Source organism: Negadavirga shengliensis, assembly GCF_042652345.1.
Classification (GTDB): Bacteria; Bacteroidota; Bacteroidia; order Cytophagales; family Cyclobacteriaceae; genus Negadavirga; species Negadavirga shengliensis.
In genome coordinates this window covers 57,672-115,342 of record NZ_JBHSJJ010000016.1, presented here as the reverse complement: position 1 = coordinate 115,342, position 57,671 = coordinate 57,672, and the positions used below count along the sequence as shown (strand labels likewise).

The following is a 57,671-nucleotide window of genomic DNA, read 5'->3' as shown; positions in this document are numbered from 1 at the left end:
ATATCATCGGCATCTTCGTGGATAATGACCATTTTTCTCACCATGCCATATATTCTCTTCTGATAGCTTTCCACCAAAAACCCAAAACCTTTGTCCCTAGTATCGGGGTTTTTTATCATTTCTAAAAGTTTAATATCTACGGAAGGTATCATTCATTCATTTAGACAGGTGAAGGTGGCTAAAGTTTAACCGCAAAAAGATTCTTTCAAAGGGGATTTCCTCTCAAAAAATTTTCTATATCCATTTTCTTTTTTCCTTCCAGCTGCAGTTCGAGCACAGACAACTGACCTTCACCCGTTTGAAAACTGAGGTAGGTTTTGTTATCCGTTTGGTGTTCTCCGGCTTTCTTGTCCTGGAGATTTTCTGTTAAAACGGCAGAGCTATAGATTTTGCATGTTTTACCATTCAATGTGGTCCACGCCACCGGGTAGGGAGATAGTCCTCTTATCAGATTATGGACATGTTCAGCAGGTTTTGACCAATCAATTTTACATGTTTCCTTATATATTTTTGGCGCATGGTGTATGGCTTTGGAATCATCCTGTTTTTGAGGCTTTACCGTTTCAGAAGCCACCGCCTCAACGGTTTTTAACACGAGTCTGGCCCCTTTGTGCATTAATCTATCATATAAACTGCCTACATTGTCCTCTGGGTAGATGGGTTCTTTTTCCTGAAAAATAATATTTCCGGTATCAATTTCGTGTTGCAGGAAAAAAGTCGTGATGCCGGTTTCGGTTTCGCCGTTGATTATCGCCCAGTTGATAGGGGCTGCTCCTCTGTAGTCAGGGAGCAGGGAGGCATGGAGGTTGAATGTGCCTTTAGGAGGCATGCTCCACACAATCTCGGGCAGCATCCGGAAAGCAACCACCACCTGGAGATCTGCCCGGTAACTTTTCAGTTCTTCCTGGAACGCAGGGGATTTTAAATTGGCAGGTTGCAACACAGGTATGTCTAATTTTTCCGCAGATGATTTTACAGGTGAAGGAAGCATCTTCCGGCCCCTTCCCTGGGGTTTATCCGTGGCGGTGACCACAGCCACTACCGGCCAGCCTTCTTTTACCAACAGCTCAAGCGGGGGCACGGCGAATTCCGGTGTGCCCATGTATACAATACGCAGATCCTTGTTCATGACTAGGGATACAGTAAATATTTATCTCTTTTTTCCAGATATTCTTCCAGATCTTTTCTCCAGGAATTTCTTATTGCTGTTTCAGACTTGCCCGCCAATATATCTTTGCGCAACTGATCTGATCCGGCCAGCTTGTCAAAGAAATTGTTGAAGAACTTTTCACCTTTATCGGCTGTCCGGTAAGCTTCCAACAGATGTTCTAAAGTAAGCCGATGATTTAACGCCTCTTTCCTAAGGTCTTTTCCATAACAGCGTTTATCCTTATGGGGAGGGTTTTTGGACATACCTTCCATGCTGATGGGAGTGAAGGTGAAGCTCCCGAATTTCGGGTCGGGATAACCATATACCTGGAAAGGAAAGGTGGTCCCTCTTCCGAGACTGATGTCCGTCCCTTCAAAATAACAGAGAGAAGGGTATAGGCGGATGGAAATATCGTTAGGCAGGTTGGGGGATGGCTTGATGGGCAGGCTATATTGAATGCTATGATCCCAATTATCAATCTCTATGATTTCAATATCTGCCTGCACTTGATTTTTTAACCATCCTTCACCGTTTATCATTTGAGCGAGCTCACCCACGGTAAGCCCGTGGACTACGGGAATAGGGTGCATTCCCACAAAGCTCTCATATCCTTTTTTTAAAACCGGGCCATCAACATAATCCGAATTGGGGTTGGGCCGGTCCATGATCAGCATGGGTTTTCCTTGTTCCGCACAGGCTTCCATCAGGTAGTGAAGGGTACTTATATAGGTATAGAACCTTACACCGACATCCTGAATATCAAATATGATGAGATCAATATCGGAAAAGGCCTCTTTGGAAGGCTTTTTGGAATCGCCATAAAGCGAAACCAAGGGAAGGCCGGTTTTGGTGTCGATTTCATTTTTCACCAGTTCCCCTGCATCCGCATCACCTCTGAATCCATGTTCGGGAACAAATACTTTTTTTACCGCTATACCTTCCTCCAGAAGAAAATCCACCAAGTGAAGATTGTTCTTTTGGGTAAGCACGCTGGTCTGGTTTACGGCAAGGGCCACTTTTTTCCCCTGAAGCAAAGGCAAATAAATGTCCGTTCTGTCAGCGCCTGGCAGAACGGGAGCCTTAACAGCATGATCATCCGGTTTTCTCTCATTCCTTTCGGAGTTGCTTTTACAAAAACCGGAGCTGCCCAACAAAATTGCAGCAATAAGTATTAATTTTATGTGCTTCATGTTAATTTGCATTTAGTATAACAAAATAAGCAAGTTCGTTGAACCTTTCCTACTTCATAGCCAAAAGAATAAGTTTTAAAAAAACGGGTGGATTTACAGGAACCATCCACAGAATCGCTGTGGCAAGTATCGCCCTCGGATTGTCCATAATGATCATTTCTTTTTTGATATTGGGAGGGTTTCAGTCGGTGATCTCAGAAAAAGTCTTTTCGTTTACGGGACATTACCAAGTACACCGTTTTGTGATGAGCAAATCCCTGGAGGATTCCCCCACAAGCAAAGAGAGTTTTTTTTATACACACTCCATGGAACATGATTATATCCGGCATGTGCAGGGCTACGCCAATAAACCGGGCCTGTTGAAGGGGGATGAAGAGGTGGAAGGGGTGATCATGAAGGGAGTGGGACCGGATTTTGACGTGCGGTCATTTGAGCCATCTTTGATCAAGGGCCGGTTTATACAGTTTGATGATGGAGAAAGCGCTGTCAATGAAGTGTTGCTCAGTACCAAAATTGCGAGAAAACTTTTGCTGGATGTGGGGGATAGGGTCACTATATATTTTGTGCAGGACCCTCCCAGGTTCAGAAGGCTGGAAATTGTGGGTTTATACGAAACCTTCCTTGAGGATTTTGATGAAAAGGTCATCATCGGGGATATACAGACCATAAGGGTACTGAACGACTGGGACCTGGATAAAGTGGGAGGGTTTGAGGTGTTTATACAGGATCCCCGAAAAATAGACCGCTATGCCGATGATTTATATGACTTGACAGACTATGACCTGCGGTTGGTAAAATCCACAGATAAATATATCCAGATTTTTGACTGGCTGGAACTCTTAAATAACAATGTTTATGTGTTTTTAGGCTTGATATTATTTGTGGCAGCATTCAATATGGTTTCCATATTGTTCATACTTATCATGGAACGGACTCAGATGATAGGCATCCTCAAGGCCTTGGGAGCAAAAAACAAACAGATCCGGAGGGTCTTCATCTGGAATGGGCTGAGAATTATCGGCCGGGGCATGTTTTTAGGAAACCTTATCGGGCTGGGATTTGGGTGGATACAGGATTCAACACGGCTTATCCGCCTTGACCCTGAAAATTACTATATGAGTTTTGTTCCTGTGTATTGGGATTGGACTGCGGTTTTAGGTCTCAATATCCTCATTCTGATCATCACCACCGCTGTACTGTTTATTCCGGCAATGATCATCAGCAATGTCAATCCGATTAAGGCAATCAGGTTCGATTAGGTTTGTATTTTTTGAAGAGACTTTTGATTTTCATGTATATCACCCCAAATATGGCTTCTTTGAAGATGTGCTTTGACATTTTGGACGTTCCTTTGGTCCGGTCTGTAAATATAATGGGAACTTCCTTGATCGCGAATCCCAATTTCCAGGCGGTGAACTTCATCTCTATTTGGAAGGCATAGCCTATAAATTTTATTTTCTCCAGGTTAATTGCTCTCAGTACACGGTGATGGTAGCATACGAATCCGGCGGTGGTGTCTTTGATCGGCATGCCCGTAACGAACTGTACATACTTGCTGGCAAAAAAAGACATCAATACACGTCCCATTGGCCAGTTCACCACATTCACACCCGATATGTATCTTGAGCCTATGACCATGTCGTAGCCATGCTCGGAGCAGGTTTCGTAAAGTCTCAAAAGGTCCTTTGGATTGTGCGAAAAATCAGCGTCCATTTCAAAAATATAATGATAGCCGTTTTGAAGCGCATATTCGAATCCTTCGATATAAGCGGTGCCTAATCCTTGCTTGCCTTGCCGTTCCAGCAGGTGCAGCCTTTCGGGAAAGCACTTTTGCAGCTTTTTAACCACATTCGCCGTGCCATCCGGAGACTGGTCATCTATGATCAGCACATCAAAACCGCCGTCCAATTCCACGACGGCATGGATAATATCGGAGATATTTTCCAATTCATTGTATGTGGGTATAATGACAAGTTTCCGGTCTTCCATAATTCAAAAAACAAAAATAGAATTAAAAAGATAATATCAAGTTTAATTCAAACGAAAATATTGTCGGTGCATTGCTCTGACATCGGAATATTAAAAATGTGCGTGCGATTGACCTTACTGCATATGATTTTCAATTCCGTTGGGATTTTGTCACGGCTTTTTACTTGGTTCCCCGGAAAAACTCACGACAATAATTTCATCCGCTCCGCGAGGTTTTGCTACTGTTTAAAATCTTCTATGGTTAGAAACCCGGATTAAAAGATATTGTTGATCCGGAATACCGGGAAAACCGGAACTGAAATTACAGTGAAAGACAAAACCGGGTATCCGGAACAAGTTCCGCTTAATGAAGCTATTCGGACCCTATCAGCTCCCGCATTTTCCCAAATTGGCCCGGGCCAGGCGGTTTCCATTTTTGGCCGCGGTTTGAAGGTCCAGGCATGCTTTTCCAGGATTTTTATCTATCAAGCACAGCGCCCTTCTTGCCAATGCTTCATAGTGATTGGGGTTTTTCCGTAGCACCACATCAAAATCTTCGACAGCCCATGTTTTGTAACCCAGCCGCATCAAAGCAAATCCCCTGTTATAATGGGCATTGATATTGTCCGGTTCGTATTCAATATATTTGTTAAAAGAGGTGACTACGCCAAGGACATCTCCGGAATAACCTCTGGCAATACCTAGGTAGTAATGGGGCATCGGTTCTTCGGGACGAAGTTCAAGGGCAACCTCCAAAAATTCCTCAGCACTTTTGAACCGGCGGTTTTTTATCATTGTGCGTGAAAGCAGCAGGAGTATATCATAATCTTTAGGATCATGCATGGCAGCCAGTAAAAGATACTTCTCGGCTGTCTTCATGTCATCCAGCTTCCAGGCAATTTTTCCCATGCCTGCGTAAGCCTGTGCATACCTTGGGTCCAGGTTGAGAATTTTCTTGTAGTCGTCGAGGGCTTTGTCGTATTCTTCCAGTTCCTCATACGAACGCGCCCTTAAATGCATGGATTTTATATCTGTAATGCTGACAAAAAGCACTTTGTCAAACTCTGCGATGGCCTTTTCATATTGCTCATTTTGGTAATAGAATTCTCCTGTTTTGAAGTTGCCTATGCAGGCACCTGCCAACAATAGTACCGCTATGTGTAAAAAGATTACCCGCTTCATATTAACCTACCGTTATACGTTATTAATATTTTAGTTAATATTAATAAATAACAGTTTATTTGCAAAACAGAAAGCCAATTATTTTTATTTATTGCGTTGATAAGTTATTTTACAATACGCCTTTGGTACTGGGTAACTGGTCCAGGGATTTTGGATCTCTGCTTACAGCCATTTTTATGGCCCTGGCGAGTCCTTTGAAAATGGCTTCTATTTTATGGTGTTCGTTTTTTCCCTCCGCTTTGATATTGAGATTGCATTTTGCAGTATCGCTGAATGATTTAAAGAAATGGTGGAACATTTCAGTAGGCATTTCACCGATTTTTTCCCGTTGGAATGTGGCATCCCAGACAAGCCAAGGCCTGCCGCCAAAATCTATGGCCACCTGCGCCAGGCAGTCATCCATAGGAAGTAAAAAACCATAGCGGTAGATGCCTTTTTTATCTCCAAGTGCTTTGAGATAGGCTTCCCCCAACGCCAGTCCTGTATCCTCGATGGTGTGATGCTCGTCTATGTGCAAATCTCCTGTTACATTAATGTCAAGATCAACCCCCCCATGCTTTGCCAATTGGTCCAGCATATGATCAAAAAAGGCCAGACCTGTTTGAATGTTGCTTTTCCCATTTCCGTCCAGATTGAGTTTAATGTGGATTTGGGTTTCCGAGGTGTTTCTTTGGACTTCGGATTTTCTGGCCGGGAGTTTCAGAAAATTATAGATATTGTCCCAGGAAAGTGTCGTCAACTCAGCTCCTTCCGCGCTGCCTTCACCCAAGTATATCGCTTTTGCGCCAAGATTTTGGGCCAATTGGATATCTGTTTGCCGGTCGCCGATGACATACGAATTTGCCAGATCATAATCCCCTTGCAAATAGGTAGTCAGCATACCTGTTCTGGGTTTTCTGGTAGGGGCATTCTCGTGGTCGAAGCTCCTGTCTATATGGATGGCGCTGAAGATGACCCCTTCTTGCTCAAGTGTTTTGAGCATCTTATACTGTGCCGGCCAAAAGGTCTCCTCTGGAAAAGAAGATGTCCCTAATCCATCCTGGTTGGTTACCATCACCAGTTCATAGTCTGTCTCTTCCGCTATTTTTCGCAGGTTGGATATGGCTTTGGGTATAAATTCCAGCTTCTCCAGACTGTCAACCTGAAAATCCGTCGGTGGTTCCTTTATGATGGTACCATCCCGGTCTATAAACAAGACTTTTTTCATCTTTTTAAAGCTTTTATGACGGTTGACTTCTCAACCCGTACTTATCATTTTTAACGTTTCTATCAGTTTATCATTTTCCTCCCGGGTTCCTACGGTGATCCGCAAGCATTCCTCACAAAGGGTCACGTTCGAACGGTCGCGGACAATTATTTTATTTGCAACAAGGGTTTCGTAGGTTTTTCTCGCATCCTCGATCTTTACCAAAAGAAAATTGGCATGGCTGGGGTGAATATTTTGAACTTCAGGAAGCAATTGTAACTGGCTTTCCAGATAGTCTCTTTCACGAAGAATTTCCCCGACCATGTTTTCCATTTTTTTCGTATCCTTTAACGACTGGAGTACAGTGTCTTGCGTCAATCCGCTGATATTGTAAGGTGGTTTGATTTTGCTGAAAATCCTGATGATTTCAGCTGACGCGAATGCCATTCCCAAACGCAATGATGCCAGCCCCCAGGCCTTTGAAAAAGTCTGCAAAACCAACAAATTTGGATACTGGTCAAGGTCTTCAGTAAAGCTTGGTTCATCACTAAAATCAATGTAAGCCTCATCCACAACCACAATTCCTTGAAAAGCTTTCAAAATGGCATAAATATCTTTCCGATGAAATTTGTTGCCTGAGGGGTTATTAGGAGAACAAATGAAGATCACTTTGGTGTTCTCATCTATCGCCTTTAAAACATTGGCTATATCTATCTGAAAGTCAGTGGTTAGGTTGATTTTTTTTACAGCCACATCATTGATGTTTGCACTGACTTCATACATACCGTAAGTGGGAGGGAGGAGGAGGACGTTGTCCCTGCCGGGTATGCAAAAGGCCCTGTAAAGAAGATCTATGGCTTCATCACTTCCGTTACCCAAAAAAATCCGTTCCGGGGCCACGCCCTTGATTTCCGAAATCCTGGATTTTAACGCCCACTGATAGGGATCGGGATACCTGTTGAAATTTTCCTCCGTAATCGAGCCAAGTGGGTTTTCGTTGGCGTCCAGGAAGATGCCTTCAGTACCCGAATATTCGTCTCTGGCAGACGAATAAGGTTTAAGTTGCCTTATGTGTGGGCGGAGAAGCTTATTTATATCAAATGATCCAGTTTTCATTGCTTTGAAATGTATTCCAATCTAATAGATACCGCTTGCTTATGGGCCGCTAAATGTTCGTTTTCAGCCATAATTTCTATTGCCGGCCCGAGTTTTTTTAACCCTTCGGCTGTGATTTTTTGGTAAGTGATCTTCTTTAGAAAACTGTCAAGGGAAACGCCGCTGTAATTTTTTGCATAACCATTGGTAGGCAGGGTATGGTTGGTTCCTGATGCATAATCGCCTGCCGATTCGGGGGTAAAATTGCCAATGAAGACCGAACCCGCATTGAAGATGCTATCCACAACCTCCTCTTCATTTTCTACGGAAATGATCAAATGCTCCGGGGCGTATTCATTGATAAGGTGGATGGCTTTTTCCTGTTCTTCCATCACCACGGCTACACTGTTTTCCAAGGCTTTTTTGGCGATTTTTTGCCTGGGCAGGGTTTCTAGCTGCGCTTCGATAGCTTTCAGTATTTTTTTGCAAAGTTTTTGGTTATTGCAAACTAGTACCACCTGGCTGTCCACTCCATGCTCAGCCTGTGAAAGCAAGTCTGCGGCTACAAACTCGGGAACGGCACTTTGGTCAGCGTACACCAATACTTCGGAGGGGCCCGCGGGCATGTCAATGGCCACGCCTTTTTTGGTGGCCAGTTGTTTTGCCGCCGTCACATATTGGTTACCCGGTCCGAAAATCTTATCCACTTTCGGGACAGATTGCGTACCGTAAGCCATGGCGGCGATGGCCTGTGCCCCACCTGATTTTACAATCCGGTTTATGCCTACCAAATCTGCGGCATACAGGATGGCGGGGTGGATTTTTCCTTCCGCATTCGGTGGTGAACACAGCACTATTTCCTCACATCCGGCTATATTGGCAGGAATACCCAGCATCAATACTGTTGAAAATAACGGAGCAGTGCCACCCGGTACATACAGTCCCACTTTTTGAATGGGGACGCTTTTTCTCATACAGGTAACCCCTTCCATGATTTCAGTTATAAGGAAAGGGGTTTCCTGTAATTGATGAAATTTTTCGATATTCTCTTTCGCCTGGAGCAGGGCATCTTTCAGTTCTTGGGAAACCTCCTGACAAGCCATCCGGATTTCATCCCTGCTCACCAGCAAATGGTCGATTTCCACATGATCATATTCCAGGGCAAACTTTTTCAAAGCCTTATCACCTTGTCGCTTGACTTTTCTCATGATAGGCTTCACGATCTTTTCGATCTCCTTCATTTTTTGAACGGGCCTTTCCAGTTCTTTTTTCCAGGTGTTTTTATTGGGATTGACAAGGACTTTCATCTTTAACAAGTTTATCCGGTGGGAGAATCTATATGACCATTTTTTCTATGGGTACGACCAATATGCCCTGAGCGCCTGCTTCCCTTAATCCTTCTATGTTTTCCCAAAATTGTTCTTCACTGATTACGGAATGCACCGATGACCAGCCTTTCTCAGCCAGCGGAAGAATGGTGGGGCTTTTCATGCCCGGAATCAATGAAATGATCTTGTCAAGAGACTCATTGGGTGCATTCAACAAGACATATTTATTGCTTTTCCCCTTTTGTACCGCGTCAATTCTAAAAAGCAGTTTCTCTACTATTTTTTGTTTGGTAACAACCATGTTGGGGTTGCTGATCAGGACAGCCTCTGAACGGAAAATCTCTTCCACTTCTTTAAGACCATTCATCATCAATGTGGAACCGGAACTTACTATATCGCATATCCCTTCGGCAAGCCCTATACTAGGTGCAATTTCTACAGATCCACTGATCTCATGGATATCCGCGTAAATGCCTTTCTCTTTCAGGTAATCGCCTAATATTTTCGGATAGGATGTGGCAATATTCTTCCCTTCAAAGTACCGGATACCCTCATACTTCTCACTTTTTGGAATGGCCAAAGAGAGACGGCACTTCGAAAAGCCCAGCTTTTTAAGCACTTCTACTTTTTTGTCTTTTTCAACCAGTTCATTTTCACCAACGATTCCCAGGTCTGCCACGCCGTCTGCCACGTACCCGGGGATATCATCATCCCTTAAAAAAAGAAATTCAATAGGAAAGTTGGTGGAAATGGACTTTAATTTGCCGGTACCGTTATAAAATTTTATGCCGCATTCTTTGATCAGTCCAAGTGAATCATCACTGAGTCTGCCACTTTTTTGCACAGCAATACGAATAATGTTTTCCATGAAATATATCTGATAAATATGGTTTTAAACTTGGTTTGGCTAAAATACGGATGAAATTCCGTCTTTTTCGGGGTGGTATGTAAATATTGCTCCTCTTAAGAGGAATGATGGAAATAGCGTTGCTCAGTGGCATACACTGAAAGGAAAAAATTGAAAGGATCAATATCTAAGTCAATAAATTTCATAACCTTGTTGCAAATTTAACGAGGTATTCTTGACATGCAAAAAAATGGGCCTTTTTAATTGCTTAGGAAAGCAATAAAAATCAGTTGTGATAAAAGAGCCTGTTTACAGCGTTTTTATAAGTTAAATTTTCTTTGTTTTCAGTCGTCAATTGGATTTTTCTAATCGATTTTCTTAGAAGCTGTTGGATTTTATCCGAACACAGGGCACCGCATTGAAAAATCGTGTTTTCCTGCAATATATCGTCGTTTATGGCTTCGCGTGCGATTTTATTTGAGCTAAAAATTTTCATCAGATCCCTCAAGGGATTCTTCTTCCTTTTTTCCCCCATCCAAATGAAATAGCTATCCAGGTGATTCCGGATGATGGATTTTACATCACGAAGACATTTTTTATTGATTTCGATTTTGTCTTCTATGATCTGATGTATGTCATTCATATCAAACCTGATTACATAAAGCAGGTCATCCACTTCCTGACTCACATTACCTTTAACAGAAAGATCTATCAGTATCTTAAGAGAGGAAATGGATGGGGAAAAATAATCCGGTTTTATCAGATCTTCCGAAATTTCAGTAGTAATAACGACAATATCATTTAAGTTCACAATGTTGTCCATCTCAGACAGGGGAACTTTCGTATAGCCGGGCTGATCTTTCTCCTCGTCGTTTGATGCGGGAAGATGGGAGGCTTCAACTATCGTAATGTCCGAATAGCCCTTTTCCTTCAAACTTGTAACCAGCCTTCTGCACATGGGGCCATCGCCGACCAGAGCTATTTTCGGTAAGTTGATTTTTTTTACCAGTTCCATGATCATGTCTACTACGGTATAGGACACTGATATTGTACTTTTTCTATAATTGGTATTGTTTTGTATCTGTTTCTCGGTTTCCATCAGAATCTGCATGAAACGGTATAAAAATTCTCCCGCCATCTTCTCTCTGCATGACAAATGGTAAGCTTTTTTGAATTGTTGAAACAGCTGCACAGAGCCGTACAGTAGAGAATTCAATCCGAAGCAGAGTTCCGTAATCTGTACAATGGCTTTTTCCTCATCAAGCTCATGCTGAAAAAAACCTGGCTCTGGCCATACAAGTTCTTCTTTTGAATTTTTCAGCACGGAAAAAATCATTTGGGTTTTGTCCTCATCCGCAAGATACAGGATCGCCGTTTGTTCCGGTACGGAAAGGACCAAGGCTTCAGCTATTTCCCCTGTTTTCTTCAAAAAACTTAGAAAAATCCTTGCTTCTTCGTCAGTCATAAAAAAACCGTTCTCATTAAAATTAGCGGTTTTATTTGAAAAGCTCAACAATCTGAACATTAGCATATCCTTATTCCTTTAGTGTCCTATTGGTTTTCGTTATGTTTTATCTCCTGGGTTTACAATCTGATACAGGATCCGGGCGATTGGAAATTTTAATTAATCCATGATTTCCAGTTTATCGTATATATATATAAACAGAAACCTTAAAAATTGAATTGGAGAATGTATTAGGTTTTGGTTTAGTTTGTGGTTCAATTTTTTGAGGTTTAATGGCGGCCCGTTAGGGCCGCCTTTTTAATCCCTTCTTTCCCGTCTCTTGAATCCCGGAAAAATCCCGGTTCCCACCAGGAGATCATTGATTAAAAAAACCAAAAAAAATAATAAACCTTAATTTTTTTCATTTATTTATCAATTAAAGATAGACTATTTGAAAGTTGGATTATGATTTTTTCGGTAAACCGGATAAAAACGAAGGCGAATAAGACCATTGAACAGTCCAAATGAAAATTGCAATATCCAAAGAAAAAGATTCCGGCGAAAACGGGAAATATAAAGCTAAAAAATCAACCACCTGATTTTCTAGTTTTATAACCTGAATTTACCAGAAATTCCAGGATCTTGTCCCGATGGTCTCCCTGTATGAGGATTTCCCCGTCCTTTACATTTCCTCCTACTCCGCATTTGGTTTTCAAAATTTTTCCCAAAGCTTTGAGATCATCTGAGCTGCCCACAAAACCGTTGATCAAAGTAACCTGTTTTCCTCCCCGGGATTTTTTATCTAAAAACACTTTGAGGTTTTGTTGCGACGGAGGCAAGGTCGACGGTTCCTCATCCGTATGACCGGAATAATTATAATCATCTGAGGTGGAATAGACCACTCCTTTTCTGTTTTTCCAGCTGTTGTCTTTTTTTCTTCCCATATTACTCTTCCTTAAACCGCATCGTCCAGACGGGTCTTTTGGCACTATTGACCACGTCTTCAGCGATACTTCCACTCAGCAAATGCATAAACCCGGTTCTGCCATGGGTAGCCATCGCGATCATATCCGCATCACAATCATCTGCAAACTCAATGATTCCCTCTTCCTCTGAACTGCTGTTGTAGATATCTATCCGCACGTTTTCTATATTGTTGGATTTTATGAATTCCCGTATTCTCTTATTCGAAGTCTTGGTGTTTTCAAAAGAGTTGGGTGTATTGATCTTTACCAGGCGAAGTTCTGCACCCAATAGATTTTGCAGGTCTTTAAGATGTTTTATCACCCTTTTGCTGTCCTCACTGAAATCACTGGCAAATACTATCGTTTTGATATCTTCCACTTTAACCTGTTGTTTCACGGTAATCACCGGACATTTGGTGTGGCGGACTACTTTTTCGGTGTTTGATCCGATCAGCAATTCTTCCAATCCGCTTGAACCTTTGGAGCCCATAATTACCACGTCAGCCTTTATTTCGGAGATTTCTTTGGAGATTCCCGCGTAAGGATTGCCAAAAGCAAGCCTTGTGCTGAACTGGTAAGGTTTATTCTGGTGATTTGCCTCCAGCTTTTTCACCTGCGCTTTTCTTTTGTTGATCAGTTCCACCATATAGATTTTGTCTATATAATCTTCTTCCAGATTTACCTCTCCCATCGTATTAAAATGCTGCGTGGCAGGTATTTCAATAATATGTACCAGCTTAAGCTTGCAACCTGCTTTTGTGGCGAGTTCCTGGGCAAATTTGAAAGCGTTTTCCGCTTCTTCTGAAAAATCATAAGGTACTAGGATGCTTTTCATGTTTGTAGAATAAAGTTGTTAAAGCTTTGGGCTGTTAAGCTACAAAAATCCGTTCAAAATTGGAATGGATGGGGCAAATGTTATACCAGAATCCACCCCAATCCAAAGGTCAGAACCCATAAAAGGGTAGATATCGCCATTTTTTTTAAATAGGGATCTAATGCTACCGGATCTGCAGATGAATCAACTCCTTGCCCCACTTTTATCATCAAAGGCAATACCATTAACATGAATAGTCCCCCAACGGCTTTTTCAAATAGAATAAACAAAAGAATGCATACGTTTCCCGTGACGATAAGGATCCAATTGTATGTGATCGCCTTTTTTCTACCTATTCTCACCGGTATGGATTTTTTACCAGCCAATTGATCAGATTCAATATCCCTTATGTTGTTGATATTCAATACGGCTGTGCTGAAACAACCAACCGATATCGCCGGCAATAGGGTAGAGGGGGAGAAGGCAAGTGTGTGCAGGAAATAGGTGCCGGATACGCCTATGATTCCAAAAAACAGAAATACGGAAAAGTCCCCCAGGCCTACATATCCATAAGGCCGGGAGCCTGATGTGTACGTGATGGCAGCGATGATGGCCAATATTCCCAGCAAAAGAAACAGCAAAAAAACCATGAGACCCTGTAAGGCCAGATAGAGCAGCAATATACCACTGATAAATGACAGGATGCTAAAGACAATGATTGCCGTTTTCATCTCTTTTTTCGAGATCCAGCCAGATTGGACCGATCTGACTGGTCCCTTTCTCCCTTCGTGGTCAGCACCATGGGCAGTGTCTCCATAATCATTGGCAAGATTGGATAGGATTTGAAGCAGAATGGTGGTTAAAGCAGCCAATAGAAAAACTTCCGGTCTGAATGCGCCATGTTTAACGGCAATAAAACTTCCCATTAAAATACTGGAAAGGGCTAACGGGAGGGTTCTGAGGCGGAGAGCATGTATCCAGGCCTGGTATTTGTTATTGATCGGAAAATCCAAATTAAAATGTATTGAATATGAGTTTGACTTGCAAGCAGGGCAGTCCCATGTTCCAGACGAAAATGGTAAGGCTACCTTGCCGTGGGTTTGTACTTTCAGCGAATCCGGATTAACCCCAGATTACGCCCCGATAAGTGAGAGGATTTCCTCATCCATCGGATTGACAGAGGATGGAAAGAATTTGACCAAGTTCCCTTCTTCATCAACAAGGTATTTGCAGAAATTCCAAGAGGGTTCAGTGTTATTCCATCCGTTTAAGTTTTTATCAGATAACCACCGGTACAATGGATGTTTATCTACCCCTTTAACCGATATTTTTTCAAACATGGGAAACGTCACGCCGTAATTTTCGGAACAGAACCGCTTGATATCCTCATTGCTTCCGGGTTCCTGACCCCCAAAATTGTTTGCCGGAAAGCCCAATATGGTGACCTTATCACCATGTTTTTCATTGAGTTTCTGCAGATCTTCATACTGTGGCGTGTATCCACATTTGGAAGCCACATTGACAATCAGCACTTTCTGGCCTTTAAACTGCGTGAAATCCACTTCATTGCCTTCTATGTCTTTCATTTTAAAGTCGTAGAAAGAATCGATCATAGCGTCATCATCCAAAGTAATTAACTTCATACCTGCCTGTTGTTGATTGTCATTTTGGGAGGTCTGATTGCCTGACTGGCATGCCAGTAAAGCAAAAACTGCTAAGTATACAATTTTTTTCATTTGTTTATAGTTTGTTTTTCAATGGCTCCCGAACTTGATTGGGGAGAACCAAGCCTGTTATAATCATCCCACTTGTGTCGTTCCCGTCATGCTCGGTTTCATCATTACATTTTTTCCGGTACGTTTATTCCTAATAACTTCATTCCGCTTTTTATTGTTTTAGCCACTTGATAGGATAGGGAAACCCTAAATGCCTGAACTTCATTTTTTGCTTCACTAAATATAGGAAGTTCTGCATAAAAACGGTTGTATTCTTTGGCCAAATCAAATAAATATTGGGCAATGACAGAAGGTGAAAATTCTTCCCCCGCCAACCTTACTTTTTTTGGAAAGGCAGAAAGTAAAAACACCAAGCTTTGTTCTATCTCCTGTAAGCCATCCAGATGGGTGAAGGCGGAAGGAGAGAAGTCCAACTCAATCTGCTTTGCTTTTCTTATAATCGCAGAAATCCTGGCATGGGTATACTGTATAAAAGGACCTGTATTGCCCTGGAACTCGATGGATTCCTGGGGATTGAAAAGCATCCGCTTTTTGGGATCTACCTTCAATAAAAAGTATTTCAGCGCCCCCATCCCCAAAGTTTCGTATAAAGCCTCAGCCTCTTCCTGGCTGAAACCTTCGATTTTTCCAAGTTCCTGCGTATGGACTCTGGCCGTATCTATCATTTCCTGCATCAGGTCATCGGCATCCACTACTGTTCCTTCCCGGGATTTCATTTTTCCGGAAGGCAGATCTACCATACCGTAAGAAAGGTGGTACAGTCCGTCGCCGTAGGGTCTATCCAGTTTTTTCATGATTTTGAACAGCACATCAAAATGGTAGTCTTGCTCGTTGCCCACCACGTAAACGGACTTATCAATACCAAAATCCCTGTATTTCAGATCCGCGGTCCCCATATCCTGGGTGATGTACACTGAAGTGCCATCAGCTCTCAACACAAGTTTTTCGTCGAGCCCTTCATCGCTTAAATCCGCCCATACCGAGCCATTATCCTTTTTAAAAAATACTCCCTTTTTCAAACCTTCTTCCACTATGTCCTTTCCAAGGAGATAGGTGTCGGATTCATAATAATATTGGTCAAAATCGACTCCCATTTTATGATAGGTTTCTTCAAAACCTTTATAAACCCAGCCGTTCATTGTTTTCCAAAGGCTTACTACATCTTCATTACCAGACTCCCACTGGATCAACATTTCCTGGGCGGCCAACATCAATGGGGCATTTTTCTTCGCCTCCTCTTCGGTATGGCCTTGCTCTACAAGTTCCTTTACCTGTTTTTTGTATTCCTGATCAAAAACCACATAATATTTCCCCACGAGATGATCTCCCTTGATCCCCGAAGTTTCAGGAGTTTCGTTATTTCCGAAATGCCCGTAGGCTACCATGGATTTACAAATATGTATACCGCGGTCATTGACGAGGTTGGCCTTAATGACTTCAAAACCGTTGGCCTTGAGGATTTCAGAAACAGCATATCCCAAAAAATTATTTCGCAAGTGGCCAAGATGGAGCGGCTTGTTGGTATTGGGAGAGCTATATTCCACCATTACTTTTTGACCATTAGACGGAAACCTTCCCGGATTTTCTTCTGTGGCGATGGATTTATAAATGTCCAACCAATAGTTTTGATTCAAAGACAGATTCAAAAAGCCTTTTATGATGTTGTACCCGGAAATGATGGGTAGGTTCTTTTGCAGGTATCCACCTATGTTTTTCCCGGCTTCCTCAGGGGAGGAGCGGGTCACTTTTAAGAAAGGAAACAGGACGAAGGTATAGGTGCCTTCAAATTCCTTCCGGGTTGGTTGTAATGAAAGCTTATCCGGTTCGACCTTGTGTTGGTATAAAGTTTCGAAGGCTCCGGCAATATGCTTCAAAATTTCTTCTTGGATATCCATGTGTCTTTTTGCGTTTTTCTCTCTAAAGGTATCGGGTCCGCAAATATATATCATTCTCCCTTAATGCACCCTTTTATAAGAGGGTTAAATCCTTTTGGAATGGCCTTTATCCATCCCATCTTTGTAATATATAAAGGCATTTAATTTTTAATTAATGGCGACTGGCTTATGAGAAAATCAGTATGGGGCGCTGCGTTGATGTTGTTTTTAGTGACTTTCCTTCTGTATTTTGGTTTTTTGTATCCATTTTGGGGAATTCCCTTTAATAGCCAAAGACATGGCAATCCTCCCTTGACGCCGGCCTGGGCGCTGGAATGCTGGCTCTGGGAAGATGATCACAATACCCGGGAGTATCTGGAGGAACTTTTGGAAGGCTACCGAAAATACGATGTGCCGGTCAGAACCGTCATCATTGATAGCCCATGGAGTTTTCGGTACAATGATTTTGAAGTGGATACGGTCTTATACCCCGAACCGGAGCTAATGTTTTCGAAATTGAAGCAACAGGGATACAGGGTGGTATTATGGATGACTCCCCTGGTCAATAGCTACAATAAAGATCTCCGATGGAAGGATTCCAAAGAATGGCATCGGCAAATAAAACAAAAGGGCTATTTGGTTCAGGGCAAACAGAATAGCTGGTGGAAAGGAACAGGGAGTTTTATCGACTATACCCATCCAGACGCTGTTGCCTGGTGGAAGGGGATGCAGCAGCGGGTATTTGATTTAGGTATAGACGGATGGAAACTGGATGGTGCGGCTACCCTGTTCGGAACAGATTGGTATGGCGTTCCTGTATTCTATAAAAAGACATCCACAGGATGGATGAGTACACGGAAATACATGGATCATTACTATAGAGATGAATACCTGCACGGATTGAGCAAGAACCCGGAATTTATTACTTTATCAAGGGCCATTGACCGATGGTATCATCCGGAGGGATTTTCGCCCATGGATGCCTCACCGGTCAATTGGGTGGGTGATCAGGAGCACAGTTGGAAGACCAGTGAAATGCTGGAATCCCAAGACCCGGAGGCAGATATCGCTCTGAAAGGAATAGAAGGGTTTGAGTCCGCGATCAAGAGCATATTGAAAAGTGCCGATCTGGGATATAATATTATCGGTAGTGATATAGCTGGGTTTTCAGGAAGCCAGATTCCTCCAAGGTTGTATATAAGGTGGGCCCAGTTTTCTGCGTTTTGCGGACTATTTATGAACGGGGGCCACGGTGAAAGGGCTCTTTGGAAAAGATCGGATGAAGAATTGGAAATCATTAGGAAGTTTTCCTGGCTCCATACCGAGTTGCTTCCATATATGTATCATTATGTGGTGACGGCACATCAAGGAGGACGGAGGTTGCAAAAGTCCGCCAAAGGAGATTACCATTATTATTTCGGGGAAAACTTATTGGTTGCGCCGATCTATGAAGATACTTTTTTAAGAACAGTTCATCTGCCCGAGGGCAGGTGGCATTATTGGTTTGATGACAGTGAGGTTGTGGTTGGTCCCCGGGTGATTACCAAGGAATTCCCGTTGGAAGAATATCCGGTATTTGTGAAAGAAGGTGCCATTATTCCCATGAATATTGAGAGGAATTATACAGGATTTGGTGAAGCGGATGATGCGGGATTTCTGACTTTTTTATGCTATCCCGGACCGGATCCGGCGGCATTCACAGTATTCAGGGAAAAAGAAGAAAGCACCCAAATACATCTGGAAAGGGGGGGAGACGGAAAACTTCTGATTGCCATTAAAGGCAAAGCAGTTCCTTTCCTGTTAAGGGTTAAAATGGATAAAGCCCCTGTAAAGGTTTCTTTTGACAATACGGTGCTGTCGCCGGAGATGGACTACGTGTATGAAGCATCAAAAAAGCAATTGATCATAAGGGCGCCTGAAGGCAAAGTGGGGAGTTACCATATTTACGGCTAAAAAGTAAAATTCATAACCGGAGCCGAATCTCAACAGGATCTGGACAAATCTTACCTATAGATATAAAAGCGGGTATATGCTCGCAGATTTCACCATGTTGTGGTATTATTTCTACATTTTTTAATATTTTTATTATAGGATTATTTTCTTTAATAAAAATCAATAAAACATCCAATTATATTGAAAATGAACCGATAAGAAATGTTTTAAAGGTTATTTTTTTGGTTTAAACGGCTTAAAAATTATTTGGCATTCCAATTGGAGTTAGTTAATAAGAATTCAACGACAAACGTGTTGAGTTTGATTAAATTTTAATAACAACCATAAATTTAAAGTAATCATGAAAAAGGTAATGTTAGCTTTGGTAGTGGCCGGTTTTGTGGCCTTCACCGCAGTACAAACTCAAGCAATGAGTGTAGACGGAATGGAAACAATATTCCAGGAAAAAACAAAAATTGATCCGGAAAACTTGCCAGACGCCATAAAAGAAGCGATACAAAATGATGCAGCCGTTAGCTCTTCCCAAATTACCGAAGCCCATCAGGTAATGAAGGACAACCAGATTTATTATGAGGTGAAATTCGACAAGGATGCTGAGGGCAATGCAGCAACCAAAAAATATGATTCCACCGGTAAAGAGGTTGAAGGGGCTGACGAAGAACCAGGATCTTAAAACCCTATTTTTTTAACCCACAACCGATAAGGCAACGGCCACTGGCTGTTGCTTTTTTTATGTTTTGGAGGTTAGGTTACATCTGACCGAAAATCCTGGTGTGCGAATAGCGCCCGGTGGTTGTGAAGCACCGGTTTCCATTGCATCATCTGGAGTGACAGGAGGCACAACGGTTTCTCGTGACAACATGGATGCTAACTTTTCATCACTTTGTGGTATTATTTACACATTTCTTACGATTTTTATCATATATCTCAGAAAGAAAGAAGCATTTAAAAATATTAAATATAATTGTCATTCGCTCGCTTAGCGCCATTTTTAAAAATAATTAAGAGAATATACCCGGATTAAAAACACATTGGCATCTCAATTGAAATAAGTTTACTGGATTCAATTTATTGAATGTTGAAATTAACTGTATGGCAACCATTAACAGCAAAGGAATCATGAAAAAGATAATGTTAGCCTTGATAATGGCAGGTTTTGTGACCGTTGCAACGGCACCAACTCAAGCCATGAGTGAAACCGGAGTTGAAACAATATTCCAGGAAAAAACAAACATTGACCCGGAGAATTTGCCTGAAAGGGTAAAAGAAGCGATACAAAATGATGCAGCCGTTAGTTCCTCTCCAATTACCGAAGCTCAGCAGGTAACGAAAGACAATCAGGTTTACTATGTGGTAAAATTCGGTAAAGATGCCGAAGGAAATGACGTGAAGAAAAAATTCGACGCTACCGGTAAAGAGATAGAGGATACTGGCGATGAAGAATCTTAAAACCCTATTTTTTTAACCCACAACCGATAAGGCAATGGCCAATGGCCATTGCCTTTTTTAATCATACAGTTGACCATCCGTAAGCATAAACATCAGCGCGGGGCTTCTGGAACAGAATTTCCCCGTTGATATCCAGCGAATCATCTGACATGAGAAAACTGAAGGGACAGCCTATTTGATAATTTTTTCCGGTTCCCAGAAAGCTAAAACCATTTTTCCTTATATCCAATCCGACCCCGGGGGGGCTAGTAACAGTGGTATGTGATATAATGGCGTTTGACCTGATCCCTTTTTTTTCGAGCCTTTTGGAATAAAATTCAGTAAATACCTTAATCGAATTGTTGAAGTAGGCATCTTTTTCAGTTCCATCATCATCCCAATAGGCATCACCCCAACCATTTTCCACGATCTGGTGATTAATAATGGAGGCTTTCGGCTCCATGATCTTAATTGCCGATTCTGTCAGTTTTTGATAGATGAATACTTTGAGCCTGGATATTTCCAAAAGTTTTTCACGGATGTGGTTGGGGAGATTGGCCAATGACAAATTGGAAGTAAAACTGTTGTTGATCAAAACATCTAATTTCTTGTATTTTGTTTTGATGGTCAATATGATTTCCCTGCAATAAGCATGGTCATTGATGTCCCCGATCATCAGCAGACAATCAACGTTATTTTTTTCCACCAAGAATTTGGTATGCATAGCGGTGTCATCGAAGGTATCACAGAACAGAACGATGTGGGCACCCTCTTTCGCGAATTTAGTCGCTATTATTCTCGCGGAAGCGGTATTGCCTTCCGTTATCAATACCGATTTGTCTCTCATTAATTTCCTTTCATTCATATCTCTGTTTGGTTTGGCTATTCCAAACAAACAATGCCAAACACATACCATTATCTGGGTTTATACGTTTTTGTCTTATTAATCTACTGATTATCAATAATTTATATAAAAATATATTACTAATTTGAGTTTTTTCAGATGGAGAAATTTGATGAAAGTTGGGGTGAACATGCAACGAATGGTGGCATAATAAACTCTAAAAAATAAGACATCAAAATTTGAAATCCCCCTCTTGGACAATGACGCTGATCTATACCATTAGGAGAGATTTCCTTGATTACGGCTCTGACTAAGATCTCCCAATATTATTTTGAAAATTCTTTATAGTGCTGTTCAATCTCACCGTTTTCCAGACCCCGATGTACTATAATTTGATTTCTAAAGGTGAGGTGGCGGGCAGGTGTCCCAGCCAAGGGAACCGGGTTTCTTCCCGGAAATGCCATGTTTTGCATACTATTTTTGGATCTGAGGATCCAGCCTTGATAGGAGGGGAGTTTATCCGGTTCTCCCATCACTACTACCCCGGGATCGTTTTCTTCCCGTTCCGTAATGTTAATCCAGGAGCCTGCAGAAACAGCTAACTCCTGAGGACGTACTTTTCCCTTGCTGTCAAAAAAGCCTACAGTTTCACTGAGTTTTATTCTTGGGGAAAAACCTCCATATCCTTTTGGGTCTTCCGATCCACCTATCATTACATTGCTCAATAAGGGTTTTAGGGTGATATCAAAAGTCAATTTGTAAAGATCCGGGGAAATCCTTTCATAAGTAACCATGAGGTTTTCCTCAACAACCTCTCTTTCCTCTCCCTCAGTTTCCTTCCAAAGTATGTTAGAGGTGAGCTGAACGGCAGTTTCAGAAATGATTTTCGACCCGACTTTGGTAATTTCCCATTCAATGCCCTCACATATCCATGGATCAGCTATCTTCTTGCCATCCACGCACAACTGGTGCCAAGCCCAGAAAATGCCCCGGTGATGCAAATGGTCATCAGGAAAATCTTCCGTAATTATTTCACCGTCGAGCCCATATAAAGGATGAATATAGTTGGAGCGGGGATACATGCCATCCCGGGACTGGGTGGCGGTTTGGTAAAAAAAACGCGGCTTTCCGTCTTCTTTTAACAACCATCCCTGTTCCTGTTCTTCAAAGATAAAGTTTTGGGCATGGACTAACGGCATATAAAAAATAACGAGCACCAAAAGAGGAATCATTATGGATGTCCTGAAAGCAATCAATAGAGGTCGGGCGGTCATGTATGGGTTTTTGTGAATGCCAAAGTGTGGGAGAATTTACCTGGATAAAATCAAAAAAGCGGAAAAACCAAACCCGGTCTTTCCGCTTTGAACAACACAATTTATTTTCTTGAAATGGCTTTTTTAGCTGCTTTGACGATATTGGCAGCATTCAGCCCATATTTTTCCAACAACTCGGTTGGTTTTCCTGATTCACCAAATGAATCATTTACACCCACATATTCCAACGGAGCGGGATACTGGGTAGCCAATGTTTGAGCTATGCTGTCGCCAAGTCCTCCATTGATCTGGTGTTCTTCAGCAGAAACGCAGCAACCGGTTTTACTCACAGAGTCCAGTATAGCTTCCTTATCCAAAGGTTTGATGGTATGGATATTGATCAACTCCGCGGAGATTCCTTCTTCCCGCAGTATCGCTTCCGCCACTACAGCTTCCCATACCAGATGTCCCGTAGCAAAGATGGTTACATCTTTGCCTTCTATCATTTTCCAGGCTTTTCCAATTTCGAATTTCTGGTCTTTGGGAGTAAATATGGGCCAGTTTGGTCTTCCAAAACGCAAGTACACGGGACCTTCGTAGTCGGCGATGGCAATGGTAGCCGCTTTGGTCTGGTTATAATCGCAGGGATTGATGACCGTCATATGGGGCAGCATTTTCATCATGCCCATGTCTTCCAGAATCTGGTGCGTGGCACCATCTTCCCCCAAGGTAAGGCCGGCATGGGAAGCACATATCTTTACGTTTTTTCCCGAGTAGGCAATGGATTGTCTTATCTGGTCATATACCCTTCCTGTGGAGAAATTGGCAAATGTACCGGTGTAAGGAATTTTTCCTCCAATGGTCAGTCCTGCCGCCATTCCCATCATGTTGGCCTCGGCTATACCTACCTGAAAAAAACGTTCGGGAAATTCTTTCTGAAAAGCGCCCATTTTGAGTGAACCGATCAGATCGGCACAAAGTCCTACTACATTTTTATTTTTTCTACCTACTTCCAGAAATCCATCTCCAAATCCGGACCGGGTATCTTTCTTTTCTGTATAAGTAAATTTGGTATCTAGTGTTTTTTCCATTTTAAAGCAATGATTTAATTGGGAATGTATAACTCAATAATCCCCAAGGGTTTCTTCAAGCTGACTCAGGGCCTTTTCCAGCTGCTCATCATTGGGGGCAATTCCATGCCATTTGTGGGTGCCCACCATAAAGTCAACACCATAACCCATATCAGTGTGCAGCAAGTTCAATACCGGTTTCCCATTGCCCAGTAAGCCTTTGGCCTTGTCCAAAGCAGCAATCACCTGATGGATGTCGTTTCCGTTTTCGGTGACGATGACTTCCCATCCAAAAGCTTCCCACTTGGATTTTAGATCGCGCAAATCCATCACCTCTTTAGTAGGTCCGTCAATTTGCTGGCCATTGACATCGATGGATGCAATCAGGTTGTCCACCTTATGATGTGGGGCAGACATAGCCGCTTCCCATATCTGACCTTCTTGCTGCTCGCCGTCACCCATTAAGACATACACCGTCCGGTCATCATTGTTGAGTTTCTTCGCCAATGCGGCGCCTATGGCGACAGATAACCCCTGACCAAGTGACCCGGAAGCTATCCGCACACCGGGGAGGTTTTCCTCAGTCGCTGGATGCCCCTGTAGCCTGCTATCGATTTTTCTGAATGTATATAACTCCTTACTGTCAAAGTAGCCGCTTCTGGATAATACGCTGTACCAGACGGGAGAAATATGCCCGTTGGACAGAAAAAAGAGATCTTCCCCGATACCATCCAGGTTGAAGTCTTTATTGTGCTTCATTTGATGAAAATAGAGGGTGACGAAAAATTCCGTGCAACCCAAAGAAGCTCCCGGATGGCCCGATTGGCAGCCATGTACCATCCGTACGATATCTCTACGGACTTGGGAGCAGACGTTTTTTAATTGATCGGTCGAAAGTTTCTCCATTGATTGGATTATTTTATAATTTGTTTGCTGTGTTCTTTGGTCTTCACTTTGTCTATTATTTCTTCGATGACACCATTTTCATCGATGATAAAGGTGGTCCTGGCTGTTCCCATGTATGTTCTTCCATACATCTGTTTCTCTACCCAGGTTCCGTATTTTTCATGAACGGATCGGTCCTCGTCCGCTATAAGGGTAAAAGGAAGTTCATGTTTGTCTATAAATTTTCGATGAGACTTCACGGAATCCGAACTTATACCCAACACCTCATACCCTGCTTTCTGAAGTCCTTCGTAATTATCCCTCAGGTCACAGGCCTGGGCTGTGCAGCCGGGCGTGTTGTCTTTTGGGTAAAAATAAAGCACCACTTTTTTTCCTTTGAAATCAGACAGCTTGATGGGGTTCCCATCCTGGTCATAGGATTCAAAATCCGGTGCCTTTTGACCTACTTTTAGTGACATAATTTTTCGGTTTAAAGAGACTTATTTATTCAGGGCCATAAATATCGTAATAAATTAAATTTTTCCCCTATAAATGGCTTCGTTATTTGCCATATCCCGGACTTTTAAGAGGAGATCCCCTTTGAGTGGCCCTTCACGTTTTTTTTCTGACCATATCACTGCCTGTTTGTGCTCATATCTCATCAGCACCCACTCACCATCCACCCATGCCTCAAAATCCTTGATTCCGGAAAGGTTATCCATAATGGAAAACCTGATTTCCTGTTGGTTGATGCGGATAGGCCTGATCCTCGGGGGGATCGAGTCTGTTGCCAACACAAATTCGCCGAAGTGACGGGTGTTGAAGTTGATCCTATCACCGTTCCACACGCCGCCCTGAAAATTCTTATACCCGTTGGCATACCGTAAATACATATGGGTTTTTTCTTTTACTCCTTCAAATTCCGGAACATGGTAGGTTACTTCCATATTGTTCCATAGGTATTCAAACGGATCATTGATGCGGAGACCTTGCTGTCCGTTTCCGTCAATATATTCCAGTCGCAGAAAAAGGTCGTCCAAAAGGGTATTTTCCCTGAAGTTTATCTGCACCTGTCCATTGTCGAAATGGGTTTCCCTCTGGAAGGGGATTTTAGCATGGACGCCCGGTATAACAGTTTCCGTGCAAAGATCTACCGAATCCGGAACGCCCAGGTCCATGTTCCACAGGTAAGTTCGCTTGTTTGTACCCTGATAAGCGTAAGGAATTTCCATTACGTAACCGTGTACATAGAATTTCGCCAGTTCCCCTGCTCCTGAAAGCGGGGCGTCCACGATCATGAGGTTGTTTCTGTAATCTATTTTTTTGTGCCCATTCGTGGAATTGTGAGTATAGAAGTTGATAGGAGCCGTTTCCCCTTCAAAATCCAAAGTGAGCTGGCTGCTGTTACCGTATGCGTCGATCAGTTTTACCTGTACATCTTTCCTTTCTTCAGGAAGCGCCGAAATGGCTCCGGAGAAAACACTGTCCGGCTCATAGAACCCGAAAAGGTTGTTGGGTCGCTTGTATAGCCTTGTGTATCTGTTTTGATAGGTGTGGACGAGGATAAATCTTCCCAAATCAAAATCCACCGGATTGACCTCGCTGCGATAAATCCTGTTTCCTTTCTCGTAAATTTCAAATACAGGAAAACCATTGAGGTTATACATTCCATCCAGCTTGTCATGTGCGAGAATTTCGATACCGACCCTGCCGGATATTTTTATGCTTTGGCGCACCCTGAATCCTTCGGCCTCGCTGTAGCTCACAGGGAATTCCTGCCTTCGGTGAATGCCATTGATTCTACTGTTTTCTTCCAGAGGGGTGAGGGCGACCCGGGTCACAGTAGGTGGGGTGGTGTCGATGATCTCCGAAAAACCAAAATGAAGGGGGTCTAAGGCCCTATCCAGCGAGTCCCTGATTTCAAAATGAAGGTGTGGCCCACCGGAGCTTCCTGTATTGCCGGAATAGGCAATGATTTCTCCTTTTTTTACAGGTAAATCATGGGCTTCAGGAAAATATTCCAGCTCATTGCGCTGAAGCTCATACATCTTGTTTTGCATATATCCAGCTATGGGTCCGGCGAAATCCCTCAGGTGAGCATATAAAGTGGCTTGTCCGTTGGGGTGTCTGATATACAAGACGTTACCGTATCCCATAGACGATATTTTCATCCGGTAAACATGGCCATCCGCCGCGGCATATACCGGCAGGCCCTCTCTGCCTTCCGTCTTGATGTCTATTCCGGTGTGAAAATGGTTGGGACGGATCTCACTCATGTTTCCTGCGAGGAAATTCTGCTCGCCGGGCTTGATAGGGAAAAGATAATACCCCTTTTCCACTTGGGAAAGACTCAGGAAAGACAGCAGGAAAACCAGATATAATGCAGGTTTATTATTTAACTTCAAAGTCCAACAGCTTTTTATCTTCAATATAGGCTTCTAACCGGTCACCGATGTTTACTTTGCCCACACCTGCAGGAGTGCCCGTAAAGATCAGATCCCCTGTTTTCAACGTGAAAAATTGGGAAACATATGCGATGATTACATCAAAATCAAACAAAAGCAGCGAGGTGTTACCGGTTTGTTTTCTTTCACCGTTGATGTCCAGGTGGAAGTTGATGTTTTTCAGGTCCCGAAAATCAGTTTTGGGAAGAAAATCTCCAAGCGGGGCAGAGCCGTCAAACGCCTTGGCTATTTCCCAGGGCAGGCCCTTTTCCTTGCATTTTTTCTGCAGGTCCCTTGCCGTAAGATCAATTCCAATCCCGATCTCATCGTAGTATTTGTGCGCAAATGCCTCCTGTATATATTTGCCTTCTTTTTTGATTTTTAAAACCAGTTCCACTTCATGATGGATGTTTTCAGAAAATTCAGGGTGGTAAAAAGCCGCGTTGTTTTTCAAAAGTGCCGTATCGGGCTTTAAGAATACCACCGGAGAATCAGGTCTTTCATTTTCAAGTTCTTCAATATGGGCAGCATAGTTTCTGCCTATGGCAATGATTTTCATCGGTCTTTTTTTTAATTACCGCAAAGAAACCCATTAAAGGGAGATTTTAAAAGTTATTTGGGTTAAAACCAGGAGTTTTGTTGAAAATGACGCTACTCATTGCGGGATTGCCTTTGGGAACGGGAAGGCAGTTAGGGTAGTTTATGGTGAATTTGGGAACAGGGCTGGCGGTGATTGATCCCGGATAAAAGGTGTTGAGGAAATCCGGGAGCAATACCCGCCATCCCTTCGCCCTTTACCGCGGTGACACTGATTGTTGTTTCATCCGTTCCAGACAAGCTTCGTCTGTAAGGTCTAAGCGCAGAGGGGTAAGGGATACCATATTGTGCTCCACTGTCCAGCGGTCCGTTCCCTCCTCTAGATTCTCGATAGGTGCTACCGTAAACCAGAAATGTTCCCTGCCCATAGGATCTTGAGCGGCTTTTACAAGCCCATCATAGTGACGGACCGATTGCCGGGCCCACTGGATCCCTTGTGGCTCACTGGGAAGGTTTACATTGACCAGCGAAGGGCTGTCTTCCTGCAGCAACAACATCTCCAGTACTTTTGCGATGTACAGCTTAATTGGAGAGAAATTGATTTCATCACGTTGACTGGGCGTACTGAAGGCAATGCCATTCAGGCCCATAAGCGCAGCCTGCTTGGCCGCCGCCAACGTGCCGGAATGCCACATGGAATTTCCAAGATTGGTGCCCAGGTTGACACCCGACAAGACCACATCTACTTTCTCCCAATGAAAACTGCCCAGCGACACGCAATCTGCTGGAGTACCATTCACACGGTAAGCTTCAAAATCTCCGATTTTGGTTTTTTTGTAGGACAAGGGGCGGGAAGCAGTCACCGCATGTCCCATAGAAGATTGTTCCACATCGGGAGCAACGATCCTCACCTTGCCAAAATCAGCTGCTACCTCTGCCAAAGCCAGTATGCCGGGACTATAAATCCCGTCGTCATTTGTTACTAAAATTTTCATGGGTACAGAATTTGATTTGTATTTTTTGGCACAAAAATCAGGCATTATTTGTCATTTGGAGAAAATATATGAAAATCAACTTAGTGTATAATAGCAATGCAGGTAACGGAGACTTTTCTTTGGCTGCAATATTGGAAGAGCTCAACCAACACGGAGCCAAAGTAAACGTCAAGGAAAGCCATGAGGATAATCTCGGCCTTTTTCTGGACAAGGACTGCGATTTTATGATCATCGCGGGCGGTGATGGGACCGTCGAAAAAATCGTCAAAATGGTGGTAAATAAATCCGTTCCCTTGGCCATTTTACCTGTGGGTAATGCTAACAACATCGCGAACAGTTTGGATTTGGGCGATTACTTGGACCAGGTCATCCAAAATTGGAAGGAAAACCGGTTAGAATGTTTATCGCTTGGGTCCCTGGCATATAAGAATCAGCGGCATCTTTTTTTGGAATCCGTAGGATGGGGTCTATTTACCGATGTACTCAGGAAGATCAAATCCGGGAAAGACAAAGACAAGAAAGTCACACCACCGGTCGATGATAAGGTTACTTTTGGTCTGGAAAAATTGGAGGAGGGTCTGGTTGAGCTCCAGCCTGCATTTTTTGAGATCAAAATGGATGGTAAGGATTATTCCGGGGAATACCTTTGGTTAGAAGCGATGAACACGCAGTTTATGGGACCGCAACTCAACCTGGCTCCGGAAGCTGACCTCAATGATGTTTTTCTGGATGTTTTTATGGCAAAAAGGGGAGAACATACAAAAATAAGGGAATTTATTACCGGTGACCAGTCAAAAAAAACATCCGGTCTGCGTCCCACCGTCAAGGTGAAGGAAATAATGATCAGAGGTGAGGGGATTTTGCATGTGGACGATGAGATCGTTGATTTAGGGGCGGATAAAACAGCATGGATCAGCATCACCCTTCATCCTGAATTTGTCCGAATCATTAAATCATCATGGTTTGGCGGCATGATGACCCAAATGAGATTTTAATGTACACAGATAAAAATAAAAGGGGCTAAAAATAACCGGATTGATTTTTAGCATCTTAGGCGGTTCATGCGATTGTCGACTCTTCGGAGGAGATTAATTGCCACTTTGCTATTGTTTAAATTAAAAATTATCGGTTATATTTGCAGGGCACTTGACAAAAAGGCTGATACCAATAGCCAGCGAGGATGAAAGTGGAGTTGCTGCCGATATAGTAAAAAGAGAGTTGGGTGAGTGGCTTAAACCAGCAGTTTGCTAAACTGTCGTACGTCTAACAGCGTACCGGGGGTTCGAATCCCCCACTCTCTACGGATTGAAACCCTAATTTATTGATTTTCAATGTTAGGGTTTTATTTTTTAATCAGGAGCGAATGCAGGGATGAAATATCTGGGGTTTTAACCTACCCGTATACCCCAATTGTTGATTTGCTATGTGTTTTGACCTCGTTTGCCACAACATGCCAATTGATGTTTTTTCTGCCTGAGGGTTCTGCGTCTGGACAGTGAACATAAAATATAAGACATCATTCGGAAACAGGAAAAGACGTCCCGATAATTGATGTTATTTGACTTACTGAGGTTTTTTGTTCTTTGTCCCTTCAAGGGAAAAGCTCAATAAAGAACAATCACATTTTAGAAAAACAGTTTTAACTTCTACCATGTTTCTGATAAAGAGGACGGGGATCACAATGAAGCCCCCGTTGGTAAACCATACTTCTGTCAGTTGGTCCATCTCAAGGCAAGCCAGCAACGGCGTCAGGGCCCAGGGACAAACAACGGCATACAAAAGAACGGCATCAAATGAAGCCTTCCGGTTTTTGTACCGCCGCCGGATGGCCCAGAGGATATTGTAAGCTTGCGGGTCTGATTTTCACTGCTTGGACACCATTTTTTATCTGTAAATCACAAACCCAGCCAGAGGGACATTTAAAACAACTGATTTCCCGTTTTTACCCTGGACTTCGACAGTTTTACCAATTTCACCGGCTACAGTTGAATAAATACAGGTCAGCTTATCGCCGATTTCATGAAGGTCATTATCAATGGTAACTCAGGCAGAACGGGCATTATGGTAATCTGTATTTATCGCGAGCACAAACTCTTCATTGTTAAATATCCTTGACCAGGGAACTATAGAGCGCATTTCATTCCCGAACATAACCGGTAGACCAAAATGAGAGCCATTGCCTGAAATCTCCCTCAGGTATTGTCTTCCACGCCGCAAAGCCATATTATCATTCCGTATGGCCAATATCTTAGACAACTCCTGGAACACCGGATCCGCTTCATTAAAGAAGTGCTGGTTTTGTGTTTGAAAAGTACCGAATCTCCCTCCAAACATACATTCCCGCAAAAAAACATCACTTCCGTCTCTTTCATCAAGGCTTTTGCCATTAAAGGATTGCTCACTGCCATAGTAAATACAGGGAATGCCTAAAGTAGTGGCGTTTAAAGCCAGCACATTCAGGATAACCAGATGGCCGTTGTCATTCGCACAAAACCTGGCTTTTAATTTTCCCTTCCGTACCTGATCATGGTCATCAAACATAGTGACCACTTTATTCCGAAACCATATATGGGATTCCTTATGAATAAGCATCGAGTTACGGAACAGGTTAAAGTAATCAGCAGGATTCCTATAGCCTTTTACCATATATTCCAGCCTGTCCGGAATATCATCAATCCCCAATGCTGCGTCCATGCCCACGGATTCCAGCTTTTCATAGGCAAATTGGCGTCCACCTGTAATCTCAGCAATCAGGTAAAAGTTTTCTTTCCCGATGTACTGGGTGAATTCATGTATGGCAGAAGTGAAAAACCGGGACGCCCCGTCATCCATATGTTTGACTGTATCCACCCGAAATCCATCCAAATCCGCAAATGCAATCCAGTATTTATAACATTCCACCAGGTTTTTTAATGCAGGAGAGGGGAGATAATGATCAATAGGTCCTTTTCCAAGATTAATATCTTTTAAGTCAGAAAAGTCCCCTTCAAGGTATTCAGGGTAATGATCCCAGTTCACAATTTCGCCTTTGCCGGTAAAAGTACCTGAAGCCTGAAATTCTCTTGGCCAGACCGCTCCATCCGGCCATGCACATTCATCAGCCGGTCCAAAGGGAATGGTAGGTTTTCCCGTGCTGTCATTGAATCCTGCTATGGCATAAGGGTTGCCATCCCAACGGGCATGATAAAATTCAGCCCCATCAGTTTCTATCCGATAGCGGTCCGGATCATAGGAGAAGACGTTGCCGGAATGGTTAATGATAACATCCAGAATAATATACAACCCATGGTCATGCGCTGTTTCGACCAGGTCTTTTAATTCCTGTGGGGTACCGAAGTTGGGGTCAATGTCAAGATAATTTTGGGGACCATACCCATGATAAGTTTCCTGAAAGGATACCTGCTTGAAGATGGGACTGATCCAGACGGCGGTAACACCGAGCCTTTTCAGGTATCCGACCTTGCTGGTTAGCCCTTTTAGGGTGCCCCCGCACCACCCTTGTCCCTGGTTCTCCCATAGTTCCCGGTCCACGGTATTGGGCTGGGCTTTATCGAAAGGAGGCGTAATACCGTGGGTAACCAAATCCCCGTTATTATCATGATACTGGTTTTCCTGTCCATCGGAGAAGCGGTCCAGCATAAGGAAATAAAGTACCTGATCTTCCCATGCAGAAGGAGACGGATAGAAGCTGCGGCCGGTTAAATCCTTCAGCTTGATTTCACTTATGCTTTTAGGGTTCATATTTTTCTCTGGGGATTTATAAAAATAAATCATGATAATGCAATACATTTAACCTGTTGGGTTGGTTAATGTATGAAATCAATTAAGCACATTAATTTGAAAATGAGCGAATTGAGTTGGCTATCCGTTATTTTGTCTGTCTCCGCTATTTAAAGTAATTTCGAAAAATTTTCACAAATTTTCAAATCTTTCGCTGTATAAATGGATTTTAACGGCCAAGATCAGCGGCCATCTGACAGACAACTTGCAGCATACCGGATACTCAGGAAATAATGTAAACCTATCTGATTTTTAAAAGTTGTTTTAATCTTTAAATTGTCATATAAACAAATAAAAATTCACCCATAATGTTTTTTGTATCATTATGATTAATAAATAAAATAAAATGAAAAATTTTACTCTGATTCTTTATTGAAGGCATTGGGTAAATAGGGTGATGTCTCCACATAAGGGCGAATAATTTCTTCCTTAAAATATTTTCAGAAGCATGATGGGATTGGATATTTTGGTTTTTTTGATACATTGGGTTGAACAAAATAACAGGTAAACGCATGATCAAAAAATACTGTAAAACCCGGGGGTATATAATCGTTTTTATATTATTGACAGGTACCTTGAAAGCTGTGGGGCAAAACAATAGCCTGGTTTCTCCTGAAGTCGAAACAGCCCGTACAGATGCCTATGAAAAACAGCTGGAGGATTATCTCAGGCATTTTCTTGTAGCGGAATACGAGGCACGTTCCGAAAAGGCGTGGAACCGTGATTACAGCAGCCCCGATGCTTTGGAACGCAGTGTGAAACCCAACCGCAGAAGATGGGAAGAGGTTTTGAACCCTCCTGTGCTCACCAAGAGCGGGCCACTTGAAAGGAAACCTTATGCTTTGGGGGAAATCCAAGCGGAATGGATCGGGCTTCCTCTGGGCATGCTTACAGCAGAAGCGGTTCTTGCCTTTCCTGAGGGGGCAAGTGAACGAAAACAGGTGCCTGTTGTAATTGTTCAGCATGGCATCGAAAGTACGCCTGAAACCCCTTTTTCTCCCGGTGCCTATCATGAATACGCCAAAGGGCTGCTAGAAGCGGGGTTTGCTGTTTTAGTGCCTATGAACCTGAGGTCTGTGGAAAGACGAAATAATGTGGAACGTTACGCTCGCCTCGCGGGTACCAGTTTGCCCGGAATAGAACTGGTCCGGTTGCAGCATCTTTTGGATATGGTCCTGGCCGATCCAAGGGTTGATGCGGATAAAGTCGGGATGTGGGGTGTTTCCTTGGGCGGAATGGCGACCATGTTCTGGATGCCCCTTGAACCCCGCATCAAAGCGGGTGTGGTTTCAGCCTGGTTTAACGAGCGGAGAAACAAAATGGCGGTGCCGGATGAGCGGTACTCCAGCTTTTCGCCAAGGGAGGAACATGCTTTTTTTAACGGATGGTTGACGGAATTCTCGGATTACGATCTGGTTTCCCTGATTGCTCCGCGGCCACTGATGATTCAGCATGGAAAAAAGGACAATATAGCGCATTGGCCCCAGGTTGTGGAAGAATATGATAAATCAACGGTTCATTATCAGAAGCTTAAAATCCCCAAAAGAATGGAACTTGTTTTACATGAGGGAGGCCATGAAGCAATTGTGGATGAGGGGGTAAGGTTTATGACCGACTGGCTGATGGGAACCGTTAAGTCCCAAAACGCAGATTGATAAAAACCACACCGGTAGGGATAAATGGAAACCTATCAGCCCAGGAAAAGATGTTCCCGACTTTGCCTTCACCGATATTGAAGGAAAGGAGGTGAAATTAAGTGATTTGAGAGGCAATCTTGTATATTGATATTTGGGCTACATGGTGTGGGCCCTGCATCGCTGAGCACCCCCGTTGGGATAAGCTGAAAAAGGAATATGAAGACAAACCTGTGGCATTTTTGACGGTATCGATTGATAACACCAGGGAGCCTTGGGAAAAGATGGTAAAAGCCAAAAATATGGAAGGTCTTCAGTGGTTTGCCGAAAATGCCTGGAAGTCCGATCTTACCCAACATTTTATGGTAAATTCCATCCCAAGATTTATACTTCTGGATGAAGAGGGGAAAGTAGTTGACCCTTCTGCCGATAGACCTCCCAAGATTCGTGAATCCCTTGACAAACATCTGGCCACGCACCAAAATTAAAAGAATCGAATCAGCGGAAAATTAAACTGCCGAGATCATCAAAGGCAACGGGGCACGCATTAAATTTATGGACAACCAATTGTTTACCGCCTTGGGAAATCAACAGGTCGATTTCATTGGCTTTTAATACCCGTAATATATTTGTTGGATTTTTTTATGGGAGATGACGGGTGGGGGAGAGGCCAATTCTTCGTATTTCTATAAAATCACTTTTTAATACCTGTTCCGTGGAGCTGGGTAATATCTCCCCGAAAAAAAGAAAGAATTGTACGTATTTTTTTTAACACTTGTGCGGAATCAGTTGAAGTCGTAACTTATTTGTTGTTTTCGTTCTAATGCCTATGAGATATATCGATTATTATAATGTACTGGGTCTTCAAAAAGATGCTACACAAGATGAGATAAAGAAAGCGTATCGTAAACTGGCCCGTAAATATCACCCCGACCTGAATCCCAATGATGAATCCGCACAGCGGAAGTTTCAGGAAATCAATGAGGCGCACGAGGTTCTGAGCGACCCTGAAAAGCGCAAGAAGTATGATAAATACGGAAAGGATTGGAAACAGGCCGAGGCTTTCGAACAGGCAGGTGGCCAATCTTACCGGGGTAGGCCCGGTTATGGAAGGCAAACCTTCGGTTCTGAAGATTTTGAGGAGGTGTTTGGGGAAAGCGGTTTTTCGGATTTTTTCGAATCGCTTTTTGGCAGACAGGGAGGCAGGGCAGGAAGGAGTCACGTCCAATTCAAAGGACAGGATATGAACGCCACGCTTGAACTCAGCCTGCGGGACGTTTACCGCACCCATAAGCGCACGCTGGATATCAACGGCAACAAAATCAGGTTGACTGTTCACGCCGGGATAGAAGACGGACAAACGATAAAAATCAAAGGGCACGGCAGTCCGGGAGTAAACGGTGGGCCAAACGGTGATCTATACATTACTTTCAAAATCCATCCGGACCCTGTCTTCAGAAGAGAAGGAAGTAATTTATTCAAAACAGAGCCCATAGATCTGTATACGGCTGTGTTGGGTGGGGAAATCATGGTAGACACCTTTGACGGGAAAGTAAAACTTAAGGTGCAGGCAGGCACGCAAAACGGCACAAAAGTAAAACTTAAAAACAAAGGCTTCCCCGTTTATAAAAAGGAGGGGGAAATGGGAGACTTATACCTGACGTATCAGGTTGTCATACCTAAAAGCCTTTCTGAAAAAGAAAAATCATTGTTTCAGCAACTGTCACAAATGAGAAAGCCATGAACCAACAAGAAAATTACATATCCTTGAGCCAATTTTGTGAAAGTTGCGGAATTGAGAAAAGTTTTATCCAAACCCTGAATGACCATGGGCTTATAGAAACGGTGCTCATAGAGCAGCAGGATTATATTGCCTATGACGATATAGGCAGATTGGAAAAATTCGTGCGCTTTCACTATGAAATGGAAATCAATGTGGAAGGCATAGAAGCCATTAGCAATCTTCTGGAACGGATAGAGAATTTACAGACCGAAGTACAGGATTTGAAAAGGAAACTGGACCTATATAAAGGACTGGTGTGATCGAAAATAGTAGGTCGTACCAGGCTCGAACTGGTGACCTCTGCCCTGTCAAGGCAGCGCTCTAAACCAACTGAGCTAACGACCTTTGATCACCCTGCAAGTATACGTCAATTAACCTAAAAAATCAAAGAAGCCTTCACATAAGATATTCGATTATATTTTTATTTCTATGGGGAACGGTTGGAAAATTTGTTGGATATGGGATGGATAGTTTATATATTATCGGGAAATATCCGAAAAATAAAAAGCTATTTTTTCAAGTTTAACACCCAAGTTTATGATCAAGTCATACAAATCCTTCTTCTTGCCAGGTTTAACCCGTTCTATGCTTTGTGCTGTTCTTGGCCTTCTTAGCTTTATAACCCCACAGTTGCTCCCAGCGCAGGAGCTCAAAGCAGCAGTGACAAAAGTGGATATTACGCCGGAAAACTCCCAATGGTTGTTGGGGTATGGTCCCCGTAAATCAACCGGCATCCATGACCGCATTTATCACCGTATTGTTGTGATGGATGACGGATCGACCAGGTTCTGTCTGGTTTCTTCCGAAATATGTCTTGTTTCCCCGGCCGAATATGATAGGATAGCTGAGAGAGTTCATCGTGAACTGGGTATATCTCCCCAGAATCTATGGTGGACGGTGACCCATACACACTCCGCTCCCGAAGTGGGCCCTCCGGGACTCCCTGAAGTGTTTATGGGAGAGCGGTACGACCATGAATGGGACCGGGATTATACCGCCCTGGTGGAGGAAAGAATGATGGAAGGCATTGGGCAGGCATTGGACAGACTGGAACCAGCCAGGTTGGGAACCGGTTGGGGTTTTTCCCAGGCGAATATCAACAGGAGAGCCATAGATGAATACGGCAAGGCATCCCTCGGATTAAATCCCGACGGACCCGTGGACAGAAAGATAGGACTTATCAGACTGGAGAAAGCAGACGGGAATCCCCTGGCGCTGATTGCCAACTACGCGATCCACGGCACTGTATTGGGTCAGGAACATACTGAAATCAGCGGAGATGCACCTGGCGTAGTGTCCTCTTATGTAGAAGAAGAGACAGGAGCGCCGATGCTTTTTATAAATGGGGCAGCCGGCAATCTGGCACCTATATATAGTGTCTACCCTAATCCGAGAGCCGGACACTTAAACCAATTTAAGGTTTTGTTGGGAGATAGGATCCTGGCCGTCAACAAAAAGATTACGGCGGCCAGCAACAACATAAAATTGGAAACAGGTGCTGTGACCGTCACCACACCCAGAAAGGCAGGACTCTCCTGGCCGCAAAGCCTCAGAGATTATTCCCACACTGACGCTTCTGGAGAAAACCATGTGCTGCTGCCTATCCGGTTTCTCAAAATCAATGAGGAGGTCGCCGTTTGGAGTGCCCCGCTCGAATTGTTTTGTGAGATATCCAATCAAGTCAGGGATGGATCGCCTTTCCCTTATACATTTTATTATGGGTACAGTAATGGCTGGTTAGGATACCTTCCCACCGCAGATGCATATAATCATGGGGGATATGAGGTGGAACGGGTCTGCGCTTTTACTCCTGAGGCAGAAAAAGACCTGATAGAAGGGGTCTTGACCTATCTGAAAGGATGGTCAAAAGAGTAACGGCCCTTATTTTTTCTGAATGCATCAGCTTGGAACTAAAACAGAAGACAATATTCAAATCCAAAGATGAAACCGACGACAGCGTAGGGGTCTGCCGGCCTCGGGAGCCGTTATACTTCGGTCTGGAAAACGAGATTTTTTTAACGATACCAATTCCATGTCAAGAAAATTGACCTATAGTCTAAGAAATTGAATTTAAGTTAACAACAATAATAAGCTGAGGCCATCCCTATTACAGGGCAGAAGCCGAAATGAAAAATTGACTTTAATTTAATTCGATTGAATAATGTTTAGTTCATTGACTGACTTTGAATTAGCGAGACACAGCTGTCAATTGACAAGAATGTGCTTAATTGGTTGTTTTTGATGATCGGCGTAATGTACTTTCCCTTGATTTGCGCTCATTGTTATACCCATTGATCAATTCCCTGTCCAAAATCCCGCCCGGTAATTTTCGGCTAAACTATGTTTATTTTTTTTTAGATTAATTATAAATAATATTGTTTAGAAAAATTCTAAATAATAGATTTGTCCCGTAAAATTAAAACCACATCACTTTATGAGAAATTACCTATACATCCTATTCTTTCCCATGCTGCTGTCTCTGAGTAGTTATGCCCAAAACGGTGGCATTGAAGGTTATGTCCTCACTGCTGATGGCAAAGCAGCTGAGTTTGTCAATGTGTCCATTAATGGGCTTAGCGTGGGTGCGGCTACAGATAACAACGGGTATTACCTGATTGATGGCCTCCAACCGGGCATATATACCCTATCTACATCTTATGTGGGGTTTGAAAGGGAGGAAAAAAAGGTGAAAGTAGAGGAGGGAAGAGTGGTTGCGGTGAACATGATCCTTAAGGAGAGCCTTACAGACCTCCATGAGATAATGGTCTCGGGAAATCAGAATAGATTCTACTTGGACAGCAGTTTTACCGTTTCCAAACTTCCTCTCAAAGACATGGAGAATCCACAGGTCTACCAGTCAGTATCCCGTCAGTTGATGAAAGAACAGGTCGTGACTGGTTTTAATGATGCCCTTAAGAATGCGACCGGTGTCGCGCGGCTTTGGGAATCCACGGGAAGGGGAGGAGATGGCGCGGAGTATTTTTCCATGCGGGGCTTCGCGGTCCAACCTACCATGATCAACGGGATGCCCGGCTTAAACAATGGAGGGCTTGATCCCGCTAACATCGAGAGCATTGATGTGATCAAAGGGCCGTCCGGGACATTGTTTGGCAGCCCCCTGATATCTTACGGCGGATTGATCAACATCACCACTAAAAAACCCTATGATAGCTTCGGGGGAGAAGTCGCTTATATCACCGGCAGTTTTGGCTTGAACCGCATTACCGCGGATGTCAATACCCCGCTTGGTGAAAATACATTTGCCCGGATAAACACTGCCTATCATTCCCAAAACTCTTTTCAGGATGCAGGTCAAAGGAGGTCATTTTTTATCGCACCTTCGCTTACGATAAAGGCCAACGACAGGCTTACTTTCCTTATCAACACGGAATTTTTGGAAATTGAATCAGTGAATGCCCCCATGATTTTTCTGAACAGAGACACTCCCTTGTCTTTCAAGGGTATGCAAGTTTTTGAAAATCACTATGAACGCTCTTTTACAAGTAATGAGCTGGGCATCAGAAATCCCACCTTTGGTATTCAGGCGCAGGCGTTGTATAAAATTTCTGACACCTGGACCTCGCAGACAGTCTTGTCCCGCAGCAGTGCACAAACCAAAGGTTATTATCACTACCTGTGGGATTTTGGGAATGGTAACACCTTTGGCCGGTATATTTCCAAGAGAAACGGGGAAACCCACACCACGGATATTCAACAGAATTTCATCGGTGATTTCCGGATCGGCGGATTCAGAAACAGAATGGTGGTGGGATTGGATTATTATAGATCAAATATATTTAACGGAAGCACGGGATGGGTCTTAAACGGAGAAGTTACCTTGGCGGACGGCGGTGATACGGGTGCTTTGACCCAAGCAGGGGTAGATAGATTGTTGGCCGAATCATTTGAAGGAAATTCCAATGGGCAGAACGAAGTGATGAGTGCCTACCTATCGGATGTGATCAACCTCTCGTCAAGCTTGGCAGTTATGGCCAGCGTAAGAATAGATAATTTTAAGGGTAAAACAGCATATTGGGTAGAAGAAGAGGTGAGTAACCAAACGGCCGTTTCCCCAAAGTTGGGGATGGTGTATCAGGTGCTGCCCGGGAAAGTGTCGCTTTTTGGAAATTATATGAACGGTTTCATGAATGTGGCTCCCGCGCAGGTGGCCGACGCTGACGGGTCCAATCCCAGGTTGCAGACTTTTGATCCCGAAAATGCCAACCAACTGGAATTTGGAATAAAAACCCATCTGTACAAAGACCGGATCTCCGCGACATTAAGTTATTATGATATCCTGGTGCGCAACAGGGTAATGACGGACCCCAATAACATCAACAGCAGCATCCAGGGAGGCGAAGTGGAAAGCAAAGGCTTGGAATTCAGTTTAGTGGCCAATCCGGTCAGTGGGCTGAATCTTATTGCAGGTTTCAGTAAAAACAAAAGCGAGGTATTAAAAGACAATCCGGGAGATGGCTATGTGGGTTTGAGGCCGGAAGAAGCCGGTCCGGAGACCTTGCTGAATTTTTGGGCCAGTTACACCTTTCAGGCGGGGGCTCTCGAAGGTTTTGGGATAGGAGCCGGTGGCAACACAGCCAGTGAGCATAAAACCCTGAACCGCGCAAATATTGGAACATTTACCTTACCGGGGTATGAGGTATTCAATGCGATGATCTCCTACACCGGGCAGCAATATGTCCTTGCATTGAAAGCCAACAACATTACCAATCAGGAATATTATTCCGGCTGGTCCACCATCACCCCACAACCGCTTAGAAATGTATCTCTTGCCTTAAATTATAGATTTTGATGAAGGCCAGGAAAATCATTTCAAAAATACACCTTTGGCTGGGACTCTGTTCCGGCCTGTTGGTGTTCATCATCGCCATCACCGGATGCATATATGCTTTTCAGGAAGAAATCCAGGACATGACCCAACCGTATCGGTTTGTGGAGGAAACGGAAACCCCGTATTTACCTCCCTCAAAAATAAGGGAAATAGCGGATGCAGAACTTCCCGATAAACACATCCACGCGGTAATGTACCATACGGAAAACAGGGCGGCGAAAGCCATTTATTATAGTTTTGAAGACCACTATTATTTGACGGCATATTTGAACCCCTATACAGGCGATGTGCTGCATATAAAGGATGAATTTTCGGGGTTTTTCAGATTTATTTTGGATGGCCATTTTTATTTATGGCTGCCTCCCGATATAGGGCAGCCGGTGGTGGCTTCCGCTACCCTTGTTTTTTTAGTGATGCTGGTATCCGGCATCTTTCTGTGGTGGCCTAAAAACGGTAAAAATATACCCCAGAGATTCTCCGTCCGCTGGAAGTCCCGGTGGAGGAGGAAAAATTATGACCTGCATCAGGTACTCGGGTTTTACATAATCGTTTTTGCCGTAATATTTGCGTTGACCGGTTTGGTATGGGGGTTTGAGTGGTTCAGAGACGGTTATTATGCTGCCATAACAGGGGGAAAGGATTATAAAGACTATTATGATCCGGATTCGGAGCACACTGCCGCCCCTGCCGGAATTGCAGATGTGCCGGCAATAGATCAGGTATGGCTGAAAATGCAGCAGGAATATCCTGACGCAGCTTGGATAGAAATCCATCCTCCTGAAGATGAATTTTCCTCCATTGCCGCAAATGCCAACCCGGATGCCTCGACCTACTGGCAAATTGACTACCGCTATTTTGACCAATATTCCCTGAAAGAATTACCTGTGGATCATATCTGGAACCGGTTTGATGAAGCTTCCGCCGGAGATAAATTGATGCGGATGAACTATGACATCCACGTCGGGGCGATATTAGGACTCCCAGGAAAGTTTTTGGCTTTTTTTGTCAGTTTGGTAGTAGCCAGCCTGCCGGTTACCGGTTTTCTGATTTGGTATGGTAGGAAAAAGAAAAACAAGCATAAAAAGCAAAGAAAAGAGATGGTCACGGCATGAGAGGCGTTTTTAAAGCCAGGTAGGGCGTCCTTCAATAAGAACGGACTTATGAAACGCCCATATTCGCCTGGACAACACCTTACTCCAGTTGGTACAATGCTTTCCCTGCCTCTTCATATTTGTCTCCTTCCATCCACAGCGGTTGGTCCGGATCATTGGCGATTTTCTGGGCTGCCAGTATATATGATTTCCAATATAACAAGGCATATTCCAAGTCAAAGTTCTCAAATCTGTCCGAAGGTTGATGATAATGCTCTCCGACTTGCTCATCAAATGCGGTAAAGCCGAGGCTGAACGTCGGGGCGGGAATACCCCGCTTGGCAAAATTCACATTGTCTGACCGGTCGTAAAGCCCCTGTTCGGGTGCCGGGTCAGGAATGGCTTCAAGCCCGAATTCCGATACGGCGTCTTGGATATGGTGATCTGCGGAAGTTCTGCCCAGACCAATCACGGTAATTACGCTGGTGTCATTGTATCCCGCATTATCTATATTGAGGTTGTAGATGACCTGGTTTAAGGGAATGGGAGGGTTTTCCGAGAAATAGGAAGATCCTAACAATCCCTTTTCTTCCGCCGTCCAGGCGGAGAGCAAAACGGATCTTTTGGGAGGGTTTTCCGCAAAAAATTGGGCGGCATTGATAAGCGCCACCGTGCCGACCGCATTGTCCCTTGCACCATTATATATAGAGTCCCCTTCTGCATTGGGCTGCCCTACGCCCAGATGGTCGTAATGAGCCGATAGCATGATATATTCTTCTTTGAGTTCGGGGTCTGTGCCTTCAATCCAGGCCACCACGTTCCGTCCGTTGATTTTCCGATTGACCTTTCCATTGATCCTGACACCGACCTTTTCACCGGAAGGTTCGATTTGGTTCAGAATTTCGTTGCTGAGGTCTTTGACCCAGATATAAGGAAATTGTTGGTTTTCATGCGGTGCAGGGTCCAGTCCCATTTGAGGTCTGTTGAGATAATTGGCGAGCAGCCCCCATGGTGTATTGGGAACATTGTACATTTCAATCAGACCCAAGGCGCCTTTTGATTTGGCCAAGGCCCGTTTTTCCCTGCCTGCTTCAAACAATTCCGAAGGGGTAAGCCTGTCCGGTTTTCCGACCCTCGTCACTACCCACTTACCGCTGACATCCTGTCCCTCATAATCTTCTTCCAGCCCATATCCTAAGTTCACCACATCGAATTCGCCCTCAACATCCTGTCCTCCCAGTACCAGCATATCCCCGCCGAGAGTCAACGGCTTATCCCCTAGGATGATTTCGCCCACTTGAGGAGGGGCTGACTGAATCAGCGGAACAAACTGATAATAGCCTTCAAGCTTTTCCAGGGACTTTGCCCCGTATTTTTCGAACTGTTCCGCGATGTATCTGGCGGCAATGTCAATTTCCATTCTGGCGGCATCTCTCCCTTTTAGCTCGTCGGATGCCAAAAAACTGAAGTGGGAAAGCGCTTCTTCTTTTTTCAGATTTTTTTCAATGGCCGACTTCTGCGCCCAGCTACTGTGAATGGAAAAAAATAAAACAAATACATGAAGACTGAAGGCGAAGCTGTTTTTCTTATTCATGGTTGATCAATTTGAGTCAAATATAACTTTTACGCCCGGCAAAGCTACATACCGTTGCCTTGATTTTGTAACGCCCAGCCTAATTCGCTGCAAATGCTTTTAAAGTAGGAGGGAACCTCACCTTTCACTTCAACGGTCTGCCGTGTGTAGGGGTGTTCAAAAACAAGACTGTCAGCATGCAAAAGCATATGTCCTATTCCGAAATGTTTTTTGAAAAATTTGTTCTGTTTATTATCGCCATGTGTTTTATCCCCGACGATATAGTGTCTGATATGTGCAAAATGCCTTCTGATTTGGTGCATTCTGCCGGTGTGGGGATATATTTTTGTCAGCGAATACCGGCTTGAGCCGTAGCGGTTGGAGGAGGCAAATGGGATTTCTGTTTGCCCGAGTTTCCAATATTCTGTTCTGGCCTGCTGAAGGTCATGTTCCAGATCCTTGGCCAGCGGATGGTCGACGGTGCCATGATCCTGGGCCAAAAAACCCCTTACGACGGCAAGGTAGTATTTTTTTATAGTGGTTCCCGCAAATTTCGGCTGCAGAGCAGACGCCGAAGCAGCACATTTGGCAAACAACAACACACCCGAGGTAGGCCTGTCCAGACGGTGTAACGGATACACTTTTTTGCCTATTTGATTCCGGAGCAATTGGACGGCAAACAGCGCCTCCGGATCCTTCTCCAGAGGCGTTCTATGCACCATGATGCCCGCGGGCTTGTTAATGCCAATATAATGGTCGTCTTCAAAAAGGATCGGCAGTGTTACCATTTTTTTCAGAATATGGTTCCCGAGCCTATCGCCTCGCCATCCTTATACCACGCCACAAATTGACCTGACGCTATCCCCCTCTGCGGTTCGTCAAAGATTACGTATAATCCATTCATTCTCATTATTAAAGTCGCGGCGGTAAGGGGTTGCCGGTACCTGATCCTGGCCATGTAGGTTGCCGTGGCACCGACAGGAAGCTCCAAATCCTTTCTGATCCAGTGGATATCCCTTTTATCCACGAACAGGCCGTTTCTCAGCAATCCCGGGTGGTCTTCCCCCAAGCCGGTATAGATGATATTTTCTTGTGTATCCGTGGCAATGACGAAAAGAGGTTTACCTGTTCCCCCCACTTGTAGCCCCTTTCTCTGTCCTATGGTAAAATAGTGTGCACCCTGATGCTCCCCAATTTTTTTCCCATCCTGTTTTCCATAGGTGGCGGGCAGGCAAATGTCATCCAACAAACCTGCATCCAAATCTTCCAGATCCATTCCGGCGGGGATTCTCTTCTTGGCAAATACCGGCAGATCTTCAGGAATGACCATTATGTCACCTTTTTTGGGTTGCAATTGCTGCTGAAGGAATTCCGGAAGCCTTACTTTCCCCACAAAACAAAGCCCTTGGCTGTCTTTCTTGTCCGCCGTGACCAGGTTTTGTTCCTTTGCGATTTTTCTTACTTCGGATTTTTGCAGATGTCCGATGGGGAAAAGGGCTTTCGAAAGCTGTTCCTGGTCCAGTTGACACAAAAAATAACTTTGGTCTTTATTGGCGTCAGCTCCGGCCATTAACCTGTAAATCGTCTGTCCGTTTTTTTGAATTTCAGATTTCTGGCAATAATGCCCTGTGGCCACGTAGTCTGCTTTAAGTTTCATCGCGGCTTTGAGGAAAATGTCAAACTTGATTTCCCTGTTGCATAGAATGTCCGGATTAGGGGTTCTTCCGGCTTGATATTCGGCAAACATGTAATCCACAATCCTCTTTCTGTAATCTTCACTGAGGTCTATGGCCTGGAAGGGAATGCCGAGCTTTTGCGCCACCAACATGGCGTCAGTACTGTCTTCCATCCACGGGCATTCATTGGAAATGGTAACGGATTCATCGTGCCAGTTTTTCATGAACATGCCGATGACTTCGTATCCTTCTTCTTTCAACAAATAGGCGGCAACTGAACTGTCTACACCTCCGGATAATCCTACTACGACCCTTTTCTGTTTTTGCATATGATTCTACATGGATTAAAGGTCCATGAGTTAATGATTAGATTTTAAACAGCAAATTAACCATATAAGGTTCAATCCCCAAACCATAAATGGGTAGCCAGCCTCCTTTAAATCGGGATTTGGTCTGGTTAATAGGCTTTAATAGAACAATACCCCACAATGGTCAAATAAAACTTCTATAAAGCATATCAACTAAACGTAAAATTTTAATAATCCGACGCTGGTACTTTCAAAAATCATGAAAAACGCCATATATGCTTTTATAGAATAAAAAAATGCTGTGTACTAATTGTGATAATCGTTAAAAATACATTAATTGTATGTATAAATTTTGTTTCGGTTACATGATAAAAACAAACTGTTCTGATATTCCTGCCTTGGTTTTGGCCTTGAAAAACGGGGATGAACACGCGTTCAGTCTCTTGTTTGGTATTTTTGGACCCAAAGTATATGCGACTTGCAGAAAAATGTCCCTGACACATGAAGACGCTGAAGAAATCGTGCAGGAAGTGTTTCTGAAAATATGGAACGGAAGGGCAAATCTGGACAACACCCTTTCATTCAATGCTTACCTTCTTACCATCATGCGCTCGCTGGCGTTTAAAAAAGCCAAGAAGCACGCGCTTCAGGTTGCCTATCAAAAATACGCCGTGGTATATGGTCAGCGAACCTGTAACAATTCCGAAGAAGAACTCCATTACAAAGATTTGAAATTCTTCTCAGAAAGGGCCATTTCTTCCCTGCCTAAAGGTCAGCAGGAGGTTTTCAATTTAAAGTATATCCAGCAGCTATCTTCAGATGAAATAGCCTCTAAGCTATGCATTTCAAAAAGAACAGTTGAAAACCAGATTTACAAGGCCACCAAATCACTTAAACAAAAATTCCTGCTCAACGAAGCCATTCCTTCGGACTTGGTGATTTTGGTAATGATTTATTTAGCGAGCTGAGTTCTTTTAATTATTGACCTACAAAGTGATAAGATAATTTTTTTGAAAAATTTTGATGGTTCAGGTAAGTAAATAGGTAAAGTTGGGGATATATAGTGTATCATACCCAAATAACCATGAACATTTTTAGAGAAAAATGGAAATCCTTTCATGAAGGGCGACTCTCAAAAGAAGAGGTATTGGACCTTTTAAGGGAACTTAATGAAGAGGATACCGAAAAGCTTTTTGAAGAATACCTCCGGAACAGCTGGAATGAGGAATCCGGAAAAGAGGACTCATTTAAATGGGACGGTTCGGAAGTATTTAAAAGAATAGTAGACAAAAAGGCCGAAAAAAAAAGAAAGACTAAAGTTCTTGATTATCCCGCCAAAACTTACCCCCGGACACTACGATGGGTCGCGGCCATTTTTTTGATAATATTTTCCTGGCAATATGGGAAGGTCATTTTTAACCAAGGATCCTCAAACCCGCCCCTTTTGGAAGAAGAGCCGGCCTTTAATTGGGTCACTAAATCGAATCCCAATGGAAGAAAATCCAAGATACTGTTGCCTGATAGTTCCGTAATTTACCTGAATGCCGGCAGCCAGGTGAGGTACAGGAACGATTTTACCTCATTCAGGAAGGTATGGTTGGAAGGCGAAGCATTTTTTGAGGTGGCCAAGGACAGCTTGCACCCTTTCAGTGTGCAAACCGGCAGAATTCTTACCACAGCCTTAGGCACTTCATTCAATATCAATGCCTATGACAATAACAAAGTAAATGTAGGCCTCGCCAGCGGGTTGATCTCCGTGACTGACAGCGTGACCCGACAGGACATCCAACTGCAACCCGGGGAAGGAGCCTATTTTTCAACCCGGCTTCCGGCCATTACCAAACATACCATCGATCCCGAAAAGATATCGTGGTGGAAAGACGGTATCCTGTATCTTGAAAAAATTCAGTTTGAGGACCTTATAGGTATTTTGGAAAAATGGTATGGCGTGGAAATAGAAGTAAGGGGGCCTATTCCCGATGATAGGTGTTCCGGTACATTTAAAAAGAACGAATTTCTGAGTAATGTTTTAAAGGTGCTGGGCCATTCGGTAGGCTTCAGTTATAGTATCGATGGGAGAAATGTCATTATTAATGTTAAAACAAAGATCGAATGATTGAAAATTACTTACCACGGATTACAGAACAAGCTGTGCCATAAAATGGGCGGAGACAGCAATAACCTATCTAATTTCACTCAATTAACACCCAAAAACATGAAACACATTTTATTTCTATTTACAAAAATGCTGCTAAACCGGGGCCTCGGTTTATGTATCATTTGGATGATGATGGGCACGATCTCTGCCCAGGCTTTTGAGACGGTCAAAAGCATAGAGGAGGTAGTGATCAAATTAGGTATCAAAGAAGGCAAACTAAAAGATATTTTAGTTGCAATAGAGGAGAAGACCGACTATAGTTTTTTTTATACCGACAAAAATCTCTTGGATGATGAACCGGTACAATTATCCATCAGCAGGGGAAGCGTAGCGGAAATCCTGAAAGAGCTCGCCATACTTAAAAACCTGCACTTCAAACAGGTCAATAATTCCATCAGTGTGAGGGCATTATCAAGCAGCCCGTCGGATGGCGCGGTTGAAATAACGGTGGATGAGGCTGATATAGAAGTCAGCGGTAAAGTGACCACACAGGATGGGGAGCCTATACCTGGTGTTGCGGTGTCAGTAGCCGGGACCACGGTGGGAACCATTACGGACATAGACGGCAATTACGCCCTTGTGGTTCCCGAAGACGCCACATTGGTGATTTCCTATATTGGCTATGCCACCCAAAGAATACAGGTAGGGTCCCGTACCGTGATCAATATTACCATGGCCGAAGACATTGCTGCTTTGGAAGAAGTGGTGGTGACTGCGCTGGGTATCGAAAGGGAAGCCAAGAGCTTGGGATATGCTACTTCAAGTGTGGCCTCTGAGGAAATGACCATCAACCGTACCCCAAACTTTATGAATGCCCTGCAAGGGAAGGTCGCAGGGGTAAATATCAGCAGCTTGGGTACAGGCCCTGCAGGAACCAGCAAAATAAGAATCAGGGGGCAGTCCTCTTTTGGAGGGCAAAACCAACCCCTGATTGTCATCAACGGCGTACCGGTAGACAATACCAATTTCGGTGCAAATCCGGGTAACAGAGGTTCCGATGCCGCCAACACCGATAGGGGAAGGACCCGGGTATCCGATGGCGGTGACGGATTGACCAGTATCAATCCCGATGATATAGAATCCATGACGGTATTGAGGGGAGCTGCTGCATCCGCATTATACGGCGCAAGGGCCAAGGACGGTGTCATCATGATCACCACCAAGCAAAGAGCAAAGGGCACAGGTATAGGCGTTGAATTTAACTCAAATTTTACCACAGATACGCCCATGGATTTTACCGACTGGCAGTATGAATACGGACAAGGGGAAAACGGTATCAGACCCACTTCTGCCAATCCTACCTCGGGGGTATGGAGCTTCGGTGAAAGGTTCCAGCCTGGCATGACCCAGGTATTGTTCGATGGGGTTGAGATCCCCTATGTACCTCAGCCCAGCCACGTCAAAACTTTTTACAACACAGGCCACACCTTCACCAATACTGTCACCGTGTCGTCAGGAGGAGAGTTTGGTGGGTTTAGCCTGTCCGTATCCAACCTGGATAATAAAAGCATTGTCCCCAATTCAGATTATGACAGGAAGACAATCAATCTGGGCTTTACGCAGGAAATCGCCAAAAAGCTCGTGGTTTCAGGCAACGTAAACTATTCATTGGAAAACATCAAAAACCCGCCTCAAATCGCCGAGCAGGACATGAGTACGCCCACGACATTGAACACTTTGGCCAACTCCATGCCCTTGTGGTTAATGCGTGAAAAAATGGCCGATGCCAATGGTGATGAGTTTGTGTTTTCCCGTTTTAGAAACAGGACCAACCCCTATTGGGCCACCTATGAACGTTTCGACAACGTCAGAAGAGACAGGGTATTTGGAAACATCACAGCCAGATACAATGTCACGGACTGGTTGTTTGTACAAGGGAGAGTAGGACAGGATTTTTACGCCAGGGATCAGGAATACAACTTCCCGACTGGTACGGCTTCTCTTCCCAATGCCCCTGAAGGATTTGTAAATGGTGAGTATGTGCAGGATAATAGGAGATTCAGGGAGGTAAATGCCGACTTCCTCATAGGTGCCAATCAGAAATTTGGGGATGTAGGCGTCAATCTTACCTTGGGCGGAAACCAGATGTACAGAAGAATGGACCGAAACAATGTATTGGTGAATGACTTTATCGTCAGGGATCTGTATACGGTGATGAATGGCAGGATCAAGGATCCCATTTATGAAATATCCGAGCGTCAGGTAAACTCACTTTATGGGATGATGGAGCTCTCTTATAGAGATTACCTTTTCCTCAATGGAACGGTCAGAAACGATTGGTTTTCCACATTGGCGCCTCAAAACCGCAGTATTCTCTACCCCGCGGTCACGGGTAGCTTTGTTTTTTCCCAACCTTGGGAAAACTTTCCTGAATGGATTTCCTTTGGTAAAATCCGGGCAGGCTATGCTGAAGTGGGCAGTGATACAGATGTAAGCCCTTATGCGGATAACCTTTTTTACCGTGTTGAAAACAACCAGTTTCCCAACCCTGCGGGACAAATGCAGCCAGTCGGTGTCATCAATACAGCTACGGTTCCCAATGCCAATTTGAGGCCCATGAGGGTGGCAGAATGGGAAACCGGATTGGAATTGAAGTTTCTTGACAACCGCATTGGATTGGATTTGACTTATTACAACAAACTTACCTCTGACCAGATACTTGGTGCGCAGGTGTCGGATGCCTCAGGATATACCAATCAATTGATCAATGTAGGTGAAAGCAGAAACAAAGGCGTGGAAATGCTGCTGACTGCCGTTCCGGTCCAAACCGCCGATTTCATGTGGGAAACCAGTATCAATGCCGCCTATAACCATACCGAAACCTTAAAACTGGGTTTGACCGAAGGAGACAGTGTGATAACCGTCGGAGCCGCAATATTCGGTGGGGAACTGCGGCAGGTAGTGGGCATGCCGATGGGCCAGATATATGGCTTCGGTTACCTGAGGGATCCCCAGGGCAACAAGGTCTTTGATGCCAATAACGGCCGGCCATTGAGAACGCCGCTTCAGATTCCCTTTGGGTCGGCCATTCCTGTATGGGTAGGGGGTTTTATGAATACCTTCCATTACAAGGCTTTTAGTCTTTCCGCCCTGATTGATTTTAAACTGGGCCATAAAATGCTGTCGGGCACCAATTTCAATGCCTGGAGACATGGCTTGCATAAGGGAACCCTGGTAGGCAGGGAAGAAGGTGTGGTTATAGGAGAAGGTGTGAAAATCGTAAGTGAAGAAAGGAATGACGAAGGGCAGGTGATCAATAGGGTTTATGCACCCAACGATGTTCCTTCCGAAACCCAGACTTTCTATGAAACCGTAAGATCGGCCAATATGGTGGAAGAGTTTATCTACAACGCCGGTTTCTGGAACCTGCGGCAGGTGACCGTTGGCTATGATTTTACCAACCACCTGCCTGAAAACCTCTTTATCAAAGGCCTGAGGTTAAATGTGGTCGGCAATAATGTCCTGGTACTCAAAAAATGGGTACCCAATATCCATCCCGAGCAGTTTGGTTTTACTTCCGACAACTTGATGGGATTGGAAGCACATGGTCTGCCCATTACGAGGAGCATTGGTTTTAACCTGAATTTCAGATTCTAGTCATGAAAAAGTCAACAAAAAAAATCGCCCTCAAAACCCCCCATCTTATGAAAAGGATAATTCAATATATATGCTTGAGCCTGGTCCTGCTTGTCCCCATGACAAGCTGTGACAACGGGTTTGATGAAATGAATGTCAACCCGGTTCAGCCCACAGATTTGGATCCGATATACCTGATGAACAGGTCCGTATTGTACTCCACCCCTTCAAGTACTTCCCTTACCTACGAGATAGCCATTGTTCAACAGATCGTTTCTCCCAACGGAGGTGTATTGGCCGGCGGTAACTTCAACCAGATCAACAGGCCCTGGGCCGTTGGAACTTGGGAAAAGTATTACCGGAACGTGTTAAAACATACTACGGACGTTAAGAGGATGACGGCAGATGATGAGGACCGTTCCAATCTATATAACATGGCCCGGATTCTCCATAGTCTGGCTACTATGATCCTTACCGATACCTTTGGTGATATACCTTATTCTGAAGCAGGATTAGGTTTTATTGAGGGGAAAATTGATCCTGCTTATGACCGACAGGAAGATATTTATCTGGATGTACTCAATGAGTTGGAACAAGCCACGGCAGCTCTAAATGCAGGCAGGAGGGTAGAAAACGGAGACATCTTTTATGGCGGCGACATAGACAAATGGAAGAAGCTTGGATATTCCCTTATGCTACGGGCGGCCATGAGGCATACCAAGGTTAACCCTACAAGAGCCAGGGATTGGGCAGAAAAAGCGATAGCCGGCGGGGTGATGACTTCTAACGAGGATAATTTAAAAATTCAGCATGATTTTAATTATGCCAACGAAATAGGGAACACCCTCAACGCTACTGAAGCCAACAACTATTATTTGGCAGAGCCCTTCGAAAAGTTTTTGAGCGAGAGGGAAGACCCCAGACTGGCATCCATCGCTGTGAGGTTCATCGGAGCCGGCAGCGGGCCTGATCAAAACAGTGCCTTGGCCGGAAATCCTCCTTCGGGGGTAACCCTGTCCAGGAATCCGGCAGATCAGATGGGAATGCCCATGGGCTATGATAACCAAACAATAGGCGGTGTGGTAGCCCAAAGAGGTTTAAGGAGCTTCTATGAGTTTTCGCAGGTGGACAGAACCAGAATGGTAGCCCGGGATGCTCCTATATTCCATGTGACCTTTGCACAGACATCTTTCTTGTTGGCGGAAGCGGTGTTGAGAGGATGGACCAATGGTGATGCGGCGGCATTGTACGCGCAGGGCATCAGAGCGAATATGGAGCAGTACGCCGACTATGGCTCAAATACAGCCATTTCAACTGCTGCCATTGATACTTATATCCAAAATAACCCATTGGATACGGAAAATGCCATGGAACAACTAGGTGAGCAATATTGGGTGGCCTCCTTTTTGAATGGCTATGAAGCTTTTGCCAATTTCAGAAGAACCGGTTATCCCGCTTTGGCGCCGAACCCTTATCCGGGGAAGGATATAAGCGGAGATTTCATCAGAAGAATTTCTTATCCAGATACGGAGTTCGCCGTAAACAATGAAAATATCCAGGCTGCCCTTAGCAGGCAAGGACCTGACGACCTGGATACCCGGGTTTGGTGGGACGTAGCCGAGTAATAAATTTCAAGTGGATAACGGGGGTGGGTGCGGCATCTGCACCCGCCTTTCAGTTATCTTAAAATAATTCCCAATCAATGTTAAAATACAGTTAATAATGAAAGACAGATTATTAGGAAAATTACTGTTTGCGGTTTGTTTGTGTGCTCTTTTAACGGATATAAAAGGGCAGCAAATTTCTAAGGAAGAAATGCTTTTTTTGACGCCGGAATGGAAAGGGGAGCGGTATGAAGATGGCAGACCCAAAGTTCCGGATGACATACTGATAAGAATGAAGGAGGTGACGCACGAGGAGGCATGGGCCGTCATGAGAAATGCCGGCTATAAATATCAATATGCCGAGGGCTGGATGACCATTAATCCGGACAGTGTTTTGGTGGGACGGGCGGTAACCGCCACATTCATGCCCGGCCGGCCGGATATACACGATGCCATAGACAAAAGAGGCAAAGCGGAAGGAAAACGTGGGCAGAATTCATGGCCTGTAGATGTACTGGTCCCCGGGGATGTGTACGTCGCTGACCAGTTTGGGGCTCACTTGGGAGGACCGACCATCGGCGATAACGTGGGAAATGCGATCTACGCAAGATCCGGAAACGGGATCGTGTACGACGGGGCATTGCGGGATATCGTGGGATTAAAAGAAATCGGCGGGTTTACTTCATTTTACACCAGTTACCATCCGTCCCATCATAATCAACAGGGTGATCTCAATACCATGCTGATCGGCATCAACAAGCCGACAAAGATTCGCCAGGTAACCGTTATGGCCGGTGATGTGGTTTTAGGCAGAGACGGGGCAGTATCTTTTATTCCGCCCCATTTGGCAGAACAAGTCGTGATTACTTCAGAAATCGTAAGGCTCAGAGATATGTTTGGTCATCAACGGCTAAGGGAAGGGGTGTATACAGCCGGCCAAATCGACACACGCTGGTCAGATGAGATCGAAAAGGATTTTTCCCAATGGCTCAACGACCACATTGATGAATTACCGGTGCCCAGGGAACAAATCCAGGAAATACTTAAAAACAGAACCTGGTAATGCCTGAAAACCTATCTGCTATGAATTACCACAATTCCCCATGTTTTTTTCAAAAAGAGGTTTGGTTTCCGGTTTTTAAGCCTGTACCTGCTGCTAAAAGCTGCCTGCGGTGTGTTTTCGTAATACCCATCTAATCTTTAATCATTCCGATCATCTTAAACCCAATAATAATGAGTAAACAGACAAACAGAAGATCTTTTATTAGAAACTCCGCCCTATTAGGCTTAGGCGGTACGGCTTTTTTGGCCAACTATGGAACAGGCCTGGCCGCCGCCGTGGAAAAAATGCCTCAGGCATCCAATCCTTCTGATTTGAAAATCACGGACGTAAAATGTGGCTATGTGAGAGGAGCTTTATATGTGAAAATATATACCAACCAGGATGTCTGGGGTTGTGGGGAGGCGGTGGATGCGATCCACGGCACCTACCACCTGGTACAGCGTCTGGGAAACCAGATCAAAGGACAAAGCCCACTCAATCCCAATCGGTTGGCGGAGCAATTGAGAAAAGGGGCCTTTTTTGCCGGTGCCCAATCCGGGGTGTTTGTGGCGGTTTTGACCGCCATTGAAACGGCCTTATGGGACTTGACCGGTAAAGTATACGGCGTGCCTGTATATCAGCTTTTGGGGGGTAAATTCCGGGACAGAATCCGGGTGTATTGTGACACAGCCCTTTATACCGCTACCGACCCCAAACCGAGCGATTATGCTGAAGCGGCCAGAGGAGCGGTCGACAGAGGATATAACGCGGTAAAATTCGATGTGGATGACGGCAGGGATCCCAATAAATACGACAGATTCAATTGGACGGCCAGCCCGGCCGAAATCGACCGGATGTACAATGCCATTGCCGCGGTAAGGGAGGAAGTCGGGCCCCATATTGATATTTGTGTGGATATGCATGGAAGGTATGATGCTGTGACGGGTCTGAAAATGGCCAAATTGTATGAGCCGCTCAACCTGATGTGGCTGGAAGAGCCCATTCCTGCAGATAACCCCGATGCCTATAAATTCATTACCCAACAGACCACCACGCCCATTTGCACCGGGGAAAATATCTACTTGACATATGGTTTCACCAGGCTTCTGAATGATGGGGCGGTAGATATTATCATGCCGGACCTCCAAAAGGCCGGCGGGCTTGGAGAAGGGCAGCGCATCGCTAACCTTTCCAATCTGTATTATGTGCCTTTCAGCCCGCACATGGTCGCTTCCTTTTTAGGCGCAATGGCCTCATGCCATGTATGCGCTTCCGTTCCTAATTTTCAGATCATGGAATGGCAGATTTATATGGATACGGATCCCATGTGGCAGGAAATTGTCACTTACGACGGCCCCCGAACCGAAAACAGTTTCATCACACTTTCAGAAAAGCCGGGCATTGGAGTCGAAATCAATGAGGAAGGCATGAGAAAATACGCGGTAAAAGATGTACCCTTTTTCGAATGACCCAGACACCATGTAAACAAAAAAAATCATGAAAAAATACAATAACCCAAAATTCGATCAGCTGTTTGAGCTTCCCAAAACCAGCAGCGTAAATTCGGTCAATAAGAGACATGACTGCGACACGGAGAAAATGCCTCCCAGAAGGGAGTTCCTTCAGAAAGCGGGGTTGGGCGGCCTGGCATTAGGGGCATTTATGTTCCAGCCCATCGAAGAAACGTTGGCCCATTCCACTCAAAAAGTAAACCGCCATTCCAGCCCTTCCGAACTTAAGATCACCGACCTGAGGATTGCCGAAGTGGCGGGGGCACCCATGCGGTGCCCGATCATCCGGATTGATACCAACCAGGGGATCTATGGACTGGGAGAGGTAAGAGACGGTGCAAGTGCAAAATATGCTTTGGTATTGAAAAGCAGGCTTTTGGGAGAAAATCCCTGCCAAATCGAACGGCTGTTCAAGCGGATAAAGCTTTTTGGGAACCACGCCAGACAGGCCGGCGGCGTATGCGCGGTGGAAATGGCCTTATGGGATCTTGCCGGTAAAGCCTATAACGTGCCCATTTACCAGATGTTGGGAGGAAAGTACCGGGATGCCATCCGACTGTACTCAGATACCACCCAGTCCAATGACCCTGAAGTATTTGCCACCAGGATGAAAGAGCGGATGGATATGGGGTATACGTTTTTGAAGATGGATTTTGGCGTACAAATGGTCAGGAACAACGAGGGCTCTGTGGTCAATACCAGGGCATTTGAAAAAGGGAGGGATTGGAGCTCCGAATACGGGAGCTATGCCAGGACCGCCCATCCTTTCACCGGTGTCCAGCTTACAGACAAGGGGGTAAAAGAAATGGTCCAGTACGTAGCCGCCGTGAGGGAGAAAATCGGTTATGATGTCCCCTTGGCAGCAGACCATTTCGGCCATTTCGATTATAAAGAATGCATCAGACTGGGCGAAGCATTGGAACCCTACAGGCTGGCCTGGCTGGAAGACATGGTGCCTTGGTTTTATACCGAAAAGTGGAAGCAGATCACCGATGCCATTAAAACCCCTACGCTTACAGGCGAGGACATTTTTCTCAAGGAAGAATTCATCAAATTGGTTGACGCGAGGGCAGTGGATATGATTCAGCCGGACCTGGCTTCCTCCGGGGGGATACTGGAAACCAAAAAAATCGGGGACTATGCGGAGGAAAAGGGCATTCCGATGGCCATGCATTTTGCAGGCACCCCCGTTTCCTTCATGGCCAACATCCATTGTGCGGCTGCAACGGAAAATTTTATTGCTTTGGAACACCATTCCGTGGATATTCCCTGGTGGGAAGATATGGTCAGCAACATTCCCAAACCCTTGGTAAAAAACGGATTTGCCATGGTACCTGAAGGTCCCGGCTTGGGTGTGGAACTGAACGAGGAGGTGATCAAGCAGCACCTTGTGGAAGGCACCGACTATTTTGCGCCCACCGAAGAATGGGATACAGACCGGTCCAATGACCGGTGGTGGAGCTGAACAGGTGCAGATATCGGGTAAATCCGCCGGGCAACCATTCCTATAATTTTGATTTGAATTGGGTTGTTTTCTAACGTTCTTTTCCACAAATTCAACACTGAAAAAAATAAAACTATTTAAACCTACAATGATGAAAAAAGTCACTTTTGTGTGTTTTGCATTGATTGTCGTTTTCTTGTTTGAAAGTTCGGCACAACAAATATCACCAACCCCTGATCAGATAAAGGCCCTCACCTCAGAATGGGAAGGAGAACGTTTTCCCGATGGAAGGCCCAAGGTGCCGGATGCACTGCTGGAGCGCCTGAAGGCGATATCCATGGAGGAAGCATGGGGCATATTGCGCAACAGAGGATACCACAATCAGTTTGAAAATGACTGGATCATTCTCAGGGACGATGAAGTGATGACAGGGAGGGCGGTTACCGCCCAGTATATGCCTTTGCGTCCGGATGTCAATGATCTGGTGAGGAAAATAGGCAAAGAAGAAGGAAGGGCACAGGCTGGAGGAACCAACTCCTGGCCCATAGATGGCCTTGTCGAAGGAGATGTATATGTGGCTGATAGCTATGGTAAAATCGTTGACGGAACCCTTATCGGTGACAATCTGGGAAATGCCATTCAAACCAACTCAAAAAGGGGCGTGATTTTTAACGGTTCTGTCAGGGATATGGCCGGGTTGATGGCCATTGACGGTTTCAACGGATGGATAAAAGGGCATGATCCCTCTTACATCCAACAGATGATGCTTACTACCATCAACTACCCCATTAGAATGGGCCGGGCCACTGTGCTTCCCGGGGATGCTGTATTGGCCAATAAATGGGGGGTGATATTCGTTCCATCGCACTTATTGGCTGATCTTGTCATCAACGCAGAATTTATCATGCTTCGTGACCAGTTTGGCCATCAGAGACTGAGGGAGCAGAAGTACACAGCAGGTCAGATAGACAGTCAGTGGAGTGATGAGATCAAGAAGGACTTTTTGAACTGGCTGAATGAGAAACAAGACCTCCCTATGAGCAGGGAAGAACTTGATGATTTCCTCAAAGAGCGGAATTGGTAATCAACCTAAAAACCCCTTCTGCGCAATCAGGGCGGAAGGGGTTTTTAAATGAAGGATTCCTGGGATTGAATACAGTTCTATTTGTTTAAATCAAAGTCAAAAAACAAGGACTGGCATGGCCTCTCTATTTTAAGAGGGGACGAGTATCCGCTGTTTGTTTTGAAGAAAAGAAAATTTAAAAAATATTTTAAACCAATAAACCTATGAAGGAAAATATTAGACAAATCATAGCTAAATTTAAAGAAGAAGACAGACTTGCTGCAAAGGCGAGAGAAGAGGAAGCAAAGAGCCCTGTTACCAAAAATGAAAGAAGGAGTTTTCTGAAAAAGACAGCTTTGGGCGGCCTGAGCCTTGGGGCGATGATGTATGC

The 57,671-nt window shown here is 44.3% G+C and carries 49 protein-coding genes and 2 tRNA genes (2 of these 51 cut by a window edge); 23 read left to right on the top strand and 28 right to left on the bottom strand.

The features are described 5' to 3' along the window. The 3 genes from ACFPFU_RS21305 to ACFPFU_RS21295 form a co-directional block, all read right to left on the bottom strand. Positions 1-119: the start of an RNA polymerase sigma factor gene (locus tag ACFPFU_RS21305; protein WP_377067926.1), read on the bottom strand. 397 nt of this gene lie to the left of the window's left edge; the window shows 119 of its 516 coding nt (coding positions 1-119); the start codon lies at positions 117-119; its stop codon lies off the left edge, out of view. Between the two features lie 86 nt (positions 120-205). Continuing rightward, complete coding sequence (fmt, locus tag ACFPFU_RS21300) at positions 206-1,129, bottom strand: methionyl-tRNA formyltransferase (RefSeq protein WP_377067924.1); 924 nt, start codon at positions 1,127-1,129, stop codon at positions 206-208. 2 nt (positions 1,130-1,131) lie between these two features. Continuing rightward, positions 1,132-2,340: an exo-beta-N-acetylmuramidase NamZ family protein gene (locus ACFPFU_RS21295; RefSeq protein ID WP_377067922.1), complete on the bottom strand. Its 1,209-nt coding sequence runs from the start codon at positions 2,338-2,340 to the stop codon at positions 1,132-1,134. Positions 2,341-2,378: 38 nt separating this feature from the next. Here ACFPFU_RS21295 and ACFPFU_RS21290 point away from each other — a divergent pair, with 38 nt between their 5' ends. After that, positions 2,379-3,599 (top strand): ABC transporter permease, encoded by a 1,221-nt coding sequence (locus ACFPFU_RS21290; RefSeq protein WP_377067920.1) that lies wholly within the window; start codon positions 2,379-2,381, stop codon positions 3,597-3,599. On the opposite strand, the gene ACFPFU_RS21285 is transcribed toward ACFPFU_RS21290, so the two are convergent. The 12 genes from ACFPFU_RS21285 to argS form a co-directional block, all read right to left on the bottom strand. Next, the gene (locus tag ACFPFU_RS21285; RefSeq protein WP_377067918.1) at positions 3,586-4,329 is read right to left on the bottom strand and encodes a polyprenol monophosphomannose synthase; all 744 of its coding nucleotides are present in this window, start codon (positions 4,327-4,329) and stop codon (positions 3,586-3,588) included. The two genes, ACFPFU_RS21290 and ACFPFU_RS21285, sit on opposite strands and share 14 nt — an antisense overlap. Before the next feature lie 366 nt (positions 4,330-4,695). Next, positions 4,696-5,490, bottom strand: coding sequence for a tetratricopeptide repeat protein (locus tag ACFPFU_RS21280; protein WP_377067916.1), 795 nt, complete (start codon positions 5,488-5,490; stop codon positions 4,696-4,698). Between the two features lie 109 nt (positions 5,491-5,599). Then, the gene (gene hisB / locus ACFPFU_RS21275) at positions 5,600-6,697 is read right to left on the bottom strand and encodes a bifunctional histidinol-phosphatase/imidazoleglycerol-phosphate dehydratase HisB (RefSeq protein ID WP_377067914.1); all 1,098 of its coding nucleotides are present in this window, start codon (positions 6,695-6,697) and stop codon (positions 5,600-5,602) included. Positions 6,698-6,727: 30 nt separating this feature from the next. Beyond that, the gene (gene hisC / locus ACFPFU_RS21270; RefSeq protein ID WP_377067912.1) at positions 6,728-7,792 is read right to left on the bottom strand and encodes a histidinol-phosphate transaminase; all 1,065 of its coding nucleotides are present in this window, start codon (positions 7,790-7,792) and stop codon (positions 6,728-6,730) included. Beyond that, a complete protein-coding gene (gene hisD / locus ACFPFU_RS21265; protein WP_377067910.1) occupies positions 7,789-9,078 on the bottom strand; it encodes a histidinol dehydrogenase in 1,290 nt (429 codons plus the stop codon). Before hisD ends, hisC begins: the two co-directional genes overlap by 4 nt. A gap of 28 nt (positions 9,079-9,106) precedes the next feature. Then, on the bottom strand, positions 9,107-9,967 hold the full coding sequence (gene hisG / locus ACFPFU_RS21260) for an ATP phosphoribosyltransferase (RefSeq protein WP_377067908.1): 861 nt from the start codon (positions 9,965-9,967) through the stop codon (positions 9,107-9,109). A 265-nt stretch (positions 9,968-10,232) separates the two neighbouring features. Next, complete coding sequence (locus ACFPFU_RS21255) at positions 10,233-11,471, bottom strand: glutamyl-tRNA reductase (RefSeq protein WP_377067998.1); 1,239 nt, start codon at positions 11,469-11,471, stop codon at positions 10,233-10,235. Positions 11,472-11,977: 506 nt separating this feature from the next. Continuing rightward, positions 11,978-12,334, bottom strand: coding sequence for a translation initiation factor (locus ACFPFU_RS21250; RefSeq protein ID WP_377067906.1), 357 nt, complete (start codon positions 12,332-12,334; stop codon positions 11,978-11,980). 1 nt (position 12,335) lies between these two features. Further along, complete coding sequence (locus ACFPFU_RS21245; protein WP_377067904.1) at positions 12,336-13,190, bottom strand: universal stress protein; 855 nt, start codon at positions 13,188-13,190, stop codon at positions 12,336-12,338. A gap of 80 nt (positions 13,191-13,270) precedes the next feature. Next, positions 13,271-14,182, bottom strand: a complete 912-nt coding sequence (locus ACFPFU_RS21240) for a 1,4-dihydroxy-2-naphthoate polyprenyltransferase (protein WP_377067902.1) — start codon at positions 14,180-14,182, stop codon at positions 13,271-13,273. Positions 14,183-14,302: 120 nt separating this feature from the next. After that, a complete protein-coding gene (locus ACFPFU_RS21235; RefSeq protein ID WP_377067900.1) occupies positions 14,303-14,905 on the bottom strand; it encodes a glutathione peroxidase in 603 nt (200 codons plus the stop codon). Positions 14,906-15,009: 104 nt separating this feature from the next. Continuing rightward, a complete protein-coding gene (argS, locus tag ACFPFU_RS21230) occupies positions 15,010-16,800 on the bottom strand; it encodes an arginine--tRNA ligase (RefSeq protein ID WP_377067898.1) in 1,791 nt (596 codons plus the stop codon). Between the two features lie 168 nt (positions 16,801-16,968). Here argS and ACFPFU_RS21225 point away from each other — a divergent pair, with 168 nt between their 5' ends. The 3 genes from ACFPFU_RS21225 (at position 16,969) to ACFPFU_RS21215 (ending at position 20,181) form a co-directional block, all read left to right on the top strand. Beyond that, positions 16,969-18,732: a TIM-barrel domain-containing protein gene (locus ACFPFU_RS21225; RefSeq protein WP_377067896.1), complete on the top strand. Its 1,764-nt coding sequence runs from the start codon at positions 16,969-16,971 to the stop codon at positions 18,730-18,732. Between the two features lie 340 nt (positions 18,733-19,072). Further along, positions 19,073-19,405 carry a hypothetical protein gene (locus ACFPFU_RS21220; protein ID WP_377067894.1) on the top strand — a complete coding sequence of 111 codons (333 nt, stop codon included), beginning with the start codon at positions 19,073-19,075 and terminating at the stop codon, positions 19,403-19,405. A 419-nt stretch (positions 19,406-19,824) separates the two neighbouring features. Beyond that, entirely contained in the window at positions 19,825-20,181 is a 357-nt protein-coding gene (locus ACFPFU_RS21215; RefSeq protein WP_377067892.1) for a hypothetical protein, read from the top strand. Positions 20,182-20,242: 61 nt separating this feature from the next. On the opposite strand, the gene ACFPFU_RS21210 is transcribed toward ACFPFU_RS21215, so the two are convergent. From ACFPFU_RS21210 to surE, 8 genes are all read right to left on the bottom strand, one after another. Beyond that, positions 20,243-21,025, bottom strand: a complete 783-nt coding sequence (locus ACFPFU_RS21210; protein WP_377067890.1) for an SDR family oxidoreductase — start codon at positions 21,023-21,025, stop codon at positions 20,243-20,245. Positions 21,026-21,330: 305 nt separating this feature from the next. Next, the gene (locus ACFPFU_RS21205) at positions 21,331-22,278 is read right to left on the bottom strand and encodes a DUF6807 family protein (protein ID WP_377067889.1); all 948 of its coding nucleotides are present in this window, start codon (positions 22,276-22,278) and stop codon (positions 21,331-21,333) included. Between the two features lie 101 nt (positions 22,279-22,379). Then, a complete protein-coding gene (locus tag ACFPFU_RS21200) occupies positions 22,380-23,348 on the bottom strand; it encodes a transketolase family protein (RefSeq protein WP_377067888.1) in 969 nt (322 codons plus the stop codon). A gap of 33 nt (positions 23,349-23,381) precedes the next feature. After that, positions 23,382-24,233 (bottom strand): transketolase, encoded by an 852-nt coding sequence (locus ACFPFU_RS21195; RefSeq protein ID WP_377067886.1) that lies wholly within the window; start codon positions 24,231-24,233, stop codon positions 23,382-23,384. Positions 24,234-24,241: 8 nt separating this feature from the next. Continuing rightward, the gene (bcp, locus tag ACFPFU_RS21190; RefSeq protein ID WP_377067884.1) at positions 24,242-24,691 is read right to left on the bottom strand and encodes a thioredoxin-dependent thiol peroxidase; all 450 of its coding nucleotides are present in this window, start codon (positions 24,689-24,691) and stop codon (positions 24,242-24,244) included. Positions 24,692-24,745: 54 nt separating this feature from the next. Beyond that, entirely contained in the window at positions 24,746-26,617 is a 1,872-nt protein-coding gene (locus ACFPFU_RS21185) for a M23 family metallopeptidase (protein ID WP_377067882.1), read from the bottom strand. Further along, positions 26,604-27,215 carry a fumarylacetoacetate hydrolase family protein gene (locus tag ACFPFU_RS21180; RefSeq protein WP_377067880.1) on the bottom strand — a complete coding sequence of 204 codons (612 nt, stop codon included), beginning with the start codon at positions 27,213-27,215 and terminating at the stop codon, positions 26,604-26,606. The genes ACFPFU_RS21185 and ACFPFU_RS21180 overlap by 14 nt, the downstream gene beginning before the upstream one ends. Positions 27,216-27,450: 235 nt before the next feature. Next, positions 27,451-28,188, bottom strand: a complete 738-nt coding sequence (gene surE, locus ACFPFU_RS21175) for a 5'/3'-nucleotidase SurE (RefSeq protein ID WP_377067878.1) — start codon at positions 28,186-28,188, stop codon at positions 27,451-27,453. A 68-nt stretch (positions 28,189-28,256) separates the two neighbouring features. Here surE and ACFPFU_RS21170 point away from each other — a divergent pair, with 68 nt between their 5' ends. From ACFPFU_RS21170 to ACFPFU_RS21160, 3 genes are all read left to right on the top strand, one after another. Then, the gene (locus tag ACFPFU_RS21170; RefSeq protein ID WP_377067876.1) at positions 28,257-29,183 is read left to right on the top strand and encodes a diacylglycerol/lipid kinase family protein; all 927 of its coding nucleotides are present in this window, start codon (positions 28,257-28,259) and stop codon (positions 29,181-29,183) included. Between the two features lie 217 nt (positions 29,184-29,400). Then, positions 29,401-29,489, top strand: a tRNA-Ser gene (locus tag ACFPFU_RS21165). A gap of 350 nt (positions 29,490-29,839) precedes the next feature. After that, the gene (locus tag ACFPFU_RS21160; RefSeq protein ID WP_377067874.1) at positions 29,840-30,034 is read left to right on the top strand and encodes a hypothetical protein; all 195 of its coding nucleotides are present in this window, start codon (positions 29,840-29,842) and stop codon (positions 30,032-30,034) included. Positions 30,035-30,231: 197 nt separating this feature from the next. On the opposite strand, the gene ACFPFU_RS21155 is transcribed toward ACFPFU_RS21160, so the two are convergent. Next, the gene (locus ACFPFU_RS21155; protein ID WP_377067872.1) at positions 30,232-31,929 is read right to left on the bottom strand and encodes an alpha-amylase family glycosyl hydrolase; all 1,698 of its coding nucleotides are present in this window, start codon (positions 31,927-31,929) and stop codon (positions 30,232-30,234) included. 551 nt (positions 31,930-32,480) lie between these two features. Between ACFPFU_RS21155 and ACFPFU_RS21150 the strand changes: the two genes are divergently transcribed. From ACFPFU_RS21150 to ACFPFU_RS21135, 4 genes are all read left to right on the top strand, one after another. Continuing rightward, the gene (locus tag ACFPFU_RS21150) at positions 32,481-33,623 is read left to right on the top strand and encodes an alpha/beta hydrolase family protein (RefSeq protein ID WP_377067870.1); all 1,143 of its coding nucleotides are present in this window, start codon (positions 32,481-32,483) and stop codon (positions 33,621-33,623) included. 119 nt (positions 33,624-33,742) lie between these two features. Continuing rightward, positions 33,743-34,090 carry a TlpA family protein disulfide reductase gene (locus ACFPFU_RS21145; protein WP_377067868.1) on the top strand — a complete coding sequence of 116 codons (348 nt, stop codon included), beginning with the start codon at positions 33,743-33,745 and terminating at the stop codon, positions 34,088-34,090. 341 nt (positions 34,091-34,431) lie between these two features. After that, entirely contained in the window at positions 34,432-35,346 is a 915-nt protein-coding gene (locus tag ACFPFU_RS21140) for a DnaJ C-terminal domain-containing protein (RefSeq protein WP_377067866.1), read from the top strand. Continuing rightward, positions 35,343-35,645, top strand: coding sequence for a chaperone modulator CbpM (locus tag ACFPFU_RS21135; RefSeq protein ID WP_377067864.1), 303 nt, complete (start codon positions 35,343-35,345; stop codon positions 35,643-35,645). The genes ACFPFU_RS21140 and ACFPFU_RS21135 overlap by 4 nt, the downstream gene beginning before the upstream one ends. A 10-nt stretch (positions 35,646-35,655) precedes the next feature. On the opposite strand, the gene ACFPFU_RS21130 is transcribed toward ACFPFU_RS21135, so the two are convergent. Next, positions 35,656-35,730, bottom strand: a tRNA-Val gene (locus ACFPFU_RS21130). 192 nt (positions 35,731-35,922) lie between these two features. On the opposite strand from ACFPFU_RS21130, the gene ACFPFU_RS21125 reads away from it, so the two are divergent. The 3 genes from ACFPFU_RS21125 (at position 35,923) to ACFPFU_RS21115 (ending at position 41,346) form a co-directional block, all read left to right on the top strand. Then, the gene (locus ACFPFU_RS21125; RefSeq protein WP_377067862.1) at positions 35,923-37,260 is read left to right on the top strand and encodes a neutral/alkaline non-lysosomal ceramidase N-terminal domain-containing protein; all 1,338 of its coding nucleotides are present in this window, start codon (positions 35,923-35,925) and stop codon (positions 37,258-37,260) included. 559 nt (positions 37,261-37,819) lie between these two features. Beyond that, a complete protein-coding gene (locus ACFPFU_RS21120; protein WP_377067860.1) occupies positions 37,820-40,195 on the top strand; it encodes a TonB-dependent siderophore receptor in 2,376 nt (791 codons plus the stop codon). After that, the gene (locus tag ACFPFU_RS21115; protein WP_377067858.1) at positions 40,195-41,346 is read left to right on the top strand and encodes a PepSY-associated TM helix domain-containing protein; all 1,152 of its coding nucleotides are present in this window, start codon (positions 40,195-40,197) and stop codon (positions 41,344-41,346) included. Before ACFPFU_RS21120 ends, ACFPFU_RS21115 begins: the two co-directional genes overlap by 1 nt. 79 nt (positions 41,347-41,425) lie before the next feature. On the opposite strand, the gene ACFPFU_RS21110 is transcribed toward ACFPFU_RS21115, so the two are convergent. From ACFPFU_RS21110 to mnmA, 3 genes are read right to left on the bottom strand one after another with little or no spacing between them, the layout of a single operon-like run. Beyond that, positions 41,426-42,919: a M28 family peptidase gene (locus ACFPFU_RS21110; RefSeq protein WP_377067856.1), complete on the bottom strand. Its 1,494-nt coding sequence runs from the start codon at positions 42,917-42,919 to the stop codon at positions 41,426-41,428. Positions 42,920-42,963: 44 nt separating this feature from the next. Then, on the bottom strand, positions 42,964-43,686 hold the full coding sequence (locus tag ACFPFU_RS21105) for a pseudouridine synthase (protein ID WP_377067854.1): 723 nt from the start codon (positions 43,684-43,686) through the stop codon (positions 42,964-42,966). Between the two features lie 5 nt (positions 43,687-43,691). After that, positions 43,692-44,903, bottom strand: a complete 1,212-nt coding sequence (gene mnmA, locus ACFPFU_RS21100) for a tRNA 2-thiouridine(34) synthase MnmA (protein WP_377067852.1) — start codon at positions 44,901-44,903, stop codon at positions 43,692-43,694. A gap of 344 nt (positions 44,904-45,247) precedes the next feature. Here mnmA and ACFPFU_RS21095 point away from each other — a divergent pair, with 344 nt between their 5' ends. From ACFPFU_RS21095 to ACFPFU_RS21055, 9 genes are all read left to right on the top strand, one after another. Continuing rightward, entirely contained in the window at positions 45,248-45,850 is a 603-nt protein-coding gene (locus ACFPFU_RS21095; protein WP_377067850.1) for an RNA polymerase sigma factor, read from the top strand. A gap of 116 nt (positions 45,851-45,966) precedes the next feature. Beyond that, a complete protein-coding gene (locus ACFPFU_RS21090) occupies positions 45,967-46,998 on the top strand; it encodes a FecR family protein (RefSeq protein ID WP_377067848.1) in 1,032 nt (343 codons plus the stop codon). A 99-nt stretch (positions 46,999-47,097) separates the two neighbouring features. Then, on the top strand, positions 47,098-50,637 hold the full coding sequence (locus ACFPFU_RS21085; protein WP_377067846.1) for a SusC/RagA family TonB-linked outer membrane protein: 3,540 nt from the start codon (positions 47,098-47,100) through the stop codon (positions 50,635-50,637). Positions 50,638-50,684: 47 nt separating this feature from the next. Further along, positions 50,685-52,241 (top strand): SusD/RagB family nutrient-binding outer membrane lipoprotein, encoded by a 1,557-nt coding sequence (locus ACFPFU_RS21080; protein ID WP_377067844.1) that lies wholly within the window; start codon positions 50,685-50,687, stop codon positions 52,239-52,241. Positions 52,242-52,338: 97 nt separating this feature from the next. Beyond that, complete coding sequence (locus ACFPFU_RS21075; protein WP_377067842.1) at positions 52,339-53,283, top strand: RraA family protein; 945 nt, start codon at positions 52,339-52,341, stop codon at positions 53,281-53,283. Positions 53,284-53,453: 170 nt separating this feature from the next. After that, complete coding sequence (locus ACFPFU_RS21070; RefSeq protein WP_377067840.1) at positions 53,454-54,731, top strand: mandelate racemase/muconate lactonizing enzyme family protein; 1,278 nt, start codon at positions 53,454-53,456, stop codon at positions 54,729-54,731. Positions 54,732-54,759: 28 nt separating this feature from the next. Further along, positions 54,760-56,238 carry a mandelate racemase/muconate lactonizing enzyme family protein gene (locus ACFPFU_RS21065; RefSeq protein WP_377067838.1) on the top strand — a complete coding sequence of 493 codons (1,479 nt, stop codon included), beginning with the start codon at positions 54,760-54,762 and terminating at the stop codon, positions 56,236-56,238. Positions 56,239-56,365: 127 nt separating this feature from the next. Continuing rightward, positions 56,366-57,301: an RraA family protein gene (locus tag ACFPFU_RS21060; RefSeq protein WP_377067836.1), complete on the top strand. Its 936-nt coding sequence runs from the start codon at positions 56,366-56,368 to the stop codon at positions 57,299-57,301. 203 nt (positions 57,302-57,504) lie between these two features. Beyond that, positions 57,505-57,671, top strand: partial view of a mandelate racemase/muconate lactonizing enzyme family protein gene (locus tag ACFPFU_RS21055; protein ID WP_377067834.1) — the beginning only. It continues 1,321 nt past the right edge of the window; the window shows 167 of its 1,488 coding nt (coding positions 1-167); its start codon is at positions 57,505-57,507; the stop codon falls past the right edge of the window.

Bases quoted from the DNA above. Each gene is read 5' to 3' on its own strand.
- ACFPFU_RS21250 (WP_377067906.1), bottom strand. From the start codon at position 12,334: ATGGGAAGAAAAAAAGACAACAGCTGGAAAAACAGAAAAGGAGTGGTC.
- ACFPFU_RS21295 (WP_377067922.1), bottom strand. From the start codon at position 2,340: ATGAAGCACATAAAATTAATACTTATTGCTGCAATTTTGTTGGGCAGC.
- ACFPFU_RS21235 (WP_377067900.1), bottom strand. From the start codon at position 14,905: ATGAAAAAAATTGTATACTTAGCAGTTTTTGCTTTACTGGCATGCCAG.
- argS (WP_377067898.1), bottom strand. From the start codon at position 16,800: ATGGATATCCAAGAAGAAATTTTGAAGCATATTGCCGGAGCCTTCGAA.
- ACFPFU_RS21095 (WP_377067850.1), top strand. From the start codon at position 45,248: ATGATAAAAACAAACTGTTCTGATATTCCTGCCTTGGTTTTGGCCTTG.
- ACFPFU_RS21200 (WP_377067888.1), bottom strand. From the start codon at position 23,348: ATGGAAAAAACACTAGATACCAAATTTACTTATACAGAAAAGAAAGAT.
- ACFPFU_RS21195 (WP_377067886.1), bottom strand. From the start codon at position 24,233: ATGGAGAAACTTTCGACCGATCAATTAAAAAACGTCTGCTCCCAAGTC.
- hisC (WP_377067912.1), bottom strand. From the start codon at position 7,792: ATGAAAACTGGATCATTTGATATAAATAAGCTTCTCCGCCCACACATA.
- ACFPFU_RS21170 (WP_377067876.1), top strand. From the start codon at position 28,257: ATGAAAATCAACTTAGTGTATAATAGCAATGCAGGTAACGGAGACTTT.
- ACFPFU_RS21110 (WP_377067856.1), bottom strand. From the start codon at position 42,919: ATGAATAAGAAAAACAGCTTCGCCTTCAGTCTTCATGTATTTGTTTTA.
- ACFPFU_RS21210 (WP_377067890.1), bottom strand. From the start codon at position 21,025: ATGAATGAAAGGAAATTAATGAGAGACAAATCGGTATTGATAACGGAA.
- ACFPFU_RS21150 (WP_377067870.1), top strand. From the start codon at position 32,481: ATGATCAAAAAATACTGTAAAACCCGGGGGTATATAATCGTTTTTATA.
- ACFPFU_RS21080 (WP_377067844.1), top strand. From the start codon at position 50,685: ATGAAAAGGATAATTCAATATATATGCTTGAGCCTGGTCCTGCTTGTC.
- ACFPFU_RS21155 (WP_377067872.1), bottom strand. From the start codon at position 31,929: ATGAACCCTAAAAGCATAAGTGAAATCAAGCTGAAGGATTTAACCGGC.
- ACFPFU_RS21090 (WP_377067848.1), top strand. From the start codon at position 45,967: ATGAACATTTTTAGAGAAAAATGGAAATCCTTTCATGAAGGGCGACTC.
- fmt (WP_377067924.1), bottom strand. From the start codon at position 1,129: ATGAACAAGGATCTGCGTATTGTATACATGGGCACACCGGAATTCGCC.
- ACFPFU_RS21135 (WP_377067864.1), top strand. From the start codon at position 35,343: ATGAACCAACAAGAAAATTACATATCCTTGAGCCAATTTTGTGAAAGT.
- ACFPFU_RS21160 (WP_377067874.1), top strand. From the start codon at position 29,840: ATGTTTCTGATAAAGAGGACGGGGATCACAATGAAGCCCCCGTTGGTA.
- ACFPFU_RS21075 (WP_377067842.1), top strand. From the start codon at position 52,339: ATGAAAGACAGATTATTAGGAAAATTACTGTTTGCGGTTTGTTTGTGT.
- ACFPFU_RS21115 (WP_377067858.1), top strand. From the start codon at position 40,195: ATGAAGGCCAGGAAAATCATTTCAAAAATACACCTTTGGCTGGGACTC.
- ACFPFU_RS21140 (WP_377067866.1), top strand. From the start codon at position 34,432: ATGAGATATATCGATTATTATAATGTACTGGGTCTTCAAAAAGATGCT.
- ACFPFU_RS21070 (WP_377067840.1), top strand. From the start codon at position 53,454: ATGAGTAAACAGACAAACAGAAGATCTTTTATTAGAAACTCCGCCCTA.
- ACFPFU_RS21120 (WP_377067860.1), top strand. From the start codon at position 37,820: ATGAGAAATTACCTATACATCCTATTCTTTCCCATGCTGCTGTCTCTG.
- ACFPFU_RS21245 (WP_377067904.1), bottom strand. From the start codon at position 13,190: ATGAAAAGCATCCTAGTACCTTATGATTTTTCAGAAGAAGCGGAAAAC.
- ACFPFU_RS21205 (WP_377067889.1), bottom strand. From the start codon at position 22,278: ATGACCGCCCGACCTCTATTGATTGCTTTCAGGACATCCATAATGATT.
- ACFPFU_RS21060 (WP_377067836.1), top strand. From the start codon at position 56,366: ATGATGAAAAAAGTCACTTTTGTGTGTTTTGCATTGATTGTCGTTTTC.
- hisB (WP_377067914.1), bottom strand. From the start codon at position 6,697: ATGAAAAAAGTCTTGTTTATAGACCGGGATGGTACCATCATAAAGGAA.
- ACFPFU_RS21105 (WP_377067854.1), bottom strand. From the start codon at position 43,686: ATGGTAACACTGCCGATCCTTTTTGAAGACGACCATTATATTGGCATT.
- ACFPFU_RS21285 (WP_377067918.1), bottom strand. From the start codon at position 4,329: ATGGAAGACCGGAAACTTGTCATTATACCCACATACAATGAATTGGAA.
- ACFPFU_RS21065 (WP_377067838.1), top strand. From the start codon at position 54,760: ATGAAAAAATACAATAACCCAAAATTCGATCAGCTGTTTGAGCTTCCC.
- ACFPFU_RS21225 (WP_377067896.1), top strand. From the start codon at position 16,969: ATGAGAAAATCAGTATGGGGCGCTGCGTTGATGTTGTTTTTAGTGACT.
- ACFPFU_RS21220 (WP_377067894.1), top strand. From the start codon at position 19,073: ATGAAAAAGGTAATGTTAGCTTTGGTAGTGGCCGGTTTTGTGGCCTTC.
- mnmA (WP_377067852.1), bottom strand. From the start codon at position 44,903: ATGCAAAAACAGAAAAGGGTCGTAGTAGGATTATCCGGAGGTGTAGAC.
- bcp (WP_377067884.1), bottom strand. From the start codon at position 24,691: ATGTCACTAAAAGTAGGTCAAAAGGCACCGGATTTTGAATCCTATGAC.
- ACFPFU_RS21215 (WP_377067892.1), top strand. From the start codon at position 19,825: ATGGCAACCATTAACAGCAAAGGAATCATGAAAAAGATAATGTTAGCC.
- ACFPFU_RS21085 (WP_377067846.1), top strand. From the start codon at position 47,098: ATGAAACACATTTTATTTCTATTTACAAAAATGCTGCTAAACCGGGGC.
- ACFPFU_RS21255 (WP_377067998.1), bottom strand. From the start codon at position 11,471: ATGTTCAGATTGTTGAGCTTTTCAAATAAAACCGCTAATTTTAATGAG.
- hisD (WP_377067910.1), bottom strand. From the start codon at position 9,078: ATGAAAGTCCTTGTCAATCCCAATAAAAACACCTGGAAAAAAGAACTG.
- hisG (WP_377067908.1), bottom strand. From the start codon at position 9,967: ATGGAAAACATTATTCGTATTGCTGTGCAAAAAAGTGGCAGACTCAGT.
- ACFPFU_RS21180 (WP_377067880.1), bottom strand. From the start codon at position 27,215: ATGAAAATCATTGCCATAGGCAGAAACTATGCTGCCCATATTGAAGAA.
- surE (WP_377067878.1), bottom strand. From the start codon at position 28,188: ATGAAAATTTTAGTAACAAATGACGACGGGATTTATAGTCCCGGCATA.
- ACFPFU_RS21280 (WP_377067916.1), bottom strand. From the start codon at position 5,490: ATGAAGCGGGTAATCTTTTTACACATAGCGGTACTATTGTTGGCAGGT.
- ACFPFU_RS21125 (WP_377067862.1), top strand. From the start codon at position 35,923: ATGATCAAGTCATACAAATCCTTCTTCTTGCCAGGTTTAACCCGTTCT.